The following is a 56,436-nucleotide window of genomic DNA, read 5'->3' on the forward strand; positions in this document are numbered from 1 at the left end:
TTATATGTCAACTATTACCTCAGGTTCGATCTATTCACAAGCGTTGGCAAACACGTCTAACCCATTCACTAAATTTAACGGAGGCACAGGAGACGGATTTGCTGGAGGTGGCGAAGATGGCGCCGAAGGCATCTTCGAAAAGATGAAGGCTGATGCCATAAAAAACGGCTGGAGAAGCGCTGAAGTGAAAAACATTCAAGGGTTGATCCGGTCGGGGTCCGGTCAATAATTATCGGGTGATCGATTACCTTTCAGGCTCTCTAGTCCGAAAGGTAATCATCCCCCCTCCCGACAGGCCAGTGTGTACGCCTGTAAAGCTGCGCCCACTTTGATCGAGTAAACCGCCATGCGAATAGCAAACGACCCTTTCTCACAGAAAGGCAGCAGTACGGAACATACCCGTGCAGCCCAGGAACAGTCGCCAGACGGTATGGATGCCAGTTTTTTCACATCGATGCTTGAACGCCCCACCAACGCGACTTCTGCCAAGCCTGAAGTCTCGCTCCTTTTGACAGAGGCCTCAAAGCACCTCAGTCACTCAAGAGATGGCTTCGCAAAAATAATCCGCTCAACCAAAAAAGGTATAGATGTTGAGGCCATCAGTACTTACCCACGAGAGTTATATAGCGCACAACTCACATCACAACTCATGGTGAAATGTCTGGCCAAGACAACACAGTGCATCGACAAGATCAGTAACATGCAGTCCTGAGCATGAATAACTCTCTGCGTGTCGTTTTAGTTTTGATCATGGCTTTTATACTGAGCGGATGCGGTGACCGAGTGGAACTTCATCGCCAATTGTCCGAGCAAGAAGCCAATGAGGTCGTCGCCGAATTGGCTGATAAACATATTCGTGCGCAAAAGACCCCGGCCAAAGATGGCGTCGTCGTAACGGTCAATACAAACGACATCGGGCGCGCCGTACGTACCTTGGAAGCGGCAGGCCTTCCTCGACTTGCCCGGACCACCATGGGGGATACATTTCGCAAGGAAGGGGTCATTTCCACCCCCCTGGAAGAGCGTGCCCGCTACATCTATGCCTTATCCCAAGAGCTTGAAACCACCTTGTCCAAGATCGATGGCGTTATTGTCGCACGCGTGCATGTGGTGTTGCCCGAGCGCATTGCGCCAGGAGAGCCGGTCCAACCTGCATCTGCCTCCGTGTTTATCAAGCATGATCCACGCCTGGATCCCGACAACATCCGTGCGCGGGTCCGCAGAATGGTGGCAAGCAGTATTCCCGGGATGACCACAGCGGTGGATAACCCGCAAAAACTCACTGTGGTGTTTGTACCTGCCTCCACTTATCAGGAACAGCAACGCCTGGTGTATTTCGGCCCCTTCCTGGTGCCTGGCGACGATCTCGGCTTCTGGCGAACCAGCATAATGATTGTGCTGCTCGCTCTGGTTTCGGCCGTGGCCGCCATGATCTTCCTCCAAGCGCGGCGCAAGCGTCACTCCCAGGAGCCGGCCATTAAAGGCGACTCAGCGGGGTCAACGCATGGCACCTAGACCCGACCCTCTCATGCGTGAACAACTGGCCTGGGCTCAGTGGTGGGCTTTTCCCTGGAAGCAGGCCCACGAAGACTGGCGAGGTGAGGAGTATCGTGCGATTGAAAGGCTTTTTTACAACGGCCGGTCAGTGCCCGACAACCTGACGGGTTTTAAAGCCTGCTTGCCTGCTGCGCCTCACGCTACCGTGCTTCGGTTGGCCCTGGCCACGACGGATCAACTGAACCTGGGGCTGGCATTGGTCACGCACATATTCAATCCCGAAGCGCCATCACCATTGAGTGAAAGTCATCACCAGTGGTGCATGCGCCTCTCCATGGCGCTGCACCCCTCCATGCTGCCCCCACATTCCGATCCACTGCGACTGCTTCATAGCTGGGTTGAACCGGCTATCTGGCAGCGTCTTCGATTGCGCTTTCCCCGTACACGTGTGAGCGAGGCTGAAATAGCAAACGCCCCACTCGAACATGCAAGCGGCCGATTGAACACTCTCTGGCAGGCCGTCGTCTGGCGCGTCACGACCATGGCGAGCGGCAACACGCCCCTGTCTCGCACAGGTGAGGAAAACAGTAATGTTATGCCGACATACTATTGAGTTACGCAATGACGCATCCGGCGCACGAGGAAGCCTTATCAAGCGCGAAGAGCTTGCCCATTGGGAACACGCCAACCACCTCTTGAGCCACGCCAAGGCCCAGGCCGACGAATTGATAATTATGGCCGAGAAAAAATGCGAGGCCATGCTTGAACAAGCCTCATTGGAAATCTGGCAACGCGCAGATGCACAACTCAAGCAATGGGAACGCGACCGTCAAACGATGCGCGACAACCTTGAACACTATGCGACCTCCATAACCAACCAGGCCATTCGCTGCTTGCTCGGCGAGACGACTGCCCCGCAAAGGCTCGCAGCACTGTTAAAGCACTTGCTGGAGAGCCAAGTTCAGGAAGTCAGCGCGACGCTGCTCTGTCATCCCCTTGATCTTGAGGAAATAAGGCAGAGCCTTGCACGCCACAAGAGCAACGCCTGGAAGTTAAGCGCCGACGACACAGTTCATCTTCAGACACTCGTACTGAAAACAGATGAGGGCGACTTCCGTATCAGCTGGAACGCCATGCTCGACACTTTTTTCAAGCAGGATAAAGAGTACTTGATCGAGATTTAATCCTACGAACATAGAGACTTTCTTTATGTTAATCACTCAGAGCTGACTGTTTAAATTCATCCATCGACAATAGAAAACCGAGGAAAAATCATGGATTTTTTCAAAGAACTGACTCATTCGATTGCCCGAAATAAAACATCGACATACAAGGAGTTCAAAGCCGGCTTCGAAGAAAGCCTGGCCGCCGAAGACAGCGAACTCTTTCACAACTTGGTAACGCGTAGAGAGGTCACCTTTGCGCTTTATAACGAGCACGGTAAAACCGTCAACCAAATGCTTAAAACAACTATTGAAAGCTTCCAGTAGATGAAGGCGCTCGTGAGTGACTGGTTGAGCAGCGGAAAGGAAAAAATCGCTCTATTTGAGGGCGACGACGAAGTCACCCTGCAACGTCAGGGAGACACCGTTTTATTGGGGGCTCAACTGACCTCTTCTCTACCCGATAACTCAGCCTTGCAAGGCTGGCTGCGCCTGGGCGCGGCCAGCTTGAATCATTTTCAAGGTGCATTGGCTCAAAAAGCCGACACGGGAGCGCTATGGGTGATTAACAGCCTGCGCGCCGACCGTGGAGAAGCCGGCCTGCTTGGCTGCCTTGAAGCCCTGCTCAACCAACGCGACACATGGCGCGCAATCAATGCACGACTTGCTCGCCCAGTTCAAAACCTCAAACCCACCCCGCTAAGTTCACGTTCGTACTAATCAGAGAACTGTCTATGTCTAACAAGACCCATAAGGGCAATCGCTCGTACCTTGGCTCGCCTGCCGTTACAGCCAAAAGAACCCACTGGCGGAATGTGTTTTTGTTTTCCTGGTTGCTGGTTTCAGCACAAAGCGCGCTGGCCGCCATCCCTTCGGAATGGAAAAACACCGCCTACGCTTATGAAGCCGAGCATAAGCCGGTGCGCGAGGTACTCGAAGATTTCGCCCAGACCTTCGGTACACAGCTGCAGATCGAGGGCCTGCTGGAAGGCATCGTCAATGGCAAGATACGCGCTAACACCCCGCAGTCATTGCTCGACCGCCTGGGGGTAGAGCATCGCTTCCAATGGTACCTGTACAACAACACGCTCTACGTCAGTACTCTGGACCAGCAAGAGTCAGCGCGCCTGGAGGTCTCCTCCGAGACCATTGCCGACCTCAAGCAAGCCCTCACTGATATCGGCCTGCTCGACAGCCGCTTCGGTTGGGGTGAGTTGCCCGACGATGGCATCGTGTTGGTCTCAGGGCCTCGGCGCTATATCGAGCAAGTCAAACAGTTCAGCAGCCAACGCCGCTCGGTGGACGAAAAACAGAGCGTGCTGAGTTTCCCGCTGAAGTTTGCCAATGCAGCGGATCGCCACGTGGATTATCGCGGCCAGAAGATCACCATTGCCGGTGTTTCCAGCATTGTGCGGGGCTTACTGGAGCCACGCTCCAACGCGACACCCCCTGCGTTAGCCCAGCGCCCCGCCTCACAGCCCGCCCCTCTCGTACCCAACGTTCCCCGCTTGAGCAACCCGTTGCTGGGGCAGATGCTCGCTACAAACAGCACTCCCATGCCAATGGATATTGGCGCCACACTCACCCCGCGGGCGCCGGCACCCACCAGTCGCATTCGCGTCGAAGCCGATATGCGCAATAACGCGGTGCTCATTTATGACCTGCCAGAGCGCCAGGCCATGTACCGCGAGTTGATCGCTCAACTCGATGTGGCGCGCAAGTTGGTGGAAATCGATACGATCATTCTGGATATCGAGCGCACCCAATTGCGTGAATTCGGCGTGAACTGGGGGTTTCAGAACAGCCGTTTCCGTGGTGGTGCAAATATGGCGCCCGGCACATCGCAGCAGTTGTCGATCGAGAATCGCGACCGTTTCTATGCTGACATACGCGCCCTGGAAGCCAAGGGGCTGGCGACCATGGTGTCCAACCCCTCCGTGCTCACCCTGGAAAACCAACCGGCGGTGATCGACTTCAACCGCACTCAGTACCTGACACCCGGTCGTCAGAACGCAACCATCCTGCCGGTCACCGTGGGTACCAGCGTGCAGGTCGTGCCCCGCGTCATCACCAGCCGAGGCAGCCATCAGATTCACTTGGTGGTGGATATCGAGGACGGTACGTTCGATGAGTCCAACCCCAATCGTGACCTCAATAACTTGGATGTGCGCCGCGGTAACGTCAGTACCCAGGCGGTCATGGCGGAAAAACGCTCAATGGTGGTGGGCGGATTCCATGTCACGGAAAGCACCGACAAGCACAACAAGGTGCCGCTGCTGGGCGATATCCCACTGCTGGGCAAGGCGTTGTTCTCTTCAAGCGAACGGCAGAACAATCGGCGTGAACGCCTGTTCATCATCACCCCACGCGTCATCGGCGACCAGGCCGATCCGTCCCGCTACTTGCCTCAGGCAGACCAGGCCGAGTTGCAGACGGCCCTTGCACCACTGGCCAGGCGCAACGCCCCTCACCAGCCCGAGATCAAGCGTAGCGACATCATCAGCACGTTGGCGCATCTGGTGACGGGAGAAGTGCCCAAGGCCTTCAAGTTGGCGCCCATGCCCCTGGGATTGAACACGCTGTGCAGCCCCCGCGACTTGCTGGCGCTGAACACCGAGCGCAGCCAATGGTACGCAGGCCCCGAGTACAACGTCGCCGTCGTGGTGATGCGCAACCAGTTCAACCGCAATGTGCGCATCGATGAAAAAGAATGCAGCAACTCGCAGACTTTGGCCGTCACCGTGTGGCCACGCGCCTGGTTGAAGCCGGGAGAAGAAGCCGAAGTCTTTATCGCCATGCGCCCGGTGAAGAAGGATGAACACCTCAGCGTACCGCGCCCTACCTTGATTACTCCTGTCAAAAAGGCCCGACCATGAAGCATCAATTGTTGTGCGTCACCCTGATCGGTGCGGCGCTGCTCGTCAGCGCTTGTACCCCAACATGCAAAGGCGACTCCTGCTCACGCCCGCAGTCGACCGCGCAGAAGATGGTGATCTGGTGGCCATCGCACATGCGCGTCCAGCCTGGACCGTCCGGGGAGCGCGCGGACTACCAGACGGTATCGCTGGAGCGATGAGCACGACGCAAATGCCCGGCAACCAACCCCAGGTAGTGCTGAACGACCTGGTGAGCGGCGCTGCCGCTCACCAGTCCCTCGCGCCCGGTATCAAAGTGTGCACGTTGCAGGCGGGCAATCGCCCGGGGCTGGCTCTGCATGTCGCTCGCGAAGCGTTGCAAGCCGGGCAATTGCAACGGATATTACAGCGCCGCTTTGAGCAGGCCCTGGTCTTCGAGGGGTGCTTTGTCTACCTCGATGCCCAGGGCGCCATGGTGATCTGGCACGCGCTGCCAACACCGCCCGGCAATCTGGACAGGACGCTGAGCCGGATGCTCTCGCTGGCAGGTCTCAGTGTCCTGGACCCACGATCCATTCGCTGATCAGCGCTGGTCAAGCTCCGGGAGCTCCAGCGTCTCGCGTTTGGCGTCATCGTCCAGCTCGCGCAAGGTGCGATAGATCAACGCCACGGCCTGCAGGGTTTCGCGAGGAATGCTGGCTCCCAACTTTTTGGTGTAGATCGTACGCGCCAACCACACACACTGAATCACGGGCACCTCGGCGGCCTTTGCGCGCGCGATCAGTTTTCGCGCCTCGTCGTCCGTGCCTTTACTGATCAGCAGGGGCAGAGGCGTCTTGCCAGGACGGTAATACAGGGCGACCGCAAAGTGCGTCGGGTTGACTACCAGCATGTCTGCCTCTTCCAGCTTGGGCAGTTTGACCTTCGGTTCCTCCTGGGCCAATTGCTGCGCCAACTGACGGCGCTGCCCCTTCACATGAGGGTCGCCTTCCATGTCTTTGTATTCTTTGACGACCTCAACCTGTGTCATGCGCATACGCTTGGCGAAGAAGTGCTTCTGCAACGTCAGATCGATCAACGCCAACACCAGCAACAGCCCCAGGCAGGCATGTAGCAAGTGACGGAACAACGCGATCAGCGCCAGTAGGTAACTCTGCAGATCGCTGTTGGCAAGATTGATCAACGCCCCCAAAGAGGGCCAAACCACCACGTACACAATCAGGCCCAGGAGGAACGCCTTGGCTATGCTCATCAACAGATTCATCAAAGACTGGGCAGAAAACATCTGCTTGATCTGGCTGATAGGGTTGAGGCGATTGAAATCCAGCTTGAGCGTTTGCGGGGCGAACAACAAGCCGAACTGCATCCAGCTGCCAATCAGCTTCGCAGCAATTGCAAGCCCGGCCATCAGCAGAGAGAACGAGAAAAACATGACCAGGCCCTCCACCAGTACTTCTTCCAGCACTCGCACAAACGGCTGGCTCAAGCGCGACATCGGGAACACCAACAGTTGCTGAAAGCGCTGCAAACTGGTCTCGGCAGTGAACAAGGCGACTTCACTGATAGCCGTCAGTGCCAACAGCTTGCTCACATCCTGGCTTTGCGCGACCTGACCTTTCTTGCGTTGGTCACGCAGTTTCTTGGCGGACGCCGGGTGCTTTTTTTCCCCCGAATCACTCACGGTGCCGAGACCGAGAACAAAAGCCCCAGATAGTGCTTAAGGTCACCCAGCTGGCTCATACGCCCGACAATAAGATCCTGCAACAATGCAAAGTACAGCAACAAAATACCGATTCCCGCCAGGCATTTAACCGGTGGCGCCAAGGTACTCACTTGCAATTGCTGGCTGTAGACGCCCAGCAACGCGATGCCAAACTCCAACAGCAACAACACGGCAATAAAGGGCGCAGCGTAAAGCATCATGTGCATGAACGTGTCACTCAGCATCCCGACAAATACGCTCATGCCATCAGCCGCTGGAAACGGAAACCACACGGTGGGTGGCCAGATCAGATAACTGTCCCAGATCACCTGGGTCAGCGTGCCCAACCCCAGAACGGCCATCAACAGGTAAATCGCCAGTTGCTTGAACATGTGCCCGATCGGTGTCGCGTCCGGCCCCAGTGACGGGTTAAGTTGGCCACCTGCCAAGGCTCCACGCTGGTTGTCCAGCAGTGCCCCGACCGACTCGAACATCCAGAACGGCATCGCCAGCAACACCCCGAGCAGCAACCCCAGGACCACTTCCTTGATCATCAGCGCACCGAGCATGATTGCTGAAGGGTCCTGCCCTGCCAAAGCTGCGTGAATACCCGGCGCGGGCAGCAGCGCCAGGACCATCACGATGGTGTGCCGAGGCAGGCCTCGCACGTGCTGAAAACAAAACGCCGCCACCAAAATGCCACAGGGGTAAATACGCGCCATGCCAATCACCAGGCTGGGCAGGTAGTCAAGATAAAGCAGCACAGGCAACGCCTCAGTTCAGGGCCGAACGGCCGATCATTTCAAACGTCAGGTTGATCAGCTGGATCAACTCAACGCCAATCCAGCGGCCCGTCAGGATCAATGTGACACCCACCGCCACCAGCTTGATACCAAAGGGTAATGTCTGGTCCTGGATCTGCATCAGTGCTTGTACCAGGGAGGTCAGTACCCCCACCACCACCGCCACGATCAGCGGCGGCGCCGACAGTACAACCACCAGCAACATGCCCTGCTTGAACAGCACGATAGGTTCCATACGCCACTCAGAGATAAGAAAGGAACAGGCTGTCGAGCAACCGCGACCAGCCAGACACCAGCACGAACAGCAGCAGCTTGAGCGGCAGGGAAATGGTCATCGGCGAGACCATCTGCATACCCAGCGCCAGCAGCAGGTTGGAAACAATAAGGTCGATCACGATGAAGGGGATGTAGATCAGGAACCCGATCTCGAACCCCGCCTGCAATTGCGAAAGCACAAAGGCCGGAATCAGCAGGATAAGATCCTCACGCTGCACCTCCTGCGCCATTTTCGCTGGCCACAGACGTGCGGTATTTTCCAATAGATGGGTCAGCACATCCGGGTCCACATTACGCAGCATGAAGGCACGCAAGGGGTTGATGGCCTCATTGCCGGTACTCAGAAACGTTTGCACGTTGGTCATGTCCAGAGGCGAAGCCTTGAGGTTCTCGGCGATCTCATACCCCACCGGTGCCATGATGAACAAGGTGGCAGCCAGGGCGATTCCGTTGATGGCCATGCTTGGAGGCACCTGTTGTACGCCGATGGCATTGCGGGTAATCATCAGCACAATCACGATTTTCAAGAAGGCTGTGCAGACAACCAACAGCATGGGCATCAACGACAACGCCCCCAGAAATACCGCCAGAACTACCGGGTCCAGCCCCTGAAGAATCATCGACCGAACACCACTCGGGACAACTGCAACCCCAGACGCCCGTCAACTTCCACCAACTGTCCCTGGCCGATGGGTCGATCACCGTAATACAGTCCCGCCGTGCCCGGGGCGAAACCGGCAATGCCCAATACCGAGCCGGGCACGAGGTTACGCAGCTCCCCCAGGGTAAGGTTCAGTGTTCCGCAGCGTACGTTCAGCGTCATGCTCAACTCATCGAACGGCTCGGGGCCGAATACGTCCATGACAGGTTCATCGTTTTCATGCCCCGAGTAATGAGGTACAGCTAAATCTTCGTCCACGGACATGTCCTCGATAGAAGTAAGAATGAAACGTAAGCGCCCGTTGTCATCGTCAATGCCCCCGTGCAGGCGCTCTCTGCCAACCTGCACATAGCCGCTGCCCAGGGCCTGGAAAAAGGTCTGTTCAAGCACCAGCACATCGCCGGTCCGCAGGCTACTGGCCTGTACAATCGGTAACCGCAACCGCCCAAGGGTCACGGCAATTGCCAATTGAAACGACAACGGCAGTGGCGCAGCCGTGGCCCGCCAGGAACTCGCCTCGTGCAAGGCCAAAAAGCTTTCGGGGCTCAACCAGGCATAACCCTCAGCCCAGGATGCCCCCAGGGTCACGGTGAGGCGGCAGCCAAACCCCCTTGGTCGCTCGGTGTGCAGCAATCTCACATAACCCAACAACGACCGCACTTCGGGGCTCAGGTAATACTGGAACAACGCCCAGAACCAGGAGTCTGGTTCGTTGTCGGCCCCAGCGAGGGTCACCGGACACTCGCCCATCAGGCTGAGCAACGGCCCTGCCTTAGCGAGCGCCAGCACGCCGCACTGCGTGTCAAAGCACACCGCTTCACTGCCAACTGGCGCACGTCCAGGCTCAAGCCGCAGCTCACCGGCCTGACCCGCGACATGGAACGGCAGGTACAGGCCGCGCCCCAGTCGGTTGCGTGCGGCAACCAAGTCGCTCTTGATCGACGGGAATGTCAGTAGCGGTACGATCATAGGTTGCCGACGCTTGGCACAAGTACGCTGACTGGCCGCCCCAGCGCTTGCGCAAAACGTTCCTCACACTGCTGTCGTACGCCACTGAGCCAGCGTGCCGTGGCGCCCTGTTCTGCTTCCAGCTCAATGGTCCAGGCGCTCTGTTCTCGGCGCACGCTGGCATTGATCCGTCCCAGACGTGGCAAGTACAACACTGCCTGCAACGGCCATTGCGAACCGGCCAATACACGCGGCGCCAGCTGTTCGGCGAGCGCCTCGATCATGGCGATACCGGATGCTGATTTTTTTCCCGATAAGGAGGCTCCCGTCCCTGTGCCCTCACGCTCATCAGCAAACAGCCGCGCAAACAGTCGCCCTTGCTCCCAGGGCACCACGCCCGCTGTTCCCGGCTCACGTTCTTCCCGAGGCTCACGCAGGGGCGGTCTTTGAGGGGGTTTATTAGCAACCTTAGTCATGCCGGCTCCCGTGCCAGTAAAAGTGATAACTCCTGTAACTTTTCAACCTGTCGCAAGCATTCGGTGGCTTGCCTCTGGGCTTTGCCAACGTGGCTTTCTTTTACTGGCCGTTGGCTGCGCAACGCCTCAAGCTGCCCCTCTTCTCGCTGGGTGCTGGCGGATAAGGAGTGTTCCTGCGCGCGCCAGGATTTCAGCCCCTTCAAGGTCAGGGTCTGGCCCTGATGCTGACTGAGCAACTGCGCACTTTGCCGGGCTTCCTCCTGCCGAGTCTGTTCAAGTGCTTCCTGGGCCTGCTGGATGTGCGCAAGCAGGGCCTGCTGCGCACGCTTGGCCTCACGCAGGGCACGCTCGGCCCGATCGGCCCGGTGCCTGCGCAGGCGCCGCAGCGTCTCCACCTCACCGAGCAGTACGTCAGAATGGGACATGGGCGGTCAGCTCCTTGAGTTGCTCCAGCGTGACAGCCATCGGTGTCGGCTCACGCAAATCCTGGCGCAGGAAACCATCCACCGCTTGGCGACTGTTCACCGCCAGGTCCGTCAGGGCATCGCTGCCAGGCTGGTACTCGCCCAGCTTGAGCATCAACTCAATCTGCTGGTACGCCGATAGCAAACGCCGCAACGCCGTGCCCGCCTGGATATCCGCAGGTTCTGCGACGTTGCTCAATATTCGTGAAAGGCTCGCCAGCACATCCACCGCCGGATAGTGCCCACGCTCGGCCAATTTGCGCGACAGCACGATATGGCCGTCAAGCAACGAACGCACTTCGTCGGCCACTGGGTCGTTCATGGAGTCCTGCTCGATCAGCACCGTGTAGATCGCTGTGATCACACCGTCACGGGTCAACCCGGCGCGTTCCACCAGACGCGGCAGCAAGCTGTACACCGAAGGCGGCAGACCACCGCGCCCCAGGGGCTCACCGGCAGCCAGGCCAATTTCGCGCTGGGCCCTGGCGAAACGAGTCAGGGAATCAATCAGCAACAACACCCGTTGACCCTTGCGCCGGAAACCTTCAGCCAACGCCGTGGCGGTGAATGCAGCGCGAGCGCGCTCCATGCTGGAGCGATCAGACGTAGCACACACCAGTACCGCTTTGGAGCGCAGTTGCTCATCCAGCTCATGGTCGAGAAACTCACGCAACTCGCGGCCTCGCTCGCCGATCAGGCCGAACACGATGACGTCGCATTCGACGTTACGGGCGATCTCGGCCAACAGAGTCGTCTTGCCGCAACCGGCCCCGGCGAACAGACCGACGCGCTGGCCTTCACCCAGCGTCATCAAGCCATCAATGGAACGCACCCCAGTGGCCAGGGCACGGTTGATCCGCGGGCGCTCGGTGGGTAACGGCGCTTCACACAGCACCGCACTGGTATCGGGCAGTTCAGCTTCGACAAACGCACTGGCGCCCTGCCCCGTAATCGGTCGCCCGAAACCATCCAGTACTTGGCCCAACAGCGCCTCGCTGACCTGCACACGATGCGAAACGCCCAGGCGCTCAACGCCAGCGCCCACTCGTACGCCTTCCAGATTACCCAGGGCACTGAGTACTGCATCCTGCTGATCAAAGCCGATGATTTCGGCGAGCATGAAATCGCCCGGCCCTTTTTCCACTTGGCACAAATCGCCGATGCGCGCCTGAGGCAATCGGCATTGCAGCAACATGCCATTGACGCGCTGGATGCGACCACGCATCGCCACTGGCGCAAAGCTGCTCAGCGCCTGGGCCTGGCGCTGTTGCCAGGCGTCGAGACGCGCTTGCAATTGCGTACTCACCAAAGCACCTCATAACGCTGCGCGCCGTCGAAAACCACCTTGCTGTTGTCGATCAACACCAGGCGCAGGCCATCTACCTGATCCCCCAGAAAAAGCCGGCTCCCCTCTTCCAGAACCACGTGGCCGTTCGGTCCGCCCACTATCTGCACAATCCTGAACGGCAAGGCCTCATCGCGCACACGGACACGACTGATCACCGGCACCGCACTGTCGAATTGCTCACCAAAACGGCTGAGCATCCGCGACACCAACTCCACATCCTCCTGGGAAACATCCCCGCTCAGCACGACTTGGCCGTTGATCACCTGCAAGCCGATGCGCGGGCTCAACTCACGCTCGCCAAGCATCTTCACCAACTGTTGGCGCACATCAATCGGTGAGGCCAGTTCCTGTTTGCCAGCCACCGCAGGCATCAGCGAAGCCTGGGCCTCATGCTCCCCTGTCGAGACCATGCCCACTACGGCGATGATGATCGCCATCACCAGCACCAGGCTGATCAAGCGCTTTTGCTGCGAGGGCGCAATGGTGGACAACATCAGTGCCTGCGCGGGTTCATCCGGCGATGGCACCGCTGCGGCCGCCGGCGCCACAGGCTCGGGCCACGGTTGATCCGCCAGGGTGACGCACAACCTTACGCTGCCCACCAGAAAGGGCACGTTCAATGCCAGATTCGGGATCTGCGCCATGGCTTGCCCAGCAGCCCCGTACAACAGTTCCGCCTGGGCCTGCACCGACCAGTTAGCCTCAAAAAAGCGCAGCAACGCATGCTGCTCGGCAACCCCTGGATCGTTCAGCACCAAGTCAGCATCTGCCTGGGCGCCAATGCTCCATTGTTCGCCAAACAACGGCAACGCAGCGCCCTGGCGCTGGCCATCAAGCACCCTTAGCTCATACATTATCGAGCCCTCCTTCGTATTAACCATGGCCGCAGGCTCATGCCGCCGCCCCCCGCATCAAGGCTTCCTGGCCCAGGTCTATGCGCCCCAGGACCTTGACCTTGGATGTGCTTCCCAACTCAGCGAAAGACAGCACCGGTACATGGTTGAACTCTTCCAGCAGCAAGGTCCGCAATGGGCTGCGCAAGTCTTGCGCCACCAACATCACACTTTTGCTCTTGGCCCTTAGAACAAAGGCTTGGTTGAGCAAACTGATAAAGGCCGCGCTGTGGTTCTCGTCCAGCGCGAAAAACACGCCGGTCTGGGTCTGGCGCAGCGCCTCGCGCAGGATGTTTTCGCTCTGCGGAGATAACAGCCAGGCATGCAGGCCATCGGCCTCGCTGTACAGGTGGTAGATCTGTGCCTTGAGGGCAATGCGCGCATAGTCGGCCAGGGCTTCCGGCTCACGCTCATGCTGCCCGTACTCGATCAGCGACTCGACAATCAGCCGCACTGCTCGCAGCGGTACGCCTTCACTGGCCAGGCGTTGCAACACCGCCGAAAAACGCGAGAGCGGCATGATGCGCTGCAGTTCCTGCACCAGTTCCGGCTGGTTATGCTCAAGCCAACTCAAGATCGACTTGCTCTCCTGAATCCCCAGGAACTGCGGCCCGCTAAGCATCATTGCCTGCCTCATGCGCTCCAGGATCAGGTGCGTAGCCGTGAAGCGCTCCAGCTCTGGGTCCTCCAGCAGCGGGTCATCAGGAGGCAACCAGAGCCAATCCTGTTCATCCCGCTCAGCCAGCCCCGGTATGGCGTGCTCAGGCTCAACCGTCAGCGCCTTGCGCTCAACAGCCACATGGTTGACCACTGACGCCCTGACCATGGGCACCTCATGCACGCAAAAGCGCATTTCATCGGCGGCCAGGGAATCATCGAGTTCAACTTCGAACGGCGGCAATGTCAGGCCGATATTGGCGACCAGCGAGTTTCGCGCCTGGCGAATCCCATGAATCAGGTCCGTCACCTCAGGCGTTCCGCGCAGCACGGGGGAAAACTGCAACAGGTAGGGGCGCGACGGATCAAATCCGCGCAAGTCCTCTTTACCGTTCTCTTCAGGTCGAACGACCTCGGCGGCTTCGTTGGCGGGCTCTGCCTGTCGTTGACGCTGGCGTACCAGGTAGTAACCCACACAGCCGGTGATCAGCGCGATAAGAATAAACACCAGGGTAGGCATGCCCGGCACTAGGGCAAACGCAAGCATTCCCACCGAGGCAATCACCCAGCTCTTGGGCTCGCTGGTCATTTGCCGAGCAATTTCGACGCCCATGTTACTGACGCCTTTGCGTCCATCCGGCGCCACGCGGGTGATGATCATGCCCGCAGTCAGAGAGATCAGCAGCGCTGGAATCTGTGCTATCAGGCCATCGCCAATCGTCAGCACCGAATACAACGAAATGGAATCGGCAGCGCTCAACCCGTGCTGGAACATGCCCGTGGAGAAGCCGCCCAAGAGGTTGACCACCACGATGATCAAACCGGCGATGGCGTCGCCTTTGACGAACTTCATGGCGCCATCCATGGCCCCAAACAGCTGGCTTTCACGCGACAGCTGATCGCGTTTGTCGCGCGCCTGCACACCGTCAATCAACCCGGCACGCAAATCGCTGTCGATAGACATCTGCTTACCCGGCATTGCATCCAGGCTAAATCGCGCCGCGACCTCGGCAACCCGCTCCGAACCCTTGGTGATCACCAGGAAGTTGACCAGGGTCAGGATCAGGAAGATCACCATCCCCACCGCCAGGTTTCCCCCCACCACAAAATTACCGAACGCCTCAACGATGTCACCGGCGTCCTGTTCCAACAAGATCAGGCGCGTGGTCGCGATCGACAGCGCCAATCGAAACATAGTGGTCAACAACAGGATCGACGGGAACGACGAGAACGCCAAAGGGCCCGGTAGATAAAGCGCCAGTACGATCAACAGGCAAGATATGCAGATATTGAGAGCAATCAGAATATCTACCAGCCAGGTCGGCAGTGGAACGATAAAGATAAAGATAATGGCCATGACCACCACAGCGCCCAGCACTTCAGCTCGCTGTGCCACTTTGAGCAGTAAGCCATTGATGGTCGACAGCAGAGTCACGTCATAGCCTCGGCCAGCTCAGGAGAACGCTGGGTTCCGCCATCGATCCGGTTCAGTTCGTCCATCACCGCTACAAACTTGAACAAGGTTTCCTCACGGACTCTGGTGTCAGGCCACAAGGCCAAAGGTAACTGCCGGATCAGAGGGTAAAGCGCGTTGAGAGCTGTCAATTGCCTGGTAGGCGAACCACTCCCCATCTCATTCCCCAACCGCAGAATTTCATCGGCGCCTATGCCGCTGCTGGCATATCCGAGCAGGCGCTGCAGCAGCGTAACGGCCTCATCCTCCATCTCCAGGCGCTGCTTGCACGTCACGCAACTGGCCAGCACTGCGCTCAACTGCCCGCAGCTTCGCAGCCCCACCAGCAAGGAGCGCAGCAATGGTGTAGGCACCGAGGACACCAAGGCGGCAATATCGTCTGCCAGGGCTTTACGCATCACGTTAAGCCCTTCTTGAAACCCATCACCGCCGTATACACCCAGCAGGGCTTGCATCATTGTTGCCAGGGATTGGCGCGTGACCACGCTGGCGTAGTAGAGCGCACGTAGGGCCTGGCGCTCCTCGGGGTCCACGCTGGCGGCTTGCAGTGTTAAGGCGATGTTCAGGCCGGCCTGGATTTCGCCCTTGAAACGCGCCTCCAGCTTGGCGATGGCTGCGTGTGCCAGGGCCGCTTCGGATTTACGGACTTCAGCGTCCGCCTCGCTCACCACATGCTTGAGCACCACGAAAGCACGCGCCGGGTCGCCTCCGGCGAGGTCGAGCAATTTTTCGAGACTGGCGCTTTGCAGCAACTGCATCCTGATTCGGCGCGAAACCGAAGCCATGCTCGCCTGGGCCGGGTGACCCAACTGGTCATAAAGCTCCACCAGCTTTTCAGCCGCAGGCACGCGCACGCCCATTTGCCGATGGGCCAGCGGGAGCTTATTGAGCTCCACTTCCTGATTGAACAGATGGGCCAGTTCGTCGACACCCTTCGCAGGTGCAGGCACGGAGCCAGTGTTGATAACAGGTTGATCCGAGCTTTGGACCGTTTGCACATCGTTGCGAGATTCGACTTTCATGGACAGGCCAGTTCAGGAAGAGTGTTTTCCCTGTGTGGCGAGGCCCACCCATACGGTTCCATAGAAATTTGAGGCTGAGCCGGGTTTGAAAAGACTTGCACAGGCACCTGTTCCCCCGTGCAAAAGTCTGCGTAAAAACACCTCCATTCAAAATATTTATCTATGTATATCAAGCTATTAAACGATTTTTTCTCTTTGGCACACGCAGTGCAATCGGGTTCCTGTCGATACGTTTTCGACTGCGTCTACCTTAAGGAAAAAATCATGAATATCCCTATTGAAGCCTTAGTTCACCTTGGTGGCAATTCGCCTCAATTCATGCTCCATCTGACAGACGATCAACAGAAAAAACTGCGGCGCTTCATTCACAAACGGGTCCTCAACCCGGAAGACGCGGATGATCTATTGCAACTGACTTACTTGGAGGCCTGGCGCAATCGCGAGCGCTTCAGTGGTACCGCGACGCTCAGCACCTGGATGTGCGGTATCGCGCAGAACCTGATCCGCAATCACTTCCGGCGCCTGTATGCCAAGCCCTCTCATTGCGAATTCGACGAGTCGCTGTGGCATGGCCATGAAGAAAACCACAGCCTGGATTGGGAATTCGAGGTCAACCGACGCCTGGAAAATACCCTGAGCGCAATTGATCACTTGCCCACAGAGATGCGCAGAACACTGTATGCCTCCCTGGAAACCGACGGCAGTTACCAGGACACCGCCGACGTACTGGACATTCCTATCGGCACCGTGCGCTCGCGCCTGTCACGGGCACGCGAACAGCTCAAGCGCGTCACCCACACCCCACTGCATCAGTAAGTTGAACTAGCCAGTCAAGCGTTGGGCGACAGGGATATCTGCCCAACACTGTCGGACTGGGCCCGTGAGTAGACCCTCGAAGACGCTTAGCGCTTGCGCTCCCCTCATGCACGGTGCATTCGCCACCGCCCGTCGCCAAAATCAGCGCTTTGGCTTAAACAGTTGAAAGCGTAGAAAAATTTTCAACAAAAACGCTTGACGCATTGCCGTTCCAAGCGAATAATGCGCGCCACTTGGCTACATAGCTCAGTTGGTTAGAGCATAGCATTCATAATGCTGGGGTCCGGGGTTCAAGTCCCTGTGTAGCCACCAAGTACTAAAAACGGCTTACCGAAAGGTAGGCCGTTTTTTTATGCGCGCAAAAAAACTCCCCAACTGTATTTTGACGCCCCCCAACCCCACTGTTAGTGTCCTGCCTCCCCTAAACACGGAGTGCCCCGATGCAACTGGACATCTACCAAGTCGACGCTTTCAGCCACCATCCCTTCGGCGGCAACCCGGCAGCGGTGTGCCCACTCACTGAGTGGCTGGCCGACGAGCAACTGCAGCAGATTGCAGCCGAGAATAATCTTTCGGAAACCGCGTTCTTTGTACCCCGTGGCGAGTTCTATGAGTTGCGTTGGCTCACGCCGGAAGTTGAGGTGGACCTGTGCGGCCATGCCACGTTGGCAGCCGCGTGGGTATTGATCCACAAGTTGGCGGACGCCCCGCAGGTTCTGCGCTTTGCCACCCGTAGCGGCGAGTTGCGGGTAACGCGCAACGGCGATGAGCTGGCGATGGATTTTCCGGCCAAAAAACCCGAACGCTGCGAGCCGCCCCACGGCATGTTGAGCGCCCTGGGGCTTGAAAACGCCGAGGTGTTTGGCACCGACGACTACATCGTGCTGGTGGAAGATGAAGCACAGGTGGCGGCTCTCACACCGGACTTTGCGCGGCTCAAAGGCCTGCCTAAACGCGGGGTTGCGGTGACCGCTAAAAGCACTCGGTTTGATTTTGTCTCGCGCTGGTTCGGCCCGAATGTGGGCGTTAATGAAGACCCGGTTACCGGCTCGGCGCACACGTCGCTGGCACCTTTCTGGGCCGAGCGCCTGGGCAAATCGCAATTGAGCGCCGAGCAAGGCGGCCAGCGTAAGGGCCAGCTGCGCTGTGAACTGCAGGGTGACCGGGTGATTATTTCCGGCAAGGCCGTGCTGTACATGCAAGGCACGATTTACCTGTAAACAACGCAGTAGCCCAAGGACCACAGCACCTTCTCAACATGAACGGAGTTCAGCGCGTGTTTTTGATTTCCCGCCGCAGTCTGACAGTCATCGCCGCAACCCTGGCCCTCGCCGCCTGCCACACGCCCGTCAACGAACAGCCTCCGGCGCCAGAGCTGGGCTCGGGCTACCGCACCGACCTGAGCACCCGCCACGCCGAGCGCCATATGGCCGCCGCCGCCAACCCGCTGGCCGCTGAAGCCGGGCGTGAAATGCTGCGTCAAGGCGGTTCAGCCATTGATGCGGCGATTGCCATGCAAGCGGTATTGACCCTGGTGGAACCGCAGTCTTCCGGCATCGGCGGCGGTGCGTTCATCATGCTGTGGGATGGGCACAACGTGCAGGCTTATGACGGCCGCGAAACTGCGCCGGCCGGGGCCACGGAGCGTCTTTTCCTGAAGGCCGACGGTACGCCGATGGCGTTCACGGATGCGCAGATTGGCGGGCGCTCGGTGGGCACTCCAGGGGTATTGCGCGCCCTGGAGATGGCGCACCAAAAGAGCGGCCGCTTGCCATGGGCCAAGCTGTTTGAACCGGCGATTCGCCTGTCGGAGCAAGGCTTCGCCATTTCCCCACGCTTGCACAGCTTGATCGCGGCTGACCGCTTTATCGCGCAATCGCCCGACATGGCGGCGTACTTCCTGAATGCCGATGGCTCGCCAAAAGCCACCGGCACGCTGTTGAAAAACCCGGCTCTGGCCGCGGTGTTCAAGCGCATCGCCAAGGAAGGGCCGGATGCGTTGTACCAAGCATCGATTGCCGATGAGATCGCACGCAAGGTGCAGGGCCATCGCAATGCCGGCAGCCTGTCCCAGGCTGATCTCAAGAGCTACACCGCCAAGCAACGCGCACCGCTGTGCACCGACTACAAACAATGGAAGGTCTGCGGCATGCCACCGCCGTCCTCGGGCGGGATTGCCGTGGCGCAGATCCTCGGGACACTGCAGGCGCTGGAAACCCGCACCCCGCGCCTGGCCATCGCCCCTATGACACCGGTCAAGAGTGCCTCGCCGGCCGGGCTTGAGCCGACACCCGAGGCCGTGCACCTGCTCGCCGAAGCCGGGCGCCTGGCCTTTGCCGACCGCGCGCTGTACGTGGCCGATGCAGACTTCACCCCCGTACCCGTCGCCGGCCTCGTCGCACCGAGTTACCTGGCGCAGCGCGCCACGCTGATCGGCGAACGCAGCATGGGCATCGCCAAGCCCGGCCAACCCGCCGGTATTCAGGTAGCGTATGCGCCAGACCGCTCGCCGCTGCGCATCTCCACCTCACAGGTGGTGGCAGTGGACGACCAGGGCGGCGCCGTGTCGATGACCACCACGGTTGAAGCGGCATTCGGCTCTCATGTGATGGTCCAGGGCTTTTTGCTCAACAACCAGATGACCGACTTCTCCTTCATCCGCGAAGAAAACGGCCAGCCTGTGGCCAACCGCGTGCAACCGGGCAAACGCCCACGCTCGGCCATGGCGCCGACCTTGGTGTTCGACCGCAACTCGGGCGAACTGCTGGCTACCGTCGGCTCCCCCGGCGGCTCGCAGATCATCGAGTACGTGAGTAAATCCCTGGTGGCCATGCTCGACTGGAAGCTCGACCCGCAGGCGGCCATCAGCCTGCCCAACTTCGGCAGTCGCAATGGTGCTACCGAGTTGGAAGCTGGGCTGTTCAGCCCGGCGCTTAAACAGGCGCTCAAGGACAAGGGCCACGCCCTGAGCGAGATCGAGATGACCAGCGGCGTGCAGGCCATCGTGCGCACACGGGATGCCCAGGGCAAGGTGACGCTCAGTGGTGGCGCGGACCCTCGGCGTGAAGGCGAGGCGTTGGGTGATTAAGGTGTTGATCTATCCGTACAGGCTTATAAAAAAAGACCTGCACCCTTACGCCTTAAATCCTACGCGGAGCGCCAGAACTCAAAGTGCCATGTCATCTTTTGCGATAAAAACCTTCTTGAGCAGCCCCATCTCACCTGCGATTTTCTGGCCCGCCCTTTCTTGCCAGAGGCTACGTCAAAGACGTAGAATTTCGCGTGTTCACTCTCATAGAATCCCCTCTCTTCAGCAGGCAATGGCCTGACTATTGGACTGAAGATGAAAAAGGTATCTTCATGGCGTTTCTCGCCAGCCATCCTGATGCTGGAAATGTCATTCCGCGCTCGGGAGGTTGCCGAAAGATACGCTGGAGCATGGAGGGCCGGGGTAAAAGTGGATCAGTGCGGGTCATCTACACCACACAACTGGAGTGCGGAGCAGTCGTCGCGCTACTGATTTATGGCAAGAGCGCCACGGAGAATATTCCGGCACATATCCTGTACAAAATCGCAAAGGAAATGAACCATGCCACTCACTGATAAAGAACTGAAGGAACGTGACGCCAAACGCAATATAGGCGAAGAACTACTCACAGCCATTCAGGATGTCAAAGCGGGACGTTACGGGGCCGTGCAGCACGTTGAGGTCACTCAGGCTGCCGAAGCAAGAAGCAAGACAGGGCTCTCACAACCCAAATTTGCCGAGCTTCTGGGCGTGTCAGTAAGAACCCTTCAAGAATGGGAGCAAGGGCGTCGCGCACCTTCCGGAGCAGCACGTTCGCTACTGCATATTGCGGCCATAAGGCCGGACGTTTTTCGCGAAGTACTCAGTAACGCCTGATCGCGTTACTGCTTCGGGCCAATCACTGGCGGTTGATCTTCAAGCCCTTGCGCCCCGCATGCCGCTCCAGCGCCAGCTCGATCAACCGGCTCACCAGCTCGCTGTAGCTCATGCCTGCCGCCTGCCACAGCTTGGGGTACATGCTGATGCGGGTAAAACCGGGCAGTGAGTTGATCTCGTTGATCAGCACTTCGCCGTCCTGCGTCAGGAACACATCCACCCGCGCCAACCCGGCGCAGCCCAACACTTCAAACGCCTCAATGGCCAGGCTGCGGATCCGCTCGCTGGCGTCATGACTGATCGCCGCCGGCACCACCACCTGGGCGGCCTGGCCATCGATGTATTTGCTGTCGTAGGAATAGAAACCACTGCTCACCACGATCTCGCCACAACCGCTGGCGATGGGCTCGTCATTGCCCAGCACGGCGCATTCGATCTCACGGCCCTGGACGGCGGACTCCACCAGCACCTTCTCATCAAACCCCAACGCCAGTTCAACGGCAGCGCGGTACTCGGCTTCGCTGCCGACTTTGCTTACCCCCACCGACGAACCCTGGTTGGCGGGCTTGACGAACATCGGCACACCGAGCTTGCCAGCGGCCGTTTCAAAAGAGGTGCGCGCCGCATTAGCTCGCGTAAGGGTGATGAACGGCGTGACCGCAATGCCCGCGTCGCGCAGCAAGCGCTTGCTGATGTCTTTGTCCATGCACACCGCCGAGCCGAGCACGTCGGAACCGACGAAGGGCAAGTCCGCCATGCGCAGCAAGCCTTGCAGGCAACCGTCTTCACCGAGGGTGCCGTGGACAATCGGGAAGATCACGTCGATGTGTTCCAGCACGCCCTGGCCAGAGGTCTCTACCACTTGCTGGCTGGCCTTGCCGGGCACCACGGCCAATTCACGGTTGGACTGGTTGAGGGCGATGAGTGCCGGGTTTTCCTGGTTGAGCAGGAAGTTCGAGGTGTCATTGAGGTGCCAGTGACCGGCCTTGTCGATACCGATCAAAACCGGCTCGAAGCGTGAGCGATCAAGGGCATCGACAATGTTGCGCGCCGATTGCAGCGAGACCTCATGCTCAGCCGAACGCCCCCCAAAAATAATCCCTACCCGCACCTTGCTCATGACCCGGCCTCACTGTTGAAAGTAAGGCTTCTTACCATGGGTGGTCAGCGATTCGCTACCCGATGTGCATTGCCCAATACCTGCACAATCGTACAAGACCCCAGCAGACAACCGGTGCAGACTCAGTTAACGTGTTTCCACCTCCTTTTGTGACAAGTCACCATGGGCAACCCCATCCACTCCCTCGACTGGCTGCACCGCGCGCCCCACGCCAGTGGCCTTGACCGTATCGAGGCGTACTTTGCCGGCTTTGCCTTCGACCCTCATCGCCATGACACCTACGCCATCGGGCGCACGTTGTTCGGCGTACAGAGTTTTCATTATCGCGGCGGCACGACCCACAGCCTGCCTGGCACCACCATGGTGATCCACCCCGATGAAACCCATGACGGTCGCGCCGGCAGCGACGAAGGCTTCAAGTATCGGATGATTTATGTGGAGCCGGCGCTGATCCAGCAGATCCTCGGTGGCCAGCCGTTGCCGTTTATCCCCGGCGGCTTGTCCACCGACCCACGGCTGCACCGCGCCAGCGAAGTGTTGCTGCAGAGCCTGGATTGCCCGATAGACCCGATGCAAGAACAAGACGCTATGTTCGACCTGGCCCACGCGCTGAGCGCTGCGTCCGGGGCCCTCATTCGCCCTAAATCCTTCGACTACGTCGCGGCCGAACGCGCCCGTGAATTCATCCACAGCGCCCTGGGCCGCAGCATCACCCTGGATGAAATTGCCGACCATGCCGGCCGCGACCGGTGGGCGTTATCGCGGGATTTTCGTCTGTTGTTCGGCACCAGCCCCTACCGCTATCTGACCATGCGCCGGCTGGACCTGGTGCGCCACTTATTGGCCCAGGGCCAATCGTTGGTGGATGCGGCGATGACCGCAGGCTTTACCGACCAAAGCCACATGACCCGCCAATTTCGCAGCACCTACGGCATGCCGCCATCGCGTTGGGTGAAAATGCTCGGACGCTGAGTACTGGGTTGGACTGTGGGAGCTGGCTTGCCTGCGATGCAGACACCTAGGTGTATCAGGCACACCGCTATCGCAGGCAAGCCAGCTCCCACAGTTGGATGAGGTGGCGTTGCTGGCATTTGGTCATGGTTTGTAAAGGGCCAGCAAGCTGCGTCCCTTTAAATTGCAGGACGTTTCCGAGACAATCCCTGCCGCCTTGTGCCTGTTGGAATCGATGGCTAGTCTTCGGCCCGTCACTGCCTTTTCAGTGATCGGGTTTAGTCGCCCGGACTCTAATCAGGCGCATGGTCCTCCATGAGGTTTTATGGTGGCTGTGCGCAGGGCACCCTCGGGTGCGCCGGATTTTCCTGATTAGCCGGTCGACTAACCTGCGTACAGCCGCCACCCTTCGTTTAGTCGCGACTGGGCCGGCTTCTGCCTCAATCAGGAGTTACACCATGACCAAAGCACTTCCCGATCCACCCATGGATTGCCTAGTCGTCAATGAAGAACTCAGCTTCGAAGACGCTCAACTCTATATTTCCCATCTGATCAACAGCGCATCGGCCACGGTGTGGGACTGTTGCGATCACCTGCAACCCCACGACCGCGCCCGAATCCATGCCGTATGGCACTTGCTGGAGATGGCCAAGACCGTAGTAAACCGCACCCTCGAGTGCATGCCACGAACCTGAAGACACCATAAACCCCATGTGGGAGCTGGCTTGCCTGCGATGCAGACACCTCGGTACATCAGGTACACCGAGGTAATGCCATCGCAGGCAAGCCAGCTCCCACAGTTGATCTTCGTGGCTTTGCGCCTCTGTCAGAGCTGGCGCCCGACAATCGGTTGGCCAATGGCCAGGAAATTCCCGCCCGCCACATGGTGCAACGTGCGCAGTTCATCATGCCCTTCAAAATGCCAGCGGCCCTCGCTGAATACCCGCTCATCAGCATAGGCCGCGACCACTTCGCCCAGGAACAGGTCATAGGTCTGCTGATTATGCGGCTCGGGCAGCAAGCGGCATTCCAGCCAGGCCACGCAGCCTTCCAGCATCGGCGCCTCGGTGTGCTCACCGCTGAAAGTGTGCAGGCCATAGGCTGCGAATTTGTCGGTTTCAACGCCGCGGGTATTGCCCACCGTCTGCACCAGATCAGCCTGCGCAACACAAGGCACCTGCAGCACAAAAGTGCCGGCGCCTTCCAGTAGTTGGCGGGTCCAGGTGGCCTTGTCGAGCACCACCGCGACTTTCGGTGGTTCGAAATCCAACGGCATGGCCCAGGCAGCGGCCATGATATTGCGCTGGCCGTTGTGGGCTGCACTCACCAACACGGTCGGCCCGTGGTTGAGCAAACGGTAAGCCTTGGACAATGGGACGGGGCGACGGAACGTAGGGCTCATGGTCGATCAGCTCTGTAAGCGAGAAAAGACCTACGATACCTCAAGCACAAGCCCGACAGGTCAGCTCGACAGCTGATTGGCAAACTGCCCGACCGCACTCACCACCTTTTGCGCACCGTCCTGAATCTCGACGATCACGGTACCCGCCTCCGCCGCCAGGGCCAGGCCCTGCTCGGCTTGCGCACGACCGTCGGCCATCAAAGCCACCGCGTCGCGGGCCATGTCCTGGTTCTGGCGCACCACACCGACAATTTCCTCGGTGGCTTTGCTGGTGCGAGACGCCAGTTGCCGCACTTCATCGGCCACCACCGCAAAGCCCCGCCCCTGTTCACCGGCACGCGCCGCTTCGATGGCGGCGTTGAGCGCCAAAAGGTTGGTTTGCTCGGCAATGCCGCTGATGGTCTTGACGATGCTGCCGATCACTTGGGACTGGGCATTCAGCGCCTCGATACCTTCGCCGGCCTGCTGCATGTGCTGGGCCAGGTCGCGCATCACGTCCACGGCCTGGGTGACCACAGTGGTACCGCGCTGGGCGCTGTCGTCGGTTTGCAACGAGGTGCTGTAGGCAATATTGGCGGCCTCGGCCACCGCCTGCTCGCGGTTGACCTGGTCGGTAATGACCGTGGCGAACTTGACCACTTTGTACAACCGCTCATTGGCGTCCAGCACCGGGTTGTAGGTGGCCTCCAACCACACCAGGCGGCCGTGGCTGTCCACGCGTTTGAAGCGCGCGGCGACGAACTCACCGGCGTTCAGGCGCTTCCAGAACTGTTGGTATTCGGCACTGTTGTATTCCTGTGGTTCACAGAACATACGGTGATGTTTGCCTTCGATCTGCGCCAGACTGTAACCCATGGCGCCGAGGAAGCGGTCATTGGCGGTGAGTACATGCCCCTCCAGATCGAACTCGATCAACGCGGTAGAACGCATCAGCGCGGTGATCAGGTTTTCATGTTCACGCGAACTCTCGATGGTGCGAGTAAGGTCGCTGGAGAACATCGAAAACTGCTTGATGCGCCCCTCAGAACTGCGCACCGGCTGCACGATTGAGCGCAACCAGGCTTCCTTGCCATTGCCGCGCATCAGGCGCACGGCGCCGGCAAAGTGTTCGCCGCGGGCCAGCGCGTGCTTGAAGCGCAGCTGGAACTCGTCCTGGCGCACGTGGGCCGGCACCAGGTCTTCGATCGCGCGCCCGACAATCTCGCCCAGCGAGTAAGCCAGCTCCTGCAGGAAGTTGGCATTGGCCCACTCCACACGGCCTTCAGGGTCCAGCGTCAGGCAGAGCATTTCGCTTTCCAGGCTCTCTTTCACCTGAAGCAAGCTCGACAATTCTTCGCGCAGAGCGGTCAGCTCCTGCTTCAGGCGGGTATTGAACATGGGGCACCGTTAGGCAAGTGAGGTGGGTGTACTCCCTTGCATCGGCGCTGCCGGGGTTTTCTGAAGAGCGCTTGAGCCCTGGGCCGAACTATATTTTCAACCGCCATTGTTACGGCATACGCCCATGACCTGATATTCCAGGGTATTGAGCTTGCCGCTGGAGTCTTCATAGGTCATGCGCGACGGCACGACGTTGCACGAGCGGATCGGCGGCGTCACGTTGACGACCTTGGCAATGTCCAGGTCCATGCCATAGCGGTAAGCCTGGACCTCGGGCACCGGCTTGCCTTTTTTGATCGCGTAGGCGGCCATGGCTTTCTCATTGCGCTCCATCATCAGGGCAAAGGTGCGATCCCCGCCCCCTTCGGCCAGCGCGCCAAATGACAACACAGCCGTTAATACAGCCAAACCTGCTTTATAAAAGTTCATCGCGGTTTCCTCGACTGAAAAGTTCAGTGTCGAGATTAACCAACCCACCCTGACGCCAGGTTCACCAGAACATTACTTATTTGTTAGATGGCCGTTAGTTTCCAGAATTGTAATCTTCGCGCCATGCAGCTGTTATCCGTCGTTTGCAACTATCAGCCAGGGCCAGATCAATAAGAACGCCCGCCTCTATAAGAAGCCGATAACTGCCATCACCGAGGAGCGCATCATGAGCATTCGTCATTACACCCTTTCCTTTTCACTGATGGCTGCACTGCCCATGGCCGCCATGGCGGTGGAGGACAAGCCCGAGGGTTTTATCGAGGGCAGTCGCATCAACGTGCTGGCACGCAATTTCTACTTCAACCGCGATGACCGCAAAGGCCAGTCCAGCCCCACTGGCAATGGTTACTCCGAAGCCTGGGCCCAGGGCTTTATCGGCAAATTCGAATCCGGTTTTACCCAGGGCACCGTGGGTTTTGGCCTGGACGCGTTCGCCATGTACGGCCTGACGCTTGACTCGGGCAGCGGCCGCAGCGGCGGCAAAGGCTCGTTCGGCGTGCTGCCGGTGAACAGCGACAACCAGCCGGAAGACAGCTACAGCAAAATCGGCGGCGCGGCGAAACTGCGCGTGCTGGACACGGTGATCAAGGCCGGCGACGTGTTCCCACTCACCCCGGTGGTGGCCTACGGCGACTCTCGCCTGTTGCCCGAGAGCTTTCGCGGCGTCACCCTGCAAAACACCAGCCTGGAAGGCTTGAGCCTGCAAGGCGGGCGCCTGAGCGGCATGAGCCAGCCCAGTGAAAGCGGCATGAACAAAGGCTTTGCCACCTTCTATGCAGGCAAGGTCGACTCGCCCTGGATCGCCTACTTCGGCGGTGACTACCAGCTCAACAGCCATCTGGGCTTTAGCCTGTACAGCAGCCGCTTGAAGGACGCCTGGGATCAGTACTACTTCGGCAGCAATGCCAATTACGCATTGACCGACGACGTGTCATTGTTCGGCGACTTCAACTACTACAAGGCCGTGGACGAAGGCCAGAAACGGCTCGGCGAGTTCGACAACAACATCTGGAGCGCCAGGCTCGGGGTCAAGGTCGGTGCCCACAGCCTGGCCGTGTCGCACCAGCGCAACAACGGCGACGATGATTTTGATTACCTGCGCCAGTCAGACTCGATCTTCCTCAACAACTCCATCCAGTACAGCGACTTCAACGCGCCCAAGGAGCGCTCATGGATGCTGCGCTACGACCTGGACATGCAGGCCTTCGGCATTCCCGGCCTGTCGTTCATGACCCGCTACGGCAAAGGCACCGGCGCCGACTATAGCAACGCCAATGCCGTGTATATGCGCCGCGATGCAGCGGGTAACCCCTTGACCGATCAACGCCGCTGGGAACGGGATATCGAGGCCAAATACGTGGTGCAAAGTGGGCGTTTGAAAGATTTGTCCCTGCGCTTGCGCCAGGCCACCGTGCGCTCCAGTGCGTTCGAGTCAGACCTGGAAGAAGTTCGTCTGATTGCCGAATACCCATTGGTCGTGCTGTAGCCCTTACATTCGCTCGCGATTAACTAACATCTGTTCACAAATAGCCAGTTATCAAAATTGTAATATTGGCCTCAGCTTCTCGTTAAGTGGAACTTTCTATACTCGCTTCAACTTATTCACCCGAGCACATTCATCTCTGAAGCTTTTGTGTAGCTCCTTTGGAAAGAGATGAATTTTTAACGCCCCGCTTGGGGCGTTTTTTTTGCCTGCGACACATGCGACCGACGGTCGCAGTTGACCCTAAAGCTACTTTAGCCTTCAGACTTTTCCCACTTCCGAAACCGCCGCCATAGGGACATGGGCGCCTTCTCTCCCCCTAATTCAAGAGGTAACCCCCATGCGTATTCTTGTGGTTGAAGACGAGCAGAAAACCGCCGACTACCTGCAACAGGGCTTGAACGAAAGTGGCTACGTGGTCGACTGCGCCGCCAATGGCGTCGACGGCCTGCACCTGGCAGGGCAACACGCCTATGAACTGGTGATTCTGGACGTCAACCTGCCGGGCAAGGATGGCTGGCAAGTACTGGAAGAATTGCGCCGCAATGGTACCCAGCGCGTGATGATGCTCACCGCCCGTGGCCGGCTGGCTGACAAGATCAAGGGCCTGGACATGGGCGCCGACGACTACCTGGTCAAGCCGTTCGAGTTTCCCGAACTGCTGGCACGGGTGCGCACCCTGATGCGCCGCAGCGAGCACATTCCACAGCCGGAAGTGTTCCGCGTCTCGGACCTGGAACTGGACCCGCGTCGCCACCGCGCTTATCGCGGCGCCCGGCGCATCGACCTGACCACCAAGGAGTTTGCCCTGCTGCAAGTACTGATGCGCCAGGCCGGCGAAGTGCTGACCCGCACGCAGATTATTTCCCTGGTGTGGGACATGAATTTCGACTGCGACACCAATGTGGTGGAAGTCTCCATCAGCCGCCTGCGCGCCAAGGTGGATGACCAGAGCGAGGTCAAGCTGATCCACACTATTCGCGGCGTGGGCTACGTGCTGGAAGCGCGCCCATGAAGACCGGCAGCCTGTCGATGCGCCTGGGCCTGACGGTCAGCATGATGGGCGCTGGCCTGGTTTTGCTGCTAGCGACCCTGGCCTACCTGGCCCTCACCCATGAGCTGGAAAAACTCGCGCGCAAGAACCTGGAAAGCAAGATGGAACAGATCCAGCACAGCCTGGCCCTGGGCCTGGACGCCCATGCCATTCGCGGCCGGCCGCACTCGCTGATGGACCTGGTGATCGGCCACGACAATTTCCACCTGACCATCGTCGGTACCGCGCCCGATAACAGCGTGCTGCTGAACGTCGGCAGCAAGCCCCAGGAGCCACTGCTCACCGACTTCAAGCCACGGGAAACCCTGGGCTACCTCAATTGGGTCGACAGCTACGGCAACCAGATACTCAGTGCCTCCAGCTTGATGCGCCTGGCCAACGGTGAACGCGTGCGGGTGCTGCTGTCCCTGGACCGCATGGACGACCAGGCATTGCTCAGTGCCTACCTGCGCGCCACGCTGATTGCGTTGCCGCTACTGCTGATACTGATTGGCATGGGCGCCTGGTGGCTGGTGCAACGGGGCCTGGCACCGTTGAAGCAGTTCAGCCAGGTGGCGGCGAAAGTCACCACCCAAGACCTCACCCATCGCTTGTCTGTGGACAACCTGCCCCACGAACTGGGTGAACTGGCCCACGGCATCAACGTGATGCTCGACCGCCTGGACGCCGGGGTGCAGCAACTCTCGCAATTCTCCGATGACCTGGCCCACGAACTGCGCGCGCCCTTGACCAACCTGATGGGCAAGGCCCAGTTGACCCTGTCGCGCCAGCGCCCGCCGCAGGAATACAAGGCGGTGCTGGAATCCAACACCGAAGAGCTCGAACGCCTGGCGCGGATTGTCAGCGACATGCTGTTTCTGGCGCAGGTCAGCCACCCGGCGGCCCGGGCCTCATTCACCGAGGTGTCCCTGGCGCAGGAAGCCCAGCGGGTGATGGAGTTGTTTGCCCTGAGTGCCGAAGACAAACACATCACCCTGAGCCTGCGCGGCGATGCCTGGGTGACGGGCGATCGGCTGATGATCCAGCGGGCGATTTCCAACTTGCTCTCCAATGCCATTCGCCACACACCCGAGGCCTCTACCGTGTTGCTGTTGGTGGAGACCTACGAGCAGAGCGTATCGCTGTCGGTGGGCAACCCGGGGCGAGGCATTGAAGCGCACCACCTGCCGCACCTGTTCGAACGTTTCTACCGCGCCGACAGCAGCCGTACCCGTGCCGAGGGCGGCACCGGGCTGGGGCTGGCCATCGTGAAATCGATCATGCATTTGCATCAGGGGCATGCTCATGTCACCAGCCAGCCTGGGCGTTTTACGCGGTTCAGCCTGGTGTTTCCCCAGGCTCTGGAAGCACCGTTGGCCCCCTGTGGGAGCGGGCTTGCCCGCGAAGGCGGTGTATCCGTCAGTACAGGTATCGACTGACCCGGCGCATTCGCGAGCAAGCCCGCTCCCCCAGGGGGGTTGCGGCGTTTTCACGGTTGTCAGGCGGTCTCTTCATCGCGGCGATGAGCCCATTGGTACAACGCCGGCAGCACCAGCAAGGTCAGCAAGGTCGAAGAAATAATCCCGCCAATCACCACTGTCGCCAATGGGCGCTGCACTTCGGCACCGGTGCCGGTGGCGAGCGCCATGGGGATAAACCCCAGGGACGCCACCAGCGCGGTCATCAGCACCGGGCGCAGACGGGTCAACGCGCCTTCGTGGATCGCCACCGATAATGAGCGGCCTTCCTCGCGCAGGTTTCGGATGAAGGCGATCATCACCAGGCCATTAAGCACCGCCACGCCCGACAAGGCGATAAAGCCCACCCCCGCTGAAATCGACAACGGAATATCGCGCAGCCACAGCGCCATGATCCCGCCGGTGAGCGCGAATGGGATGCCGGTAAACACCAGCAGACCGTCCTTGAGGTTGTTGAACATCATGAACAGCAACCCGAACACCAACAGCAAGGCCACCGGCACCACGATGCGCAAGCGTTCAGAAGCCTCCTTCAACTGTTCGAACTGGCCGCCCCAGGTGGTCCAGTAACCGGCAGGGACTTTCACCTGGGTGGTGATGGCGGCTTCGGCCTCCTCGACAAACGAGCCGATATCGCGCCCGCGCACGTTGGCGCTGACGATCACCAGGCGCTTGCCGTTCTCGCGGCTGATCTGGTTGGGGCCCAGCACCAGGTCGAGGCTGGCAACCTGGGACAAGGCGATAAAGCCCAACTGCCCCGAGGTACTACTCGCCAGCGCCGGCACCGGGATCAACAGGCGTGACAAGCCGTCGATATCGGTGCGCAACGTATCGGACAAGCGCACCACCATATCAAAACGCCGATCACCCTCGTACAGCGTACCGGCCTGGCGCCCACCGACCGCGACGGCGATGGTGTCCTGCACATCACCTACATTCAGGCCAAAGCGAGCGGCCTTGTCGCGGTCGATATTGATGGTCAGCACCGGCAGGCCGGAGGTCTGTTCCACCTTCACTTCCGAGGCGCCGTTGAGCTTCTGCAAGGTCTCGGCGATTTCCCCAGCTGTCTGGTTGAGCACCGCCATATCATCGCCAAACACCTTCACCGCCACATCGCTGCGCACTCCGGAAATCAGCTCGTTGAAACGCAACTGGATCGGCTGCGACAGCTCATACACGCTGCCCGGCACAATCGCGCTGGCCCGTTGGATGTCAGCGATAATTGCCTCGCGGGACTTCTTCGGGTTCGGCCATTGGTCCTTGGGTTTGAGCATCACGTAGCTGTCGGAAATATTCGGCGGCATCGGGTCGGAGGCGATTTCCGCCGTACCGGTGCGTGCAAACACCCGCTCGATTTCCGGCACTTGGGCCAGTAAGGTTTTTTCCAGTTGCTGCTGCATCTGCACCGATTGGGTCAGGCTGGTGCCGGGCACACGCAGCGCCTGCTGGGCAAAGTCGCCTTCGCTGAGGCTGGGGATAAATTCACTGCCCATGCGGCTGGCAACCAGACCCGAGACGACGATGGTGAGTGCGGCCAGGCCGAACACCAAGGGCCGACGCACCATCACCCAGTTGAGCACCGGGTCATACACCCGGCGTGCACTGCGCATCACAATGTTTTCTTCTTCCTTGACCTTGCCGGTGACAAACAACGCAATCGCCGCCGGTACGAAGGTCACCGACAGAATCATCGCGCCGAGCAAGGCAATCACCACCGTGAAGGCCATGGGGTGGAACATCTTCCCGGCCACGCCCGTGAGGGCGAAGATCGGCAGGTACACCACCATGATGATCAACTGCCCGAAGATCAGCGCGCGTCGCGCCTCCTTGGCCGCGGCGAACACTTCGTGCAGGCGTTCACTGCGGGTCAGCAACCGGCCATGACGGTGTTGCGCATGAGCCAGACGGCGGATGGCGTTCTCGACGATCACCACCGCACCGTCAACGATAATGCCGAAGTCCAGCGCGCCCAGGCTCATCAGGTTGGCGCTGACTTTGTTGGTGAACATGCCGGTGAAGGTGAACAGCATCGCCAGCGGAATCACCATCGCCGTGATCAGCGCTGCACGGATATTACCCAAGAACAGGAACAACACCGCCACCACCAGCAATGCACCTTCGAAGAGGTTTTTCTTCACCGTGGCGATGGCTTTTTCCACCAGGTTGGTGCGGTCGTAAACAGTGACAGCCACCACGCCTTCGGGCAGCGAGCGGTTGATCTCCTCAAGCTTTTTCGCCACCGCCTGGGACACGCTGCGGCTGTTCTCGCCGATCAACATGAACACCGTGCCCAGCACCACCTCACGGCCGTTTTCGGTGGCGGCGCCGGTACGCAGCTCACGACCAATGTCGACCTGGGCCACATTGCGCACGCGGATCGGCGTGCCGTCCGAGGTGGTGATGACAATGTTGGCGATGTCGTCGATAGACGCCACCTGGCCCGGCGCGCGGATCAACAACTGTTCGCCGCTGCGCTCGATGTAACCGGCGCCGACGTTGGCATTGTTGCGCTCCAGCGCCGTGACCAGATCGTTGAGGGTCAGGTTGTAAGCGGCCAGGCGCTTGGGGTCTGGCGCAATCTGGTATTCCTTGGCGAAGCCGCCGATGGTATTGATCTCGGCCACGCCTGGCACGTTGCGCAGCTGCGGTTTGATGATCCAATCCTGGATCACCCGCAGGTCGGTGGGGGTGTAAGGCGTACCGTCCTCTTTGCGCACACCGTCCTCGGCTTCGACGGTCCATAAGAAAATTTCCCCCAGGCCAGTGGAAATCGGCCCCATCGCAGTTTCGATGCCGTCGGGCAATTGCTCGCGCGCCACTTGCAGACGCTCGTTGACCAGTTGGCGGGCAAAGAACAGGTCGGTGCCGTCCTTGAAAATCACCGTGACCTGGGACAAACCGGAACGCGACAGCGAACGCGTCTGCTGCAGGCCCGGCAGGCCGGCCATGGCGGTTTCGATGGGAAAGGTGACGCGCTGCTCGGTTTCCAGCGGCGAAAAACCGGCCGCCGCCGAGTTGATCTGCACCTGTACGTTGGTGATGTCAGGTACCGCGTCGATGGGCAGTTTCTGATAGCTGGCGATGCCGACACCGGCCATCAACAGCACCGCCAGCAACACGATGATGCGCTGCTCGATGGCGAATTGGATAAGGCGCTCAAACATGGGGAATCACTCGCAGGATCAATGGGCGTGTTCGGCCGAGCCTTTGCCCAGTTCGGACTTGAGGATGAAGCTGCCAGCCGTCGCCACCAGCGCGCCGGCCTCCAGGCCTTTACGCACTTCGACGTAACCGTTTTCACTGACGCCCAGTTCAAGATGGCGGGTGATAAAGCCGTCCGCCGTGCGCACAAACACCGAGGGTTTGTCCTCGACGGTCTGGATAGCGGTTTGCGGCACGGTGACCTTGGCCTGGTAGGTATCGGTGGCCACTTGCACGGCCACGAACAAGCCCGGGCGCCAGGCGTCGTCAGGGTTGGGGACCGTCACCCGCACGGTAGCGGTGCGCGTCTGCTCACCGAGCAAGTTGCCCACATAGGCCACGGTACCCAGCACTTCGGTGCCCATTTCCGTCGAGCTGACTTTCACCGGTTTGCCCACGCGAACCTTGTTCAAGTCTTTGGGAAATACGCCGAAGGTGACCCACACCTGGGACAGGTCCGAGAGGGTGAAGGCATTGCTGGTTTCACTGACCACCTCGCCCACCCCCAGGTGTTTTTCCACCACCACACCGGCGAAGGGCGCACGCAGTTCATAACGATTGCCGCCGGCCAATACGGCAGTGCCGCTGAGGGCAGTCATTTTTTGCCGCGCATTGTTCAGGGCGATTTCGGCTTCTTGCAGAGTTTGCCGCGCCAGCAGGTAATCCTGTTCGGCAGAGATTTTGTCCTGCCACAACTGACGCTCGCGCTTGAAGGTAGTGCGCGCCAGTTCGACCCGCCGCTCGCTGGCGGCCAATTCGCTGCGCTGGTCGGAAATCTGCTGGCTGGCGATCACCGCCAACAGTTCGCCCTTCTTCACCGACTGGCCCAGGTTGACCTTCACCGCCTCCACCACGCCCGCCGCACGGGGCACGATGTGGGAGGTACGGTCTTCATCAAAACGCACCTCGCCCGGCAGCGTCAGCACGGTGCTGATGGCACGCGGTTGCGCCTGGGCCAACTGGATGCCGGCGGCTTGAATCTGCTGCTCGGTGAGTTCGAGCTTGCCTTCTTCTTCCTCGGCGTGGGCGAAGCCGGAAAGCATCAGGCCCAGGGCGACGGCGAGCGCCATGCCATGTTTTTTGTTCATCAGGAGACTCCAGGAAAAATCAAAAGCGGGCGAGGTCGCCGTAAATGCGTTCGATGCGTACCCAGGCCTCGGTGGCCTGGGCGGTGGCCGCAAGGTATTGGGTGCGGGCCGCGATCAAGGTGCGCTGGGCGTCGAGCACGTCGAGGAAGTTGAACTTGCCCATCTCGAAGCCACGGGTGGCGCTGTCTACCGCACTTTGTGCGGCGGGCAGGATCTGCTGGTTGAACGCGCGCACTTCGGTGTTCGCGGTTTGCCACAGGTCCAGGGCCTGGCGGGTTTCGGTGCGCAGGCGCAGTTCGGCGGCGTTGCGCAGGTCGCGGGCCTGGTCGGCGCGTCGAGTGGCCGCGAGGATGTTGCCCTGGTTGCGGTTGAACAACGGGATCGGCATCGACACGCCCACCAGGTTCACCCGTTCGCGCACGCTGGCGTCGTATTGGCTGCCGATGGACACGTCCAGGTCCGGAATGCGCTGGGCTTTTTCCAGGCCCACGCTGGCTTCGTTCTGCACAATGTTGAGTTCGGCCAGGCGCAATTCGGCGGTCTGCTCAAGGCGTGCCAACAATGGCGCGGCGGCGGGTAACGCCGGTACGGAAGTGCTTGGCGTGGCGACGACCTGGAAGTCGGTGGCGGCGCTGCCGGTGCTGGTGGCCAGACGACGGTAGGCGTCAGTGAGGCCAATCCGGGCGCGGTTCAATTCCAGGCGGATTTGCGACACCTGCACCTGGGCGCGAGTGGCTTCCACGGGTGACGACTTGCCAGCAGTGACGCGCCCGTTGGCGACCACCAGGCCGCGTTCGGCAAGCGTCATGGAGCGTTGCGCCAGGTCGAGGCGTTCCTGGGCACGCAGGGCGCCGTAGTAGCTGTCGATGACCTCGGCGCGCAACAAGTTGCGACGCTGCTCCAGGGTCAGCGCGGCGGCATCCTGGGCGCGGGTGGCCACTTCGATACGCGCACCGCGCTTGCCGCCCAGTTCCAGGGTCTGGCTGAGTTTGATGCTGGTGGTGCGGCTGTTGCGGCGGGTGTCTTCGGCGTCCCAGGAGGCCACCGGATTGGGGATCAAGCCGGCCTGTTGGCGGCCGCCTTCGGCGATGTCGATTTCCCATTGTGCGGCCGCCAGGTCCGGGTTGTTGGCGAAGGCGGTTTGCAAGGCAGCATCGAGGGTGAGGGGTTGTGTCTGGGCGGCGTTTGCGGATATCCACACTACCAATGCCGCCGCCCCCAACAGTGTTCTAACAAAAATTGCCATAACGAGAGTTCCACGCCCATGAAGTCGCTGAGGTTTCCCAGCGGGGGCAATGTAGCTTTCGGTACTTATCAGGGCCGTGGGCGAAAGATTACAAATCCGTTAGCCAGGCTCAGGCATGCACTTCGTCGTGATCGTCATGTTGAAAACCCTCGCCCTCGACCTGGATCGTGGCGTGGGAAATATCGAACTGTTCGTGCAGTAACTCCGTCACTCGGCTGAGGATCTGTTGCTCAGTGCCCTGGGACGCATCCGCGACCAGATGCGTACTCAGCACGTTCTTGCCACTGGTGAGGGCCCAGATATGCAGGTCGTGCACGTCCCTGACCCCCGGCACGCTGCGGATGGCCTGCTCCACCTGCTCGATGTTCACACCCTCCGGCACACCTTGCAGCAGGATGTTCATGCTCGCCTTGAGCAACGTCCAGGTGCGCGGCAATACCCAAAAGCCAATGGCGGCCGCGACCACGGAGTCAACCCAACCCCAGCCAGTGAACATGATCACCAGCGCGGCAATGATCACGCCGACGGAGCCCAGCATGTCGCTCCAGACTTCCAGGTAGGCGCCCTTGACGTTAAGGCTCTCGCCACTGGCAGCGCTGAGCAGGCGCATGGAGATCAGGTTGACCACCAGCCCCAGCAGCGCAATCACCAGCATGCCGGTGGACTGGATTTCGGCGGGCACCTGCAGCCGCTGGTAAGCCTCGTACAAGATGTAGAACGCCACGGCGAACAGCAGTAATGCATTGAAGGCGGCCGCCAGGATCTCGAACCGCGCATAACCGAAGGTGCGCTTGCGGTCTGCCGGGCGCTTGGCGACCTGGATCGCCACCAGGGAAATCGCCAGGGCCAGGGCGTCGGTCATCATGTGCGCTGCATCGGACAACAGCGCCAGGCTGCCGGTGACAAAGGCGCCGATGACTTCGGCCAGCATGAAACTGCCGGTCAGCCCCAGGGCGATCCATAACTTGCGTTCGTGGCCGGCGCGTACTTGGGCGTGGCTGTGTCCTGCGCTCATGAAATGTCCTCGTGGGTTGGGATGGGGCGGATCATAGAGCTATAGGCCAGTTCCACTGGCATGGTTTGCAAAATTGTCATCTGAGCGCCAGAGCGTCGTTAGCTTCGGGCGCACCAAAATCGTTCATGCACGCGTTGGGGGAGCGCTATCAGGTATGCTTTTCAGGCTGAAACAAAAAGAAACATATTAGCCAACCTGCTCGATAAGGAGTCCCGTCTTGGAGTTATCGACTGCCGCGTGGATGGTTCACGACACCCGCCTCATGCTCTGCGTGCTGTTGGCGATCGCCAGCATCATTGTGCTGATCAGCGCGACCAAACTGCCGCCCTTCCTGTCGATTTTGATCGGCACCTTTATCGCCGGGGTCGGCGCCGGCCTGCCGCCGGAAGAAGTGGCAAAGGCGTTCAGTAAAGGCGCCGGGGCGATTCTCGGCGAAGCCGGGATCATCATTGCCCTGGGTGCGATGCTCGGCGCGCTGATGGCCGAATCCGGCGCGGCCGACCGTATTGCCACCACGTTGCTCGGGCTGGGCAAAGGCAAGTCATTGCCCTGGGTGATGGCGTTGGTTGCCATGGTGATCGGCCTGCCGCTGTTCTTCGAAGTGGGCCTGGTGATGATGGTGCCGATCATCTTTGTGATGGCCAAGCGTTCAAACCAGCCATTGCTGAAAATCGCCATCCCTGCGCTGGCGGGCATGACCACCCTGCATGCCTTGATGCCGCCGCATCCGGGGCCGCTAATCGCCGTGGGCGCATTGCACGCCGACCTGGGCCTGACCATGTTGCTGGGCTTTTGCCTGGCGGTGCCGGCCGTGATCCTGGCAGGGCCGCTGTATGGCAATTGGCTGTCCAAGCGCCTGCACATGGATGAACCGGCGGATATCGGCGCCTTGTTCAGCGCACCGCCCAAGGCCCCGCGCCAGCCGAGCTTCGGTGTGTCATTGCTGATCATTCTGTTGCCGGTGATCCTGATGCTCGGCAGCACCTTGGCCAAAGTCGCGTTGGCGCCGGAAAGCACCCTCGCCCTGACCTTGAAATTCCTCGGTGAACCGCTGGTCGCCCTCGGCCTGGCCGTAATCGCCGCGGTCGTCTGCCTGGGTTGGGCGGCGGGCATGCCACGCGCCGACGTCGGCAACACCCTGCGCAAAGCCCTGGCGCCTATCGCCGTACTGCTGCTGACCATCGGCGCCGGCGGCGGCCTCAAGCAAACCCTGCTGGACGCCGGCGTCAGCCAGACCATCAGCAAAGTCGCCGAAGGCGCGCACATGCCCTACTTGCTGCTGGCCTGGCTGATTGCCGTGGCCCTGCGCCAGGCCACCGGTTCGGCCACCGTGGCCACCACCACGACCGCCGGCATCCTCGCGCCGATGATGGCCGGGTTGGCGGCGACTCAAAGCTCATTGGTCGCCCTGGCCATCGGCGCCGGCTCGGTGTTCTTCTGCCACGTCAACGACGCCGGATTCTGGATGGTGCGTGAGTACTTTGGCTTGCAGTTGAAGCAGACGATCTGGGTGTGGTCGGTGCTGCAGACGATTGTTTCGGTGGTTGGGTTGGCGGGTACCTTGTTGCTCTGGCACTTCCTGACCTGACCCTCAGGCGGCCAAGGTGTGGCGCTTGCCAAACAGCGCCACACTCGCTACCCCAACCGCCCCCATCACTACGCAATACCCCACGCAGATCCACGGGCTGGTTGGCATCAGCGCGATCAACAACAACGGTGTAGTACTTGCCCAGAGTGCGTAGGCAATGTTGTAGGTGAAGGAAATGCCCGACACCCGCACCTGCGCCGGAAACAGCCCGACCATCACCGACGGCACCGCGCCCACCACGCCGCAACTCAGGCCCGCCACGGCATACGCCGCGCCGAGCCACACGCCGCCGGCGATCAGGCTAGCGTACAGCAGCGCAATGCCCACCGGCAGCAACAGGCTGTAGACCAATACCGCGCGCCACGCGCCGATGCGGTCCACCAGCAGGCCAGCGAGGACGCAGCCGATATTCAGGAAGACGATGCCCAGGGCACTCAGAGCGAAGGTGTGGCTGGGGCTCATGCCGAAGGTCTTCTGCATCATGGTCGGGGTGATGACCACCAGCACCACCACGGCAGACGTCAGCACGCAGGTGAGGATCATCGCCGGCAGCAGCACGGCGCGATGGTCGCGCAGCACGGTGCGCAAGGGCATTTCGGCAGCGGCCTGGCGACGCGCCTGCATCTCCAGGAATACCGGGGTTTCACTGAGCCAGCGGCGCAGCCATACGCCGATCACGCCGAATACGCCGCCGAGCAGGAAGGGGAAGCGCCAGGCGTAGTCGAGGATTTCGGCGGGGCTGAAGACTTGCGCGAGCAAGGTGGCGGTCAGCGCCCCCAGCAGGTAACCGAAGGTCAGGCCGGCCTGCAAAAAACCCAAGGCATAGCCACGATGGTGACGCGGCGCGTGCTCGGCGACGAAGGTCCAGGCGCTGGGCACTTCGCCGCCCACCGCTGCGCCTTGCAGCACGCGCAGCGCCAGCAGGATCAGCGGGGCGAAATAGCCGATTTGCGCATAGGTCGGCATGACGCCGATCAGCAGGCAGGGCAAGGCCATCATGAGAATGCTCAGGCTGAAGACGCGCTTGCGTCCCAGGTGGTCTGCAAAGTGCGCCATCAGGATGCCGCCCAGTGGACGGGCGAGGTAACCGGTGACGAAGATGCCAAAGCTTTGCAGCAGGCGCAGCCACTCGGGCATTTCTGGGGGGAAGAACAGTTGGCTGAGGGTCAGCGCAAAGAACACGAAGATAATGAAGTCGTAGATTTCCAGGGCTCCACCCAAGGCGGCCAGGCCCAGGGTTTTGTAGTCGGAGCGGGAAAAACGCTGCGCCCGTGGGGAAAAGGTGGCAGTCATGTGCAGGCTCGGCAGACAAACAAAATGGCGTGCAGGTTATGAGCTGAGCCCATCGATGGCAATCGCGGCGGATATATTTGTTTTCCTCATTGATCGTTGAAGATAACTACATTCCCAAATCAATGGCCGTAGAGGAACATGCCGTAAAACTGCCAAACCCCATAATAACTACAAGAGGAAAGACTCGTGGCCGATGCTATCGAAGACAGCCGCTATGCCCGATTTGCCCTGCGTTGCTCCAACTTCGCCGAGAGCTGGTTTCCTGACTCCTGGGTGTTTGCCGCCCTTGCCGTGATCATCGTCGCCGTGGCGACCCTGGGCATGGGCGCCGCACCGGCCGAAGCGGCCAAGGCATTTGGCGATGGGTTCTGGAGCCTGATCCCGTTCACCATGCAGATGGCCTTTGTGGTGATCGGCGGTTACGTGGTCGCCAGTTCACCGCCGGCAGTGAAGTTGATCGACCGCCTGGCACGTATTCCCAAGAATGGCCGTTCGGCCGTGGCCTGGGTGGCGTTGATTTCCATGGTGGCTTCATTGCTTAACTGGGGCCTGTCCCTGGTGTTCGGCGGTTTGTTGGTAAGGGCATTGGCCCGACGCACGGACTTGCGCATGGACTACCGCGCCGCTGGCGCGGCGGCGTACCTTGGCCTGGGGGCCGTATGGGCGCTAGGGCTGTCGTCGTCGGCCGCGCAGTTGCAGGCCAACCCGGCCAGCTTGCCGCCGTCGATCCTGTCGATCACTGGGATGATCCCGTTCACCGAGACCATTTTTTTGTGGCAATCCGGCGTGCTGTTGCTGGCGCTGATCGTAGTGTCGCTGATCATCGCCTACGCCACCGCGCCTGGCCCCAACAGCGCCCGGGATGCCAAGGCCTGCGGCATTGACCCGGCCTTCAACCTGCCCAAGCCGCAGGCGCCGACGCGCCCCGGTGAATGGCTGGAACACAGCCCGTTGCTGACGATTCTGCTGGCGTTGCTGGCGGCCGGCTGGCTGTTCCATGAGTTCTCGACCAAGCCGGCGATCAGCGCCATCTCGGGGCTCAATACCTATAACTTCCTGTTCATCATGGTGGGCGCGCTGCTGCACTGGCGCCCACGCAGCTTCCTCGATGCCGTGGCCCGTGCGGTGCCGACCACCACCGGCGTGCTGATCCAGTTCCCGCTGTACGGTTCGATCGCCGCACTGATGACCGTGGTCAAGGGCGGCGACGGCCAGACCCTGGCGCACCATATCTCGACGTTCTTCACCTCCATCGCCTCCCACGACACCTACGCCCTGCTGATGGGCGTGTATTCGGCGGTGCTGGGTTTCTTCATCCCCTCGGGCGGCGGCAAGTGGATCATCGAAGCGCCGTACGTGATGCAAGTGGCCAATGACCTGCAATACCACCTGGGCTGGGCGGTGCAGATCTACAACGCCGCCGAGGCGCTGCCGAACTTGATCAACCCGTTTTATATGTTGCCGTTGCTGGGTGTGCTGGGGCTGAAGGCGCGGGATTTGATCGGGTTTTCGTTTGTGCAGTTGCTGGTGCATACGCCGCTGGTGTTGTTTTTGCTGTGGGCGTTGGGGACGACGCTGAAGTATTTGCCGCCTGTGATGCCTTAAAAGGGGTCGGTGCGGGCTTGCTCGAGAATGCGGAGTGTCAGTCAGCGGATTCATTAACTGATCCATCGCATTCGCGAGCAAGCCCGCTCCCACAGTTTGTTTTGTAGCGCTCTTAAACCTGTCTTTGTTCCGTCACATTCCGTTGCTACCGTCCTGCGAAATATCTTGCAACATCTCGCCAAGGACTCCCCCGCAATGAGTGATGAGCACGAAGACCTTCCCTCCTCCGATTCCGCCATCCAACCGACGGTAGACACCAGCCGCCGGCGCTTCCTCGGCGGTGCGGCGGTGTTGGGCGTGGGTGCGACTTTGAGTGCCTGCGGCAATACCAGCGAAGCACCGAGCCCACCCGTGACCCGGCCGCTCACGCCTCAGGAGTTGGATAAGGCATTGCGCGAGCAGGTGAAGACCGTGGTGGTGATCTACGCCGAGAACCGCAGCTTCAACAACCTGTTTGCAGATTTCCCCGGGGTGGAGCAACCGCTGTCGGCGTTAACCGCCAAGGACTTCCAGCAGCGCGACCGCGATGGCAGCGTATTGCCTGCCCTGCCACCGAGCTGGGGCGGTGTGTTGCAGGTCGGCCCGCAAACGGTGGACGGGGTGACTTACCCCAGTGAAGTGCAATTTCAGCAAAACCTGCCCAACGCACCCTTCGCCCTCAAAGGCCCGCAGGGCGAAGACCTGCCATTGAGCCTGGTGACCCGCGACCTGTGGCACGTGTTCTACCAGAACCAGATGCAGATCAACGGCGGCAAGAATGATGGTTTTGTCGCCTGGGGTGATTCCGGTGGGCTGGTGATGGGCCATTACGCCCAGAGCCGTTATGCCCTGCGCCTGTGGGACGTGGCCAAGGAGTTTGTGCTGTGCGATAACTTCTTCCAGGGCGCGTTTGGTGGTTCGTTCCTTAACCACCAGTACCTGATCAGCGCCACCGCGCCGTTTTATCCCAATGCCGCGCAGTCGGTGGCCAAAGCGCAGATCGCCACGCTGCAAAGCGATGACCCTCGCGGCACACGCCTCAAACCCTTGGACACGTCACCGGCCAGCGCCATGACCGGCCCGCCGCAATTCGGCCCCAGCGCACTGACACCCGATGGTTACGGGGTAAACACCCTGGCCCCGCCCTACTGGCCCACCTGGATCCGCGACCCGCAGAACCCGGATTATTCCAAGCCCGACCTGCCCAATGTGCTGGTGCCGCAAACCCACGAGCATATTGGCGACAAGCTGTCGAAGAAGAACATCGACTGGGCCTGGTACGCCGGTGCGTGGCAAGCCACCCTGGAGCAGTTCAAGGACTCCGGCGGCATCCCCAAGATTCCGAATTTCCAGTACCACCACCAGCCGTTCAATTACTTCAAACAGCAAGGGCCGCAAAACCCCGCAGAACGTGCCAAGCGCTTGCGCGACGGTGGCTTGGGCGATGAGTCGAGCACCAACCGGTTCTTCGCCGACGCCCAGTCCGGCAAGCTGCCCGCCGTGAGCTTCTACAAACCCCAGGGCAACCTGAACATGCACGCCGGTTATGCCGACGTGGCCTCGGGCGACCGCCATATCGCCCGCGCCTTGAAGGTGCTGCAAGAAAGCCCGCAGTGGAAAAACATGGTGGTGGTGGTGACCGTGGATGAAAACGGCGGCTGGTGGGACCACGTGGCGCCGCCCCTGGGTGACCGCTGGGGCCCAGGCTCGCGGGTGCCGGCGCTGGTGGTGTCGCCGTTTGCCCGCAAAGGCACGGTGGACCATACGGTGTACGACACGGCATCGATCCTGCGTTTGATCACCCGGGTGTTCCAATTGGAGACCCTGGACGGCCTCAAGCAGCGTGATGACGCGATGATCGCGCGCGGCCAGAAGCCCATGGGCGATCTGAGCAATGCTCTGCAGTTCAGCCTGTAGGGGCTTATCCAATAACGACATGCCGGGCGATTTAACACGCGATTTTCCTGGTCAGCCGCTACTGTGTGCAGGTGGGCTTCCATCCCGCGCAGACGGGCTTCGCTGACAAGGAGTTGACTATGTTTAAACCGACCAGGCTGTCCTTCACCTTCGCCGCACTACTGGCGAGTGCGGTCGTACAGGCCGACATCGAGGTGCCACTGGGCAGCACGCAGCGCGTCACCCAGTTGTTCGCGTACCCCAATAACTGCAACGTGATCTGCTTTCGGCCATGGTCACTGGAGCAGACCGCCGAACACTATTTGAACCAGAGCCTGCAACGTGATGGTTACAGCCGGGCCAAGGTCAGTGTGAAGACCCACGACGGTCAGGTCATGGCGACCTTCAGCGGCGTGCCAGACGGTTACGGCCAGCCACTGACCACGCTGCTCAATACCGCCGACCTGGCTTACCAAGGTGCGCGCCAGCTCAACAGCGATGGCAAATGGGCCTACAACTGGTACCTGTTCCTGCCGTTAGGCATGGCCTTGGAAAACCGCAAAAGCATTGAGCTGTTGCACTTCCCTCCGGATTACTCGCTGACCCAGGCTCAGGATTACCTGGAATCGGCCACCACCGACCGCTGGGCCACCTTGTTAAGCGAAAATGGCGTACCGGCCACGGAAACGCCGGCGTACCAGACCATCATCGATATCGCGCCCATCGCTGCACCGTCCAATGCCGGCAAAGACCTGGAAACCGTCTACGGGTATTTCACCGACTACCAGACCCGCATGGTCAAGGAGCTGAGCCTGCGCCCTGGCGGCGCATTGCCGATGGTGGCCTTCGGCGCGCCGGTGCGTAGCTGGATCCAGCAACAATACGGGCAAACCGTGGGCGTGCTGAGCCTGGCGCAGATCAGCCCGGAGCCTGGCAAAACCGTCTCGGTATTGGGCGCCAACCACCCCAGCTACATTTGGTATGCCGCCAGCCCCGACAGCTATGACGGTGACGAGCAAAAAGCCGACGACGCCGGCTTGAAAGTGATGGGCCAGGACTTGAGCGCCGCCTGCTGGCAAGCCGGCATGGGCCAGAAGCCCGCCAGCGATGCAAATGTATTGCTCAAGGCCTGCCAGAACACGTGGCAGGTCACTCGCAAGGAGCAGACGTGTGAGTTGTTCTACACCTCGGTGCGCCACCTGACACCCGAGCAGGCCAACGCCAAGTGCGCCACAGCGCCCATCAAGGCGCAGTTGAAACAGCTGAGAAATGCCGCCCCCACCGTCACGGCCCCTGCGCTTTAAGGTGAATAAACCGTTTCTACTGTCAACTTTGACAGTAGAAATCGGATCCCACTTCGGCGAATCTTGGGCCGCGCCCATTTGCTGCAAGACTGGCCGCCAGGTCCGCAGGTCCATGCAGCCCCGTTCAGGAGAGTAATGAAAACTCGAGCCATGGATAAGGCTAAAGCGGCTGTGAATGACGGCCTCTATCCCTTTGAAACGCTGCAGGTGGAACAGGGTTACCCCTCGACCGCACAATTCAAGGTCGTGCGATACCCTAATGGCAAGAGGGGTGGAATCAAAGCGCGCATCGACTTTGACAGTCGAGTACGCATCGCCCTGGTTTCAGGCTACGCAGTCAGCGAGCGCCGCTCGCATACGCTGCAACTGTCGTCGCGTATCCACTTGTACGATAGCTGGTTCTGCGGCCTGATACGGCACTCCTGCAAGCCGAACGTGCTTCTGGACACCACGTACATGGAACTATGGACCCTGAACACCATTACCGCAGGCAGCCTGCTGACCCTGGATTACGCCATAACCGAAGACGCGCTGTACCGGCAGTTCGCTTGCCATTGCGGCGAGCTGAACTGCCGGGGTTGGATCACCGGCAGCAAAGAGCCGTTGAACGCCCAAGGCCTGGCCTGGTGGCACGAAAACAAACGGCTCTAGGCTTCGCCCAACGGACGCAGGCGGTATTGCGGCGGCAGTTGCTCAAAGCCACTGATGGTGGTGTTCAAACTCTTCCAACGGCCGTCCTTGATGCCATAGATGCAGCCATGGATCGACAGGCTCTGCCCACGGTGCCAGGCATTTTGCACAATGCTGGTGTGGCCGACGTTGGCCACCTGCTGGATCACGTTGAGTTCGCACATGCGGTCCACGCGCTCTTCTTCGGTCGGCAACTGGGCCAGCACATCGCGGTTTTCGTAGTAAAGGTCGCGAATGGTGCGCAGCCAGCCATCGATCAAGCCGAACTGACGGTCCTGCATCGACGCACGCACGCCACCACAGCCGTAGTGGCCAGTGACGAGGATGTGTTTGACCTTGAGCACGTCCACCGCGTACTGGATCACCGACAGGCAGTTGAGGTCAGTGTGCAGCACCACGTTGGCGACGTTGCGGTGCACGAACAGGTCACCAGGCAACATGCCGACGATCTCGTTGGCCGGTACACGGGCATCGGAACAGCCGATCCACAGGTATTCCGGGGTCTGCTGGCGGGCGAGCTTGGCGAAGAATTCGGGATCTTCCTGTTTGATCGCATCCGCCCAGCGTTCGTTGTTATCAAGCAGGTCTTGTAGTTCGTTCATCAGGGAAGCCTCAGGAATGATGCGCAGGTTTGTGACTGACAAGCCCTCGTCCGGGTCACGCCAGGCGCTAATTAGCTTGAATTTTTTGGCTGCCATGCCTGTCCACACACTATAAGCCCCACAGTATGAGGATTGGCCATGACTGAATCACGACGTCCCTACGGCGCAACACAGCCGGAACCGATCGATGACAACGAAGACCGCATGGGTGAGATGCGCGAGCTGGATTTTGACGAGCAGGACCAGACTGCGGAAATCGGCGACGAGTTGCCGCGCCGTGAGCGCGACCATCTGATGCCCGACGAACGGGTGCGCGAAGCCGGGCTGACCGGCGCTTCGACGGATGATCATGAATCCACCGATGACGATATGAGCCCGGAAACGTTGATCCGGGAGGATGGCGCCAGGGATGCGCAGGAGGAAGGCGAAGACAATGCCGCCGACTATGACTTGAGCGTCGTGAGAGAAAATGACATTGGCGGCGGGAGTGGGCTGGATGAGGCGGAACTGGCTGATCTGGACCCACTGAACGGCAAGCGTTGACCCTATGTGAGCTGGCTTGCCTGCGATGGTATCACTGCGGTGTTACTTGAAAACCGGGTGTCTGTCATCGCGGGCAAGCCCGGCTCCTACAGAGGCTCTGCACATAGGGGGCTGTGTATTTAATCAACCAGGGTGCAGGCCATCACGACTGCATCTTCGCGGCCACCCACAGCGGGGTAGTAATCCCGGCGACGGCCGATCTCGTTGAAGCCATAACGCTCATACAGGCGAAACGCGCCGGTATTGCTGTCCCGCACTTCGAGGAAGCATTCTCGCGCATTGGCGGCATAGGCGCGCGACATCAAATGCTCCAGCAGCGCCAGGCCCAAACCACGGCCCTGGTTTTCCGGTTTCACGGTAATGTTCAGCAGGTGCGCTTCATCGAGGATGATCTGCACCACCCCATGCCCCACTTGCTGCTCGCCTTCGAACATCAGCCAGATCTGGTACTTGCCCAGCCCGTCGAGAAAAATCCCGCGGGTCCAGGGGTGGCTGAACGCCGCGTATTCGATTTTCAGCACGGCGTCGAGGTCAGCCTCGGTCATCGGGCGAAAGGATAAAGCCTCACTCATCAGTTGTTTTCCAGCGCGCCATCAGCCGGCGCATGGCTTGCCAGACATCAGCCTTACGCTGTGGCTCTTCCATTAATAATTCCAGGCCCGGCAGCGCCCACACCGACCCCAGGCCTTCAACCTGCAGCTCGCGGTACCAGGCCTCGGCGTTGGCTTCACCGGCAAACCGCACGGCGGGCAGGCCAATCAGCCACAGGCACACGCAGGGCTCGTCTTCCAGGCGTGCCGAGACAAACCCCTGGACGAAATCTCGTGCGGCCTCCGGGCCCTGGTCCATGGTGCCGCGCACCAGCAGCGGCCAGCGCACCGGCTCACCGACGATTTGCGGGCTGTCGGGCAGGCCGGCGGCGCGCAGCATGTCCTTGAGCAACAGGTAGGCCGGGTCGCGGGACTGGAAACGCTCGCCGGTCGGCAGTTCCACCAGCAACAGGCAACGCCCGGCCCGCAGCAATTGCAGGGCAAAGCGTGGCGGCGGCACCACTGGCGCCTTGGCCACCGGCGCAGCCTCCTCCACCACCTTGGCAGCCTTGGTCGCCGGCGCAGGGCGCGGCACTTCGATCTTGGCCCGCTCGACCGCCGGGCGCGTCTCTGGGGTGGGTTTGACCACCGCCACGGGCGCGGCCGCCTCTTCTCCCGACGACTCGAACGCCTCGTAGGGCTCAAGCGCCTGCAACAACTCGGGCCGCGATGGTGCGGCAAACGGCAGTTCGGTGCGGGGCAGCCAGTTGACCACCTGCATGGCGGTCAAGTAAGCGCGACGTCGGGACTCGATAAGCACAGCTCGGCCACTTGTGGATAAGTAAAGAGCGGGGATTCTACCGCTGTTCGGCCACAATCGCCCACTGCGCACTGACCGGCTGTGGATAAATCCCGCGCCTGATGCAGTACAATCGCGACTTTTAATCGCCAACCAGCCGGCCATTCCCATGATCGAACCCAAGCGCGTCCTGCGCGCCCTCGCCGAACACTGGGCCTTACTTGAGCCTCTGTGCGAACACTTCGACCAAGGCACCCTGAGCCTGGGCGAGCTGCGCGCGCAATTGGCCGCCCAACAACTGGACAGCACGCCCCAGGACATCACCAGCCTGCTGGACGTGTGGATTCGCCTGGATATCCTGGTGCCTGTCGCCAAGAGCCCGAACCGTTTCGAGCTCAACGCGCAGATCCACGACTTCCTCGCCTATCTTCGCAAGGAGCACCGGCTTGGCCTGTGCCTGGAAATCGAAGCCTACCTGCGCCACCTGGAGCGCCTGGCCGGTTATATCCAGGACGCCTTCGACATCCGCGACGGCCATGACCTGGCTCGGCAACTGCGCCTGCTGGATATGCGCGTGCGCGACGTGCTGAAAAAACTTGCCAACGACGAACAGGCCCTCGCCGCCGTGGCTGACCGCGCCAAGACCAGCGACCGCCAGATTCCGTTGCGCCAGCGCTACGCCGAAGTACTGGCGACCTGGGACGAATACGTCGAGCCGATGATCCAGTTGGTGAACGCCGACGGCGCCTTCGAGCAAGGCGTGCGTAAGGTGGAAAACGTGCTGCTGCGCATGCTCACCGAGCAACAGCGTCTTGGCCACCTGGTGGACGACGACATGCTGCTGCGCACCCACGCACGCATTCTCGAAATGCAAACCAGCGCCCAGCTGACCTTGCGCCACGCACGGGAGTTGCTGCTGCCGCTGCGTGAAGAAGCACGCCGGCATAACGCCGTGACTCGCGGTGCGGCGCTGGCCCTGTCGGCGATTCGCCGCAAAGGCCTGGACGCGGTGCCGCAAGCGGCGATGCCGATGTTCACGCGGCCGCAAAGTACCTTCTTGGGCAGTGCCAGCCAGGTCGAAGCCTATGTGTACGCCTTGGCGAATTTCGAGCCGAAACCGGCGCGTTTCCCCAAGGCGCACAAGTCGCACAAAGGCGAAGCCCCGCGCGCACCGCGTACGGTCAAGGAAATGCTTGAACGCTGCGAAGACGCGTTGCCAATGCCGGACCTGATGACCTGGCTGCTGGAGCAGGAACCGGACGGCGCCACCGATGAATTGCTGTACTGGTTCTCGCGCCTGTCCCGGGAAAAACGCTTCAAGCGCGAGCGCCTGGAACGTCGCGATTACCACACCCACGAGCACCAGGTCAGCCTGCGCTCCTTCGCCCTGCTCCCGGCCGGCGTCGATGCCACCGAGAATTCTGCGAGCACGCCTTATGCATCTTGATCTATCCGAACTGTCCCAACTGGCGCCGATCTTTCGCGAGCTGTTCAAGGGTTACCACGTCAGCCGCCGCGACCCGGAGCTGTACGCGCAATTGTCGAACTTCCAGGACCAGTACCGCACGCTGTTCAAGGCGCTGGGCTTTGAGCTGGTATGCGATACCCGCGGTTTCTACTACTTCGTCCCGGACACCGCCGTGGCTGCCGCGCAGGTGAACAAAACCGCCCAGCGCCTGGCCTTGTTTACTTTCATCATCGTCGAACACCTGGCCGACCAAGGCCGCGACCCGGTTGCCGTGCTCGACGGCGGCAGCCTGGGCCGTGATGAATTGCCTTCGTTGCTGGAGAAATACCGTGACCTGTTTATCCAGGCCGAGGTGCAAACCCAGGAAGAACTCGAAGAAAAAATCATGCGCCGCATGACCCAACTGGGTTTTGCCAGCGAAGACAACGGTATCTACCGCTTCCTGCCGCCGATGCACCGCTTCCTGGATGTATGCCTGTCGGTGCAGCAAGACCGCGACCTCGCCGCCAGCGTGCACAGCGTACTGCCACTGCCAGCACCGGTGATTATCGACGAAGACAGCGATGAGAAACTGCTGAAGACCGATGACCCGCTGGATTTGAGCGCCTTCACTGAGGAAAGCGAAGAAGATGCCCTGGCCCGTGCCATTGCCGAAGAACAGGAGACCGACGCATGAGTAAGGAACGCTACGGCATCCGCCGCTTCGCCCTATTGAACACCGCCGGTTACAGCCTGGGGTTGTTCCCGCTGGAAGAGCCGCTGTCGGTGTACGGCGCCAACAACCTGGGTAAATCCGCCTCGATCAACGCCTTGCAGTTCCCGATCCTGGCACGTATGTCGGACATGAGCTTCGGCAAGTACACCCTGGAACAATCACGGCGCTTCTACTTTGCCACCGACACCAGCTACATCCTGGTAGAAGTCTCGCTGCCCCACGGCCCCCACGTCATCGGCGTGGTCGGCCGCGGCCCGGGCGGCGGCTTTGGTCACCAGTTCTTTGCCTACGCCGGCAAGCTGGACTTGGCCCACTACCAGAAAAACGACACCTGCCTGCGCCAGAAAGAGCTGTTCACCAACCTTGAGCGCGAGGGCCTCAAAGCCTACGAACTCAAGCCTGATGAGCTGCGGCGCTTGCTGGTAGGCGGGCATACGTCGATCCCGCTGGACCTGACCCTGATTCCGCTGCGCTCCACCAGCGAGCAGAGCCTGAAGACGTTCCGCGCGCTGTTTATCAACCTGCTACACATGCGCGAAATCACCGCGGCCAAGCTCAAGCAACTGTTCCTTGATGCCTTCGAACACAGCCTGCGTTCGGGCAGTGTCGATTACATCGCAGCCTGTGAAGAAGCCTTCCGCGATGTGCGACGCATGGAGCAGGACTACAACTCGCTGGTGGCAGCCGGCCCCTTGGTTGAAGCCTTGGCCAATGGCGTGAAACAGCGCGACGCCCTGCGCGGCAAACTGCATCGCCTGTCGCCACTGCTGGATTCATTGCTGGGCACTTGGTCGGACTACGCCAGTGCGCGCAAGGAAGAGCTGACCATCCAGGCCGAACACTACCGCAACGAGCAGGACGCGCTGCAAAACGACCAGCGCGGCGGCACACAGGAGCTGATGCGCCTGGAGCGGGAAATCAGTGGCATCCAGCGTTGGTTGGGCGAGTTGTCGGTGCTCAAGCACCGCTTTGCCCTGGTGGATGACGTCAAGATGCTGGAGCAGCAATTGCTCGCCGCCAAGGATGCCCACGATGAACTGGCGGGCGCCTTGGCGCAGTCGCGGCAGTTCAGCGCCGAGGACCTGGACGAGCGCCTGCGCGACCTGGAAAAGCGCTTGAAGTCGGTCAAGCAGCAGCTCGATCACGCGGACAACAACAGCTACGCCAAGCTGCGCGAAGAGTTCTCGCAGCAGGATGTCGAGCGCCTGATGCGCCTGTTCAACAGCTCGTTGTTCAGCCTGCCGCTGGGCGAACATGGCATCACGCTGGACGAGGACGGCCAGTGGGTCAAATCCCTGGAGCAGATCCTCGATGGCTTCAAGGGCGAGCGTTTTGAAGTGCCGGGGCTGTCCATCGATATCTCGCACATCGAGCCGCCGGCACTGCAAGCCCTGGCGGACCGCGCCGCGTTGCGTGACCAGAAAGAACGTCTGGAAAAAGAACTCAAGCAACTGAAAACCCAGCAGGCCGTGGCGTCCGACCGCGCTGCAAGCAAGACCCAGACCGAAGCGCTGTACCAGCAGGTGCTGGACGCCCAGAAGGCCCTGGAAGACTTCCGCCGCACCCAGACCCTGAGTGCCGAGGAAGGCGAGAAGCTCGAACAACTGGCGCAGATGGAAGCCGCCCAGGACGAGCTGAAGCGCTCCAGCGATGCGTTCACCGAGCGCGTGCAGCAACTGTCGGCCAAGCTGCAACTGGTCGGCCGCCAGATCGGTGACATGGAAGCCAAGCAACGCACGCTGGATGACGCGTTGCGCCGTCGTCAGCTCTTGCCGGCGGGCCTGCCGTTCGGCACGCCATTCATGGACCCGGTCGACGACTCCATGGACAACCTGCTGCCGCTGCTCAATGACTATCAGGACAGTTGGCAGGGCTTGCTGCGCGCCGATGGCCAGATCGAAGCGCTGTACGCCCAGGTGCGTCTCAAGGGCGTGGCCAAGTTCGACAGCGAAGATGACATGGAGCGTCGCCTGCAGCTGCTGATCAACGCTTATGCGCACCGCACCGATGAGGCGTTGACGCTTGGTAAGGCACGTCGTGCGGCGGTCACCGATATCGCCCGTACCCTGCGCAATATCCGCAGCGACTACGACAGCCTTGAACACCAGTTGGCGTTGTTCAACCGCGAGATCAACAAACGCCAGGTGTCCAACCTGCAGAGCTTTCGCATCGTGCTGGCGCCGAACAAGGAAGCCCTCAAGCATATCGACCAGATCATCCACAGTGCCGGTCAGTATGAAGAAGGCGAGACCCTCTCGGTGTTCGACCTCAGCCAGAGCGCCGAACAGGACAACAAGAACGAAGAAGCCAAGGAATACCTGGCTCGCCTGGTAGCCGCCAACCATAACCAGTTGGGCCTCAAGGACTTGTTCGAATTGGCGTTCGAGATCACCAAGGTCAACGGCCAGCCGGTGATCCATACCGACATCGACGGCGCTGCGTCCAACGGCACCACCATGACCATCAAGGCGCTGACCAACATGTACCTGTTGCTGCACTTGATGGACCGCGACCAGGCCGGTCGCGTACGGTTGCCGTACTACCTCGATGAAGCGGCAGACATCGATGAGAAGAACCAGGCCGCCTTGCTGGAAACCAGCCTGCAATTGGGCTTTGTACCGATCCTGGCCAGTGTGAAGCCGCAGGTGTCCGCCCAGGTGGCGATTGACCTGGAAGGCGGCAGCGGGCCGAACGGGATCTACATCGATGAGGCGGACTGGAAGTACATCCGTCGCCATGATGTGGTGAAGGCGACGATGAATGTACAGGCGGACGAGCCGGAGCTGGATGAAGTCTGACGGGTTGTACTGAAGGCAAAAAGGCCGCGATCCTTTGGATCGCGGCCTTTTTTTCGGTTTGGGATTTGCGGTGTGTTTGTGGGCCTCATCGCGGGCAAGCCCGGCTCCCACAGGGATATGCATTTTCAGCAAGTATGCATTCCAACTATGGGAGCCGGGCTTGCCCGCGATAGCCGCGCCTCGGTTTATTTACCGAGTGGAATCTTAGGCGCCCAGGTCAGCCACTCATCCTCAAACTTGTCGAACAACGGGAACGTCTGCTGCGGCCGTGCCGGGTTACCCATGCGCTCGCCATCCGGGGTGGCAAAGGCGATCCCGCCGGCCACCAGCGTTTCCAGGGACTCGGTACGCACGGTCGCGCCCTTGAACAAGCCGAAGTCGAGGCCAAAGCCGCTGGTGTTCCAGAAGCGGCTGCCACTGCGTACCAGCGGCGCGTACTTGGGTTCGATCAGGATGTGCACCAGCACGCGGTCAGCGGTCTGGCCCAACTCGTAGCCGGTGACTTTACCCACCGTCACTTCACGGTAGGTGACCGGTACCCCTTCCTTCAGCGAACCACGGCGGGCAGCGCTGAGTGTGAGGCTCAGGCCAGCCTCCTGATGCACCGCTTCGGGCGGCTGGGCCAGGGCGACAAAACTCTTTTGCGGGCCGGCATTTTTCGCGGCCGGTTGCACTTCGATGTATTGGCCGGTGACCAGGGTCTCCAGGTTAGCCGTCTTCATCAGGCCCAGTTCCGGCTTGACCACCCAGAACTGACTGCCCGTACGCGCAATGCGGTCCGCGACCTGAGTGATACGCGCCTTGAGCAGCACCGACTGCATGTCGGCACTGAGGTCGACACTTTCGATCTTGCCGACATCCAACCCCTTGAAGCGCACCGGTGTGCCGGCGCTCAGGCCGTCGGCGCGGTCGACTTTGATGGTCACCAGAGTGCCGTGCTGGTTGGCAGCATCACGGTCGGCATACAGGCGAAAGCGCGGGATGCGATGTTTCAATGGCACATTCGGTTCCGGCGTTTCGAAGGCGATACCACCCGCCATCAGGCTGGCCAGGGACTCGCTTTTGACCTGGATGCCGCCGGTGAGGCCGCCCGTAAGGGTGACGCCGCTGGCATTCCAGAAGCGCGTCGAGCCGTTGACCAGGCTTTCGTATTCCTTCTCGATATGAACGCCGATCACCAGCTGTTTTTTCTTGCGTGAAAACTGGTAGCTCTGCACCGAACCGACTTTGACCTGTTTGTACAGAATCGGGCTGCCGACATCCAACGAGCCCAGGCTGTCGGTGAGCAGCACCATGTGCAGCCCCGGGGAACGCAGGTCCAAAGGCGGGGCCTTGGCGCGGGCTACGTATTCGCGTTGTGGCGGGGTGCCTTTGTCGCCTGGGCGAATCGCGATGTAGTTGCCCTTGACCAAGGCCTCCAGGCCAGTGATGCCTGCCAGGGAGATGGACGGCTTGACCACCCAGAATTGCGTGTCTTCGACCAGGTAATCTTCAGCCAATGGATCGAGGGTCAGCTCGGCGCTGGCGCTGGACAGGTCCGGATCGATCTTCAGGGTTTTCAGGCTGCCGACCTGGATGCCTTTGTACATGACCGGCGTACGCCCGGCCTGCAGGCCTTCAAAGTCAGTGAGCTTGACCTTGACCTTGATCCCCGCTGCGGCGGCATCGAAATCTTCGTATAGGCGGAAAGGCAGGCTCGGGTCGGTGGGCGGGCTGTCTTTGCGGTTTTCAGGAGTGGCGAAGGCGATACCTCCGGCGACAATGCTGGAGAGGGATTCGCTGCGCACTTTCAAGCCGGAAAGGTTGGCGTCGATACTGATGCCGCTGGCATTCCAGAAACGCGTGTGTTTGCGCACCAGGTTGGCGTAGGTCGGCTCGATATAGACCTTGATCTCGACGGTGCTCTGGTCTTCAGACAGCAGGTAGCTTTTAACCTGGCCGACCTGAATCTGCTTGTAGAACACCGGGCTGCCACGGTTCAGCGAGCCCAGGCGATCGGCCTTGAGGGTCAGGTGCAAGCCGGGCTTGGCGTCGGATAACGGCGGTTCTTCGGAGAGCGCCTTGAACTTGCGCGTGGGCTCGCCGTCACCGGGGCTGGCGGCGATGTAGTTACCTGAAACCAGGGTTTCCAAGCCGGTGATGCCGGCAAGGCTGACGCTGGGCTTGACCAACCAGAAGCGGGTGTTGGTCTTCAGGTACTGCTCAACGTCCTTGTTCATCTCGATGGTGGCGATCACCCCGCGATTGCTGCCCTCGTCATCCAGGGCCAGGGTTTTGACCTTGCCCACGGTCATACCTTTGTAGACCACTTCGGTCTTGTTGATCTGAATGCCTTCACCGCTCTCAAAGCGAACTTGAATCTCGATACCTTGCTGGGAATAGGCACGCCACCCCAGCCAGCCACCGATGATCAGGGCAATCAGGGGCAACACCCAAATGGCCGACCAGTTAGAGGCTGGGCGGGTTTTAGCTTTAGGCAAATCACTCATGGTCGTCGTCCGACTCCGTGTTATCCCAAATCAGTCGGGGATCGAAAGTTACTGCGGCAAGCATCGTCAAGATCACCACACTGGCGAACGCCGCAGCGCCGAGGTTGGCCTCGACACTGGCGAGTCGCCCAAAGTTAACGACCGCCACCAGGATGGCGATCACGAAAATATCCAGCATGGACCAACGCCCAATGAATTCGATAAAGCGATACATCACAATGCGTTGTTGCGCGGACAGTGGCTGGTGACGCTGCACCGAGAACAGCAGCAAGCCAATGCCGACCAACTTGAAGGTCGGTACCAGGATACTGGCGATGAACACCACGGCAGCGATAGGAAACATCCCGTGCTGCACCAATTGGATGACACCCGACATGATGGTGCTGGGGTCGCCTTGCCCGAGGGAGCTGACCGTCATGATGGGTAACAGGTTAGCGGGGATATACAGGATTGCGGCGGTGATCAACAGTGCCCAGGTGCGTGTAAGGCTATTAGGGCGACGGGCATGGATCAACGCGCCGCAACGGGTGCAGAGTTGCTCATCGGTATCCGCTTCCTGCTTGTTCAACTCATGGCATTCGGTACAAATCAGAATGCCTGCATCAATCGCCCGCATGGTCATCCTCTCCTGACAGCGCTTGCCAGATCTGATGAGGTGACATCACCACCTCAAGCAGAACTTGGACTATTAATAAACTGACGAAGCAGACCAGACCCAGGCCAATGGTGATGGAGGCCATATCGGCGAGCTTTACGATCGCCACCAGCACACCCATCAAGTAGACCTCCAACATCCCCCAATCCTTCATGTGGTGGTAGATGCGGTATAGCAGCAGCCCGTAGTTGCGACCGATGTTCCAGCGAATGCTGAGCAGCACTGCCAATTGGCACAGGAGCTTAAGCAAGGGGATGCCCATGCTGCACAGGAACACTACGGCGGCAACGCCTTGCATACCGGTATCGAACAGGCCGACCACGCCGCTCCACACGGTGTCCTCCGAGGACTGCCCGAGTAGATTGAGCTGCATGATGGGCAAAAAGTTCGCGGGGATGTACAGCAGCAGGGCTGCCAGTACCAAGGCGAGGCTGCGCTCGACCACATTGTGCCGATGAGCGTATAGCTCGTAACCACAACGTGGGCATTGGGCTTTTTCGCCGAGGGCGAGCGTTGGTTTGCGCATCAGCAAGTCGCACTCATGGCATGCCACCAGATCGTCTAGCGGTAAATCCGATACCTCGTGGGCATCAACCGGATCGGGCATAGATAGGGCTCTGACTCTAAAAATGGTTAGGTG

Annotated in this window: 54 protein-coding genes, 1 tRNA gene and 1 pseudogene; 29 read left to right on the top strand and 27 right to left on the bottom strand. The window is 60.2% G+C overall.

Annotated features, from left to right (window positions below; translation table 11 throughout):
• The first annotated feature begins 4 nt into the window (after positions 1-4).
• The 9 genes from BOP96_RS17580 (at position 5) to BOP96_RS17625 (ending at position 6,098) form a co-directional block, all read left to right on the top strand.
• Positions 5-229 carry a hypothetical protein gene (locus BOP96_RS17580; protein WP_014716828.1) on the top strand — a complete coding sequence of 75 codons (225 nt, stop codon included), beginning with the start codon at positions 5-7 and terminating at the stop codon, positions 227-229.
• Positions 230-714: 485 nt separating this feature from the next.
• Complete coding sequence (gene sctJ, locus BOP96_RS17590; RefSeq protein ID WP_014716826.1) at positions 715-1,515, top strand: type III secretion system inner membrane ring lipoprotein SctJ; 801 nt, start codon at positions 715-717, stop codon at positions 1,513-1,515.
• A gap of 13 nt (positions 1,516-1,528) precedes the next feature.
• On the top strand, positions 1,529-2,110 hold the full coding sequence (locus tag BOP96_RS17595; protein ID WP_224796991.1) for a type III secretion protein: 582 nt from the start codon (positions 1,529-1,531) through the stop codon (positions 2,108-2,110).
• The gene (gene sctL / locus BOP96_RS17600; RefSeq protein WP_073453473.1) at positions 2,088-2,681 is read left to right on the top strand and encodes a type III secretion system stator protein SctL; all 594 of its coding nucleotides are present in this window, start codon (positions 2,088-2,090) and stop codon (positions 2,679-2,681) included. Before BOP96_RS17595 ends, sctL begins: the two co-directional genes overlap by 23 nt.
• 90 nt (positions 2,682-2,771) lie before the next feature.
• Entirely contained in the window at positions 2,772-2,987 is a 216-nt protein-coding gene (locus tag BOP96_RS17605; protein WP_014716823.1) for a hypothetical protein, read from the top strand.
• Positions 2,988-3,380, top strand: a complete 393-nt coding sequence (locus BOP96_RS17610; protein WP_014716822.1) for a hypothetical protein — start codon at positions 2,988-2,990, stop codon at positions 3,378-3,380.
• Positions 3,381-3,394: 14 nt separating this feature from the next.
• Positions 3,395-5,536, top strand: coding sequence for a type III secretion system outer membrane ring subunit SctC (sctC, locus tag BOP96_RS17615; protein WP_014716821.1), 2,142 nt, complete (start codon positions 3,395-3,397; stop codon positions 5,534-5,536).
• Positions 5,533-5,736, top strand: a complete 204-nt coding sequence (gene hrpT, locus BOP96_RS30565) for an HrpT family type III secretion system protein (RefSeq protein WP_014716820.1) — start codon at positions 5,533-5,535, stop codon at positions 5,734-5,736. The genes sctC and hrpT overlap by 4 nt, the downstream gene beginning before the upstream one ends.
• On the top strand, positions 5,733-6,098 hold the full coding sequence (locus BOP96_RS17625; protein WP_102666821.1) for a transcriptional regulator: 366 nt from the start codon (positions 5,733-5,735) through the stop codon (positions 6,096-6,098). The genes hrpT and BOP96_RS17625 overlap by 4 nt, the downstream gene beginning before the upstream one ends.
• On the opposite strand, the gene sctU is transcribed toward BOP96_RS17625, so the two are convergent.
• The 11 genes from sctU to BOP96_RS17680 are packed head-to-tail and all read right to left on the bottom strand — an operon-like array spanning position 6,099 to position 16,239.
• Positions 6,099-7,196 carry a type III secretion system export apparatus subunit SctU gene (gene sctU / locus BOP96_RS17630; RefSeq protein WP_073453475.1) on the bottom strand — a complete coding sequence of 366 codons (1,098 nt, stop codon included), beginning with the start codon at positions 7,194-7,196 and terminating at the stop codon, positions 6,099-6,101. It abuts the gene before it with no gap.
• Entirely contained in the window at positions 7,193-7,981 is a 789-nt protein-coding gene (sctT, locus tag BOP96_RS17635; protein ID WP_020301451.1) for a type III secretion system export apparatus subunit SctT, read from the bottom strand. Before sctT ends, sctU begins: the two co-directional genes overlap by 4 nt.
• A gap of 10 nt (positions 7,982-7,991) precedes the next feature.
• Positions 7,992-8,255 (bottom strand): type III secretion system export apparatus subunit SctS, encoded by a 264-nt coding sequence (gene sctS / locus BOP96_RS17640; protein ID WP_014716816.1) that lies wholly within the window; start codon positions 8,253-8,255, stop codon positions 7,992-7,994.
• 7 nt (positions 8,256-8,262) lie between these two features.
• Entirely contained in the window at positions 8,263-8,916 is a 654-nt protein-coding gene (sctR, locus tag BOP96_RS17645; protein WP_014716815.1) for a type III secretion system export apparatus subunit SctR, read from the bottom strand.
• Complete coding sequence (locus BOP96_RS17650) at positions 8,913-9,926, bottom strand: FliM/FliN family flagellar motor switch protein (protein WP_014716814.1); 1,014 nt, start codon at positions 9,924-9,926, stop codon at positions 8,913-8,915. The genes sctR and BOP96_RS17650 overlap by 4 nt, the downstream gene beginning before the upstream one ends.
• Positions 9,923-10,381, bottom strand: coding sequence for a type III secretion system HrpP C-terminal domain-containing protein (locus BOP96_RS30905; protein ID WP_014716813.1), 459 nt, complete (start codon positions 10,379-10,381; stop codon positions 9,923-9,925). Before BOP96_RS30905 ends, BOP96_RS17650 begins: the two co-directional genes overlap by 4 nt.
• Entirely contained in the window at positions 10,378-10,806 is a 429-nt protein-coding gene (gene sctO, locus BOP96_RS17660) for a type III secretion system stalk subunit SctO (protein ID WP_014716812.1), read from the bottom strand. The genes BOP96_RS30905 and sctO overlap by 4 nt, the downstream gene beginning before the upstream one ends.
• A complete protein-coding gene (locus BOP96_RS17665) occupies positions 10,793-12,151 on the bottom strand; it encodes a FliI/YscN family ATPase (protein ID WP_014716811.1) in 1,359 nt (452 codons plus the stop codon). The genes sctO and BOP96_RS17665 overlap by 14 nt, the downstream gene beginning before the upstream one ends.
• A complete protein-coding gene (locus BOP96_RS17670; RefSeq protein ID WP_014716810.1) occupies positions 12,148-13,047 on the bottom strand; it encodes an FHA domain-containing protein in 900 nt (299 codons plus the stop codon). The genes BOP96_RS17665 and BOP96_RS17670 overlap by 4 nt, the downstream gene beginning before the upstream one ends.
• Positions 13,048-13,084: 37 nt before the next feature.
• A complete protein-coding gene (gene sctV, locus BOP96_RS17675) occupies positions 13,085-15,178 on the bottom strand; it encodes a type III secretion system export apparatus subunit SctV (RefSeq protein WP_073453477.1) in 2,094 nt (697 codons plus the stop codon).
• A complete protein-coding gene (locus BOP96_RS17680) occupies positions 15,175-16,239 on the bottom strand; it encodes a TyeA family type III secretion system gatekeeper subunit (RefSeq protein WP_014716808.1) in 1,065 nt (354 codons plus the stop codon). The genes sctV and BOP96_RS17680 overlap by 4 nt, the downstream gene beginning before the upstream one ends.
• 264 nt (positions 16,240-16,503) lie before the next feature.
• Here BOP96_RS17680 and BOP96_RS17685 point away from each other — a divergent pair, with 264 nt between their 5' ends.
• The 6 genes from BOP96_RS17685 to BOP96_RS17710 all read left to right on the top strand — a co-directional run bounded on the left by BOP96_RS17685 (position 16,504) and on the right by BOP96_RS17710 (position 20,959).
• Positions 16,504-17,055: an RNA polymerase sigma factor gene (locus tag BOP96_RS17685; RefSeq protein ID WP_014716807.1), complete on the top strand. Its 552-nt coding sequence runs from the start codon at positions 16,504-16,506 to the stop codon at positions 17,053-17,055.
• Between the two features lie 235 nt (positions 17,056-17,290).
• Positions 17,291-17,367, top strand: a tRNA-Met gene (locus BOP96_RS17690).
• A gap of 128 nt (positions 17,368-17,495) precedes the next feature.
• A complete protein-coding gene (locus tag BOP96_RS17695; RefSeq protein ID WP_020301448.1) occupies positions 17,496-18,275 on the top strand; it encodes a PhzF family phenazine biosynthesis protein in 780 nt (259 codons plus the stop codon).
• Positions 18,276-18,313: 38 nt separating this feature from the next.
• On the top strand, positions 18,314-20,143 hold the full coding sequence (ggt, locus tag BOP96_RS17700; RefSeq protein ID WP_073453479.1) for a gamma-glutamyltransferase: 1,830 nt from the start codon (positions 18,314-18,316) through the stop codon (positions 20,141-20,143).
• Positions 20,144-20,415: 272 nt separating this feature from the next.
• Positions 20,416-20,658, top strand: coding sequence for a hypothetical protein (locus tag BOP96_RS17705; RefSeq protein ID WP_197986766.1), 243 nt, complete (start codon positions 20,416-20,418; stop codon positions 20,656-20,658).
• On the top strand, positions 20,645-20,959 hold the full coding sequence (locus BOP96_RS17710) for a helix-turn-helix domain-containing protein (RefSeq protein WP_019817027.1): 315 nt from the start codon (positions 20,645-20,647) through the stop codon (positions 20,957-20,959). Before BOP96_RS17705 ends, BOP96_RS17710 begins: the two co-directional genes overlap by 14 nt.
• A 22-nt stretch (positions 20,960-20,981) precedes the next feature.
• Here the strand turns inward: BOP96_RS17710 and ddlA are convergent, their stop codons facing one another.
• Complete coding sequence (ddlA, locus tag BOP96_RS17715; RefSeq protein ID WP_038448779.1) at positions 20,982-22,079, bottom strand: D-alanine--D-alanine ligase; 1,098 nt, start codon at positions 22,077-22,079, stop codon at positions 20,982-20,984.
• A 162-nt stretch (positions 22,080-22,241) separates the two neighbouring features.
• Here ddlA and BOP96_RS17720 point away from each other — a divergent pair, with 162 nt between their 5' ends.
• Together BOP96_RS17720 and BOP96_RS17725 are read left to right on the top strand one after the other, a co-directional pair.
• Positions 22,242-23,051: an AraC family transcriptional regulator gene (locus BOP96_RS17720; RefSeq protein WP_060766646.1), complete on the top strand. Its 810-nt coding sequence runs from the start codon at positions 22,242-22,244 to the stop codon at positions 23,049-23,051.
• A 437-nt stretch (positions 23,052-23,488) separates the two neighbouring features.
• The gene (locus BOP96_RS17725; protein ID WP_014716802.1) at positions 23,489-23,725 is read left to right on the top strand and encodes a DUF6124 family protein; all 237 of its coding nucleotides are present in this window, start codon (positions 23,489-23,491) and stop codon (positions 23,723-23,725) included.
• Between the two features lie 131 nt (positions 23,726-23,856).
• Here the strand turns inward: BOP96_RS17725 and BOP96_RS17735 are convergent, their stop codons facing one another.
• The 4 genes and pseudogenes from BOP96_RS17735 to BOP96_RS17745 form a co-directional block, all read right to left on the bottom strand.
• Positions 23,857-24,432, bottom strand: a complete 576-nt coding sequence (locus BOP96_RS17735; RefSeq protein ID WP_020301444.1) for a flavin reductase family protein — start codon at positions 24,430-24,432, stop codon at positions 23,857-23,859.
• Positions 24,433-24,492: 60 nt separating this feature from the next.
• Positions 24,493-24,924, bottom strand: a complete 432-nt coding sequence (locus tag BOP96_RS30910) for a methyl-accepting chemotaxis protein (protein ID WP_370712620.1) — start codon at positions 24,922-24,924, stop codon at positions 24,493-24,495.
• Between the two features lie 108 nt (positions 24,925-25,032).
• Positions 25,033-25,809 (bottom strand): annotated as a pseudogene (locus tag BOP96_RS30915) (PAS domain-containing protein); the annotation flags it as partial.
• A gap of 96 nt (positions 25,810-25,905) precedes the next feature.
• Positions 25,906-26,238, bottom strand: coding sequence for a DUF2790 domain-containing protein (locus BOP96_RS17745; protein WP_060766647.1), 333 nt, complete (start codon positions 26,236-26,238; stop codon positions 25,906-25,908).
• A gap of 226 nt (positions 26,239-26,464) precedes the next feature.
• Between BOP96_RS17745 and BOP96_RS17750 the strand changes: the two genes are divergently transcribed.
• The 3 genes from BOP96_RS17750 (at position 26,465) to BOP96_RS17760 (ending at position 30,253) form a co-directional block, all read left to right on the top strand.
• Positions 26,465-27,784 (top strand): OprD family porin, encoded by a 1,320-nt coding sequence (locus tag BOP96_RS17750; RefSeq protein ID WP_073453480.1) that lies wholly within the window; start codon positions 26,465-26,467, stop codon positions 27,782-27,784.
• A gap of 337 nt (positions 27,785-28,121) precedes the next feature.
• Positions 28,122-28,796 carry a heavy metal response regulator transcription factor gene (locus BOP96_RS17755; protein ID WP_073453482.1) on the top strand — a complete coding sequence of 225 codons (675 nt, stop codon included), beginning with the start codon at positions 28,122-28,124 and terminating at the stop codon, positions 28,794-28,796.
• A complete protein-coding gene (locus tag BOP96_RS17760) occupies positions 28,793-30,253 on the top strand; it encodes a heavy metal sensor histidine kinase (protein WP_073453484.1) in 1,461 nt (486 codons plus the stop codon). The genes BOP96_RS17755 and BOP96_RS17760 overlap by 4 nt, the downstream gene beginning before the upstream one ends.
• Before the next feature lie 59 nt (positions 30,254-30,312).
• On the opposite strand, the gene BOP96_RS17765 is transcribed toward BOP96_RS17760, so the two are convergent.
• From BOP96_RS17765 to BOP96_RS17780, 4 genes are all read right to left on the bottom strand, one after another.
• Positions 30,313-33,456, bottom strand: coding sequence for a CusA/CzcA family heavy metal efflux RND transporter (locus BOP96_RS17765; protein ID WP_073453485.1), 3,144 nt, complete (start codon positions 33,454-33,456; stop codon positions 30,313-30,315).
• An 18-nt stretch (positions 33,457-33,474) separates the two neighbouring features.
• Positions 33,475-34,581, bottom strand: coding sequence for an efflux RND transporter periplasmic adaptor subunit (locus BOP96_RS17770; protein WP_073453487.1), 1,107 nt, complete (start codon positions 34,579-34,581; stop codon positions 33,475-33,477).
• Positions 34,582-34,600: 19 nt separating this feature from the next.
• The gene (locus tag BOP96_RS17775) at positions 34,601-35,827 is read right to left on the bottom strand and encodes a TolC family protein (RefSeq protein WP_073453489.1); all 1,227 of its coding nucleotides are present in this window, start codon (positions 35,825-35,827) and stop codon (positions 34,601-34,603) included.
• A gap of 109 nt (positions 35,828-35,936) precedes the next feature.
• Entirely contained in the window at positions 35,937-36,842 is a 906-nt protein-coding gene (locus BOP96_RS17780; RefSeq protein ID WP_073453491.1) for a cation diffusion facilitator family transporter, read from the bottom strand.
• A 217-nt stretch (positions 36,843-37,059) separates the two neighbouring features.
• On the opposite strand from BOP96_RS17780, the gene BOP96_RS17785 reads away from it, so the two are divergent.
• The gene (locus BOP96_RS17785) at positions 37,060-38,430 is read left to right on the top strand and encodes a GntT/GntP/DsdX family permease (protein WP_073453493.1); all 1,371 of its coding nucleotides are present in this window, start codon (positions 37,060-37,062) and stop codon (positions 38,428-38,430) included.
• 3 nt (positions 38,431-38,433) lie between these two features.
• Here BOP96_RS17785 and BOP96_RS17790 read toward each other — a convergent pair whose 3' ends face one another.
• Positions 38,434-39,723, bottom strand: a complete 1,290-nt coding sequence (locus BOP96_RS17790; RefSeq protein WP_014716790.1) for an MFS transporter — start codon at positions 39,721-39,723, stop codon at positions 38,434-38,436.
• 186 nt (positions 39,724-39,909) lie between these two features.
• Here BOP96_RS17790 and BOP96_RS17795 point away from each other — a divergent pair, with 186 nt between their 5' ends.
• The 4 genes from BOP96_RS17795 (at position 39,910) to BOP96_RS17810 (ending at position 45,158) form a co-directional block, all read left to right on the top strand.
• Complete coding sequence (locus BOP96_RS17795) at positions 39,910-41,328, top strand: short-chain fatty acid transporter (protein WP_073453495.1); 1,419 nt, start codon at positions 39,910-39,912, stop codon at positions 41,326-41,328.
• Between the two features lie 195 nt (positions 41,329-41,523).
• Positions 41,524-43,224 carry an acid phosphatase gene (gene acpA / locus BOP96_RS17800; protein ID WP_073453497.1) on the top strand — a complete coding sequence of 567 codons (1,701 nt, stop codon included), beginning with the start codon at positions 41,524-41,526 and terminating at the stop codon, positions 43,222-43,224.
• Between the two features lie 119 nt (positions 43,225-43,343).
• Positions 43,344-44,507, top strand: coding sequence for a hypothetical protein (locus BOP96_RS17805; protein ID WP_073453499.1), 1,164 nt, complete (start codon positions 43,344-43,346; stop codon positions 44,505-44,507).
• A 135-nt stretch (positions 44,508-44,642) separates the two neighbouring features.
• Positions 44,643-45,158 carry a hypothetical protein gene (locus BOP96_RS17810; protein ID WP_014716787.1) on the top strand — a complete coding sequence of 172 codons (516 nt, stop codon included), beginning with the start codon at positions 44,643-44,645 and terminating at the stop codon, positions 45,156-45,158.
• Here the strand turns inward: BOP96_RS17810 and can are convergent.
• Positions 45,155-45,799, bottom strand: a complete 645-nt coding sequence (can, locus tag BOP96_RS17815) for a carbonate dehydratase (RefSeq protein WP_003188288.1) — start codon at positions 45,797-45,799, stop codon at positions 45,155-45,157. The two genes, BOP96_RS17810 and can, sit on opposite strands and share 4 nt — an antisense overlap.
• 138 nt (positions 45,800-45,937) lie before the next feature.
• Between can and BOP96_RS17820 the strand changes: the two genes are divergently transcribed.
• Entirely contained in the window at positions 45,938-46,342 is a 405-nt protein-coding gene (locus BOP96_RS17820; protein WP_020301434.1) for a hypothetical protein, read from the top strand.
• A gap of 119 nt (positions 46,343-46,461) precedes the next feature.
• Here BOP96_RS17820 and rimI read toward each other — a convergent pair whose 3' ends face one another.
• Both rimI and BOP96_RS17830 read right to left on the bottom strand, forming a co-directional pair.
• Complete coding sequence (rimI, locus tag BOP96_RS17825) at positions 46,462-46,914, bottom strand: ribosomal protein S18-alanine N-acetyltransferase (protein WP_003188286.1); 453 nt, start codon at positions 46,912-46,914, stop codon at positions 46,462-46,464.
• On the bottom strand, positions 46,907-47,653 hold the full coding sequence (locus BOP96_RS17830; RefSeq protein WP_014716785.1) for a hypothetical protein: 747 nt from the start codon (positions 47,651-47,653) through the stop codon (positions 46,907-46,909). The genes rimI and BOP96_RS17830 overlap by 8 nt, the downstream gene beginning before the upstream one ends.
• A 187-nt stretch (positions 47,654-47,840) precedes the next feature.
• On the opposite strand from BOP96_RS17830, the gene mksB reads away from it, so the two are divergent.
• The 3 genes from mksB to mksF are packed head-to-tail and all read left to right on the top strand — an operon-like array spanning position 47,841 to position 52,652.
• Complete coding sequence (mksB, locus tag BOP96_RS17835) at positions 47,841-49,118, top strand: Mks condensin complex protein MksB (protein ID WP_014716784.1); 1,278 nt, start codon at positions 47,841-47,843, stop codon at positions 49,116-49,118.
• A complete protein-coding gene (mksE, locus tag BOP96_RS17840) occupies positions 49,108-49,815 on the top strand; it encodes an Mks condensin complex protein MksE (RefSeq protein ID WP_014716783.1) in 708 nt (235 codons plus the stop codon). Before mksB ends, mksE begins: the two co-directional genes overlap by 11 nt.
• On the top strand, positions 49,812-52,652 hold the full coding sequence (gene mksF / locus BOP96_RS17845; RefSeq protein ID WP_073453501.1) for an Mks condensin complex protein MksF: 2,841 nt from the start codon (positions 49,812-49,814) through the stop codon (positions 52,650-52,652). The genes mksE and mksF overlap by 4 nt, the downstream gene beginning before the upstream one ends.
• Before the next feature lie 185 nt (positions 52,653-52,837).
• On the opposite strand, the gene BOP96_RS17850 is transcribed toward mksF, so the two are convergent.
• The 3 genes from BOP96_RS17850 to BOP96_RS17860 are packed head-to-tail and all read right to left on the bottom strand — an operon-like array spanning position 52,838 to position 56,403.
• Positions 52,838-55,141, bottom strand: a complete 2,304-nt coding sequence (locus BOP96_RS17850; protein ID WP_019817032.1) for a PqiB family protein — start codon at positions 55,139-55,141, stop codon at positions 52,838-52,840.
• Entirely contained in the window at positions 55,134-55,757 is a 624-nt protein-coding gene (locus BOP96_RS17855; RefSeq protein ID WP_019817033.1) for a paraquat-inducible protein A, read from the bottom strand. The genes BOP96_RS17850 and BOP96_RS17855 overlap by 8 nt, the downstream gene beginning before the upstream one ends.
• Positions 55,744-56,403: a paraquat-inducible protein A gene (locus tag BOP96_RS17860; RefSeq protein ID WP_019817034.1), complete on the bottom strand. Its 660-nt coding sequence runs from the start codon at positions 56,401-56,403 to the stop codon at positions 55,744-55,746. The genes BOP96_RS17855 and BOP96_RS17860 overlap by 14 nt, the downstream gene beginning before the upstream one ends.
• Positions 56,404-56,436: the final 33 nt, after the last annotated feature.

It is taken from the genome of Pseudomonas sp. FSL W5-0203 (assembly GCF_001896155.1).
Classification (GTDB): domain Bacteria; phylum Pseudomonadota; class Gammaproteobacteria; order Pseudomonadales; family Pseudomonadaceae; genus Aquipseudomonas; species Aquipseudomonas paracarnis.

Bases quoted from the DNA above. Each gene is read 5' to 3' on its own strand.
- BOP96_RS17680 (WP_014716808.1), bottom strand. From the start codon at position 16,239: ATGAAAGTCGAATCTCGCAACGATGTGCAAACGGTCCAAAGCTCGGAT.
- mksF (WP_073453501.1), top strand. From the start codon at position 49,812: ATGAGTAAGGAACGCTACGGCATCCGCCGCTTCGCCCTATTGAACACC.
- sctO (WP_014716812.1), bottom strand. From the start codon at position 10,806: ATGTCCCATTCTGACGTACTGCTCGGTGAGGTGGAGACGCTGCGGCGC.
- BOP96_RS17855 (WP_019817033.1), bottom strand. From the start codon at position 55,757: ATGCGGGCGATTGATGCAGGCATTCTGATTTGTACCGAATGCCATGAG.
- BOP96_RS17710 (WP_019817027.1), top strand. From the start codon at position 20,645: ATGCCACTCACTGATAAAGAACTGAAGGAACGTGACGCCAAACGCAAT.
- sctL (WP_073453473.1), top strand. From the start codon at position 2,088: ATGTTATGCCGACATACTATTGAGTTACGCAATGACGCATCCGGCGCA.
- BOP96_RS17670 (WP_014716810.1), bottom strand. From the start codon at position 13,047: ATGTATGAGCTAAGGGTGCTTGATGGCCAGCGCCAGGGCGCTGCGTTG.
- BOP96_RS17610 (WP_014716822.1), top strand. From the start codon at position 2,988: ATGAAGGCGCTCGTGAGTGACTGGTTGAGCAGCGGAAAGGAAAAAATC.
- BOP96_RS17850 (WP_019817032.1), bottom strand. From the start codon at position 55,141: ATGAGTGATTTGCCTAAAGCTAAAACCCGCCCAGCCTCTAACTGGTCG.
- BOP96_RS17605 (WP_014716823.1), top strand. From the start codon at position 2,772: ATGGATTTTTTCAAAGAACTGACTCATTCGATTGCCCGAAATAAAACA.
- ggt (WP_073453479.1), top strand. From the start codon at position 18,314: ATGAACGGAGTTCAGCGCGTGTTTTTGATTTCCCGCCGCAGTCTGACA.
- BOP96_RS17625 (WP_102666821.1), top strand. From the start codon at position 5,733: ATGAGCACGACGCAAATGCCCGGCAACCAACCCCAGGTAGTGCTGAAC.
- BOP96_RS17805 (WP_073453499.1), top strand. From the start codon at position 43,344: ATGTTTAAACCGACCAGGCTGTCCTTCACCTTCGCCGCACTACTGGCG.
- BOP96_RS17735 (WP_020301444.1), bottom strand. From the start codon at position 24,432: ATGAGCCCTACGTTCCGTCGCCCCGTCCCATTGTCCAAGGCTTACCGT.
- BOP96_RS17790 (WP_014716790.1), bottom strand. From the start codon at position 39,723: ATGACTGCCACCTTTTCCCCACGGGCGCAGCGTTTTTCCCGCTCCGAC.
- hrpT (WP_014716820.1), top strand. From the start codon at position 5,533: ATGAAGCATCAATTGTTGTGCGTCACCCTGATCGGTGCGGCGCTGCTC.
- mksB (WP_014716784.1), top strand. From the start codon at position 47,841: ATGATCGAACCCAAGCGCGTCCTGCGCGCCCTCGCCGAACACTGGGCC.
- can (WP_003188288.1), bottom strand. From the start codon at position 45,799: ATGAACGAACTACAAGACCTGCTTGATAACAACGAACGCTGGGCGGAT.
- BOP96_RS17695 (WP_020301448.1), top strand. From the start codon at position 17,496: ATGCAACTGGACATCTACCAAGTCGACGCTTTCAGCCACCATCCCTTC.
- ddlA (WP_038448779.1), bottom strand. From the start codon at position 22,079: ATGAGCAAGGTGCGGGTAGGGATTATTTTTGGGGGGCGTTCGGCTGAG.
- BOP96_RS17745 (WP_060766647.1), bottom strand. From the start codon at position 26,238: ATGAACTTTTATAAAGCAGGTTTGGCTGTATTAACGGCTGTGTTGTCA.
- sctS (WP_014716816.1), bottom strand. From the start codon at position 8,255: ATGGAACCTATCGTGCTGTTCAAGCAGGGCATGTTGCTGGTGGTTGTA.
- BOP96_RS17765 (WP_073453485.1), bottom strand. From the start codon at position 33,456: ATGTTTGAGCGCCTTATCCAATTCGCCATCGAGCAGCGCATCATCGTG.
- BOP96_RS17685 (WP_014716807.1), top strand. From the start codon at position 16,504: ATGAATATCCCTATTGAAGCCTTAGTTCACCTTGGTGGCAATTCGCCT.
- BOP96_RS17810 (WP_014716787.1), top strand. From the start codon at position 44,643: ATGAAAACTCGAGCCATGGATAAGGCTAAAGCGGCTGTGAATGACGGC.
- BOP96_RS17720 (WP_060766646.1), top strand. From the start codon at position 22,242: ATGGGCAACCCCATCCACTCCCTCGACTGGCTGCACCGCGCGCCCCAC.
- BOP96_RS17705 (WP_197986766.1), top strand. From the start codon at position 20,416: ATGGCGTTTCTCGCCAGCCATCCTGATGCTGGAAATGTCATTCCGCGC.
- BOP96_RS17860 (WP_019817034.1), bottom strand. From the start codon at position 56,403: ATGCCCGATCCGGTTGATGCCCACGAGGTATCGGATTTACCGCTAGAC.
- BOP96_RS30910 (WP_370712620.1), bottom strand. From the start codon at position 24,924: ATGCGCGACCTGGCCCAGCACATGCAGCAGGCCGGCGAAGGTATCGAG.
- rimI (WP_003188286.1), bottom strand. From the start codon at position 46,914: ATGAGTGAGGCTTTATCCTTTCGCCCGATGACCGAGGCTGACCTCGAC.
- BOP96_RS17725 (WP_014716802.1), top strand. From the start codon at position 23,489: ATGACCAAAGCACTTCCCGATCCACCCATGGATTGCCTAGTCGTCAAT.
- BOP96_RS17650 (WP_014716814.1), bottom strand. From the start codon at position 9,926: ATGATCGTACCGCTACTGACATTCCCGTCGATCAAGAGCGACTTGGTT.
- sctJ (WP_014716826.1), top strand. From the start codon at position 715: ATGAATAACTCTCTGCGTGTCGTTTTAGTTTTGATCATGGCTTTTATA.
- BOP96_RS17755 (WP_073453482.1), top strand. From the start codon at position 28,122: ATGCGTATTCTTGTGGTTGAAGACGAGCAGAAAACCGCCGACTACCTG.
- BOP96_RS17770 (WP_073453487.1), bottom strand. From the start codon at position 34,581: ATGAACAAAAAACATGGCATGGCGCTCGCCGTCGCCCTGGGCCTGATG.
- BOP96_RS30905 (WP_014716813.1), bottom strand. From the start codon at position 10,381: ATGACTAAGGTTGCTAATAAACCCCCTCAAAGACCGCCCCTGCGTGAG.
- BOP96_RS17580 (WP_014716828.1), top strand. From the start codon at position 5: ATGTCAACTATTACCTCAGGTTCGATCTATTCACAAGCGTTGGCAAAC.
- BOP96_RS17830 (WP_014716785.1), bottom strand. From the start codon at position 47,653: ATGCAGGTGGTCAACTGGCTGCCCCGCACCGAACTGCCGTTTGCCGCA.
- sctR (WP_014716815.1), bottom strand. From the start codon at position 8,916: ATGATTCTTCAGGGGCTGGACCCGGTAGTTCTGGCGGTATTTCTGGGG.
- mksE (WP_014716783.1), top strand. From the start codon at position 49,108: ATGCATCTTGATCTATCCGAACTGTCCCAACTGGCGCCGATCTTTCGC.
- BOP96_RS17780 (WP_073453491.1), bottom strand. From the start codon at position 36,842: ATGAGCGCAGGACACAGCCACGCCCAAGTACGCGCCGGCCACGAACGC.
- BOP96_RS17595 (WP_224796991.1), top strand. From the start codon at position 1,529: ATGCGTGAACAACTGGCCTGGGCTCAGTGGTGGGCTTTTCCCTGGAAG.
- BOP96_RS17750 (WP_073453480.1), top strand. From the start codon at position 26,465: ATGAGCATTCGTCATTACACCCTTTCCTTTTCACTGATGGCTGCACTG.
- BOP96_RS17760 (WP_073453484.1), top strand. From the start codon at position 28,793: ATGAAGACCGGCAGCCTGTCGATGCGCCTGGGCCTGACGGTCAGCATG.
- acpA (WP_073453497.1), top strand. From the start codon at position 41,524: ATGAGTGATGAGCACGAAGACCTTCCCTCCTCCGATTCCGCCATCCAA.
- BOP96_RS17775 (WP_073453489.1), bottom strand. From the start codon at position 35,827: ATGGCAATTTTTGTTAGAACACTGTTGGGGGCGGCGGCATTGGTAGTG.
- BOP96_RS17820 (WP_020301434.1), top strand. From the start codon at position 45,938: ATGACTGAATCACGACGTCCCTACGGCGCAACACAGCCGGAACCGATC.
- sctC (WP_014716821.1), top strand. From the start codon at position 3,395: ATGTCTAACAAGACCCATAAGGGCAATCGCTCGTACCTTGGCTCGCCT.